Below are 57,671 nucleotides of genomic sequence, written 5' to 3'. Positions count from 1 at the left end.
CCGAAGCCCTGCGCATGGACCCCCAGCAGAGAATTTTTCTGCAATGCGCATGGGCAGCTCTTGAGGACGGAGCCCTCGCCGGGATCAAAAACACACGAACCGGGGTCTTTGCCGCAACCAAAATGAGCTCCTACCTTGATACCATGGTTGATCCTAACACTACCGGAACCAGTGCCGCATTCGGGGCACTCATCGGTAACGATAAAGACTACATTGCAACCAGGACTTCGTTCAAATTAGGCCTTACCGGACCGAGTGTCACTGTCCAGTCGGCCTGCTCAAGTTCCCTTGCCGCAGTTCATATGGCCATACAAAGCCTGCTCACCGGAGAGTGCGACACAGCCCTCGCTGGCGGCGCATCCATCACAGTTCCCCAGCATATCGGCTATATATACGAAGAAGGCATGATCTGCTCCCCGGATGCCAAATGCAGGGCATTTGATGAAAATGCGCAGGGTATTTGCGCTGGAAACGGAGTCGGTGTGGTACTCTTAAAACCGCTGGAAGATGCCCTGCGCGATAAGGACTACATTTACGCGGTAATACGCGGTTCCGCCATGAACAATGACGGCTCCGACAAAGCCGGATTCACCGCGCCCAGCGTGTCGGGACAGTCTGAAGTTATTCAGGATGCCCTTTCACTTGCCGATATTTCAGCACGCGATATCAGCTATCTTGAAGCGCACGGAACCGGGACAGCCCTCGGCGACCCCATTGAGATACAAGCCCTGACCAATGCCTACCGCAAATACACTCAGGATTGCGGATATTGCGCCATCGCTTCGGTCAAAACCAACGTGGGGCACCTTGATACAGCAGCAGGAGTATGCAGCTTAATCAAGACCGCACTGGCCCTTAAGCATGCGGAAATGCCTCCTTCACTGCATTTCAATAAACCCAACCCGCGTATTCCCTTCGAGACTACGCCCTTCCTGCCCATAGCTGAACTGCGCCCGTGGAACACTGATGATGGCAAAAGATTTGCCGGGGTCAGTTCTTTCGGTGTGGGCGGTTCCAATGTGCATATAATTCTTGAAAGTCCGCCAGTGGAATCCGCTCCTAAAATGACAACAGAGGAAGAGCAATTCATTTTACCTGTCTCCGCCAAAAACGAAGAAAGCCTGTCCGAATTATGCTCTTCTCTAGCGCAGAATCTGAAAAAGAATCCCACCATTTCACCGGCGTCCGTCATGCGCACTCTCTGCAAAGGACGCAGACACTTTGATTGCCGAACCGCCGTATTCGGAGAAAATTGCCATGATCTGGCAGAAAAACTGAAATCCCCGGTCATAAATGTCGCCACAAGCAAAAAACCAAGAATCGGTTTCATGTTCACCGGTCAGGGCAGCCAATATGCCGGCATGGGTAAAGGACTTTACCAAAGCTCGAAGGTCTTTAGTAAAGCTGTGGATAAAGTTGCGGAGGCCATGCAGGATCATCTGGACACCCCCCTTTTCAATGTCCTTTTTAATGACAATACTAAATATCTTGAAGACACTAAGTATGCCCAGCCCGCCATATTCGCCATTGAATACGGACTGTACAAACACTGGTTCTCTCTCGGAATAACTCCCCATGCTGTAATGGGCCACAGTATCGGAGAATATGCAGCCGCCTGCGCGGCAAATGTCATGCCGCTTCAAACCTCAGCACGCCTTATCTGCCTTAGGGGTGCTCTGTGCTCCTCTCTGCCCGCAGGTGGGGGCATGACAGCCTTCTTTACTGACAAGGAAAATCTGCAAAAACTTACCAATGAAAATTCCTTCAGTAATCTGGACATAGCAGCAATAAACGGCCCGGAACATACTGTGCTCGCCGGACCGCTTGAATCCCTTAAGAAATTCGAAAGCATTGCAGAAGGACAAGATATAATATTCCGCTCTTTGGATGTGTCCCATGCATTTCATTCCCACCAGCTGGATCCGATTGTTTCCGAATTTGAACGGGAAGTAAGGACGGTTGATCTTAATACTCCGGTCATAAATTATATTTCCTGCGTTACAGGACAACAAGAGCCTAAATTTATAACCGATTCCGAATATTGGGCCGACCACCTGCGCCAGCCTGTACAATTTACCGCAGCAGCTAAAGCTCTTCTGGAAACCGGATGCGACATCATTCTCGAAGTCGGTCCCCATGCCGTTCTTGAAGGAATGGCAAAACGCTTTCTGGCACAGGACACACAAATTATTAGCAGCATGCGCAAAGGAGTGGATCCAAAAATCAGCACAGCTGCGACAACAGCAGAGCTTTATAAGCTCGGTTCCACAATCAACTGGACTCCCCTAGTTTCTAAGGAAGCGCAGATGATTTCTCTGCCCACATACGCTTTCAAAAAAGATGTATACTGGGCTCCGAGAAGCATAAAAAACAATCAGCACCAAATTGAGGCAATGTCTTCTCAGGAAATAAACACTCCTGAAATATCAAACCACCCTCTACAATTACGCCGTGAAAACCATCCCCTTCCTACATTCAAGGCAACCATCGACGTTCAACGTGTTCCGGCCCTGCAAAATCACATCATCAATGGAAAACATATGGCTCCGCTGGGAGTGCTGGCAACTCTCATGTCTGATGTCTGGAAGAATTTCAAAGGAGACAAAAGCGCGATAAGCCTCGAGAACATCAAATTCAAAGCTCCGGTGCTGCTTTCCAGTGAAACCCCGGTTTCCGTACACATTCTCCCTAATGAGAATGGAGAGATTAAGATTCTTCAGGAAAATAAGAGGCAATGGCTTGAGTGCACAACAGCCGAGATTAGTGCAGACATCCCGACATATAAAACAGCGACTAACATCGCCGCAGGGGAAACCTCATTCTCGCCTGATATGTTTCCGCCCTCTTTGCAATCCATGGGTAAAAATGCTGAAGGAGCACCATTGTGGCGGTTTGAAAATATCCGTGTAACTGAAAATGCAGTTCACGCCGATATCATTCTGGAAAAAGAATTACTGGCTGGCGGAGGCGGTCTGGATGTGCATCCTTCTTTGATTGATCCCGGCATCCAGCTTTTAGGAGCATTCCCGGAATTATTCAGCCCGCCCTGCATTCTGGCACCAATAAATGCCAGATCAGTTTCTTTCCATAATTCTCACGATGAAAGGCTGAAGTGCTCCGTACAGTTACATGAAAACAATCCTGAATCCGTGCTTTGTGATATAGTCCTGAGTACTCCAGAAGAACAAAGAGTCCTAACCATTTCCGGAATGGAGCTAGTCAGAATTCCTGATGATGCCAAGTTCAGCGACCATGCCGCCAGCCACACACCAAAACTGACTTTCTTAGACTGGCAGCCGTTTGAAGCGGAAACAGCACCCGATGAAATATTCAACTATAAACGGTCATTTGCGCTTATCCATTCAGGATTATCTAATTCCTTTTCGCTTGATTCAATCGGATCACACCCGGTCAGATCGATTAAAGCTGAAAACATGACTACAGAAACTCTGGAAAATCTGGAGGAGGAACTCTTCACATCAAAGGGCCATTCACGCGATCAGCAATTGGATATTATCTACGTTGCCCAAAACACTGATCTGGATGAGCACGTGCGCTTCTTCTCCTATCTGTCAAATTTCAGCAGTGTACGTTCCCTCATTCTTGCGGTATCGGGGGCAATTTCGGTTGCAGGTGAAAGCACAAAACCGGAGCAAAGAGCAATCTGGGAACTTGCCCGGGTATTTGCTACTGAGAATCCGCAGACCACAGTGACCAGCATAAACCTGAATAACTGGAACGCCCTCCAAGAGGCTGTTCTGAATGTACTGGACCAGTCTACCCCTTGCGGTCAGTATGTCTATCGTCGCGGGCAACTGCTGACTCCGGTTCTAAAAAGTCTTGATGCGGAAAAGTCAATTTCCAGATTCCGTAGCAATATGCTCGCCGTTCCCCAAGGCAAGACCGCATTAATCAGCGGAGCTACTGGCGGACTTGGCCGCGCCCTCATCAAACGGCTTATACAGAACGGCTGCCGCAATTTCCTGTTAACCTCCAGAAATGAACCAAAATCTCCCGTACAGAAAGAATGGGAGGGCTTGCGAAAGCAAAACATCCAAATCCATTTTTACGCTGCGGATATAGCAAAGCGTGATGATGTAAATGGACTGTTTAAGAACTGCGGCAAAGCTGTACCTGAGATTGGCGCAGTGTACCATCTGGCCGGGGAAAGCAATCACAGCCCGGTGGCAAACCTCACCCCGGAGGAATTCCGACGCCGGACCTCAGCGAAAATCAAAGGTGCAAGCCTGCTCCATGAAATGACCACCTCCATGGAACCGGACATTTTCGTGATGTTTTCATCAATTGCCACCCTGCACGGGATTGCAAACGCCGGGGCTTACAGCGCAGCAAACGGATACCTTGAAGCTCTTAGTGAAATGCGCCAAGCCCAAGGACTGCCATCCACCTGCATTTGCTGGGGGCCTTTCAATGACTGCGGTATGCTCAAAGACGATGAGCATGGCCATGAACAGCGCGAATCTATCGGCATACATGCCTTAAATGCCGACAGCGCGATCACGGTGCTGGAATCAATTCCCCAATCAGCACCGGTGCTTCATGCTACAGCCAACAACTGGCCATTATTTTATGACAAAATGAGCGTAGCAGGTAATGAACCGTGGTTTTCACTTAGCGAACAGATTGCCGCCCAAAAGGACTCAAAGCAAACAGATTCAATCCAGACTCATGAAGAATGCATAAGTGACAATCTTGAAGCATTTCTCATTAAATCTGTGTCCGATCTTCTTAAGTCGAACAGTTCACCGACCATAGAAGAAAACCTGCTCATGTCCGGTCTGGATTCCCTGCTCTTCCTGCAACTGTCCCAGAAGCTTCGTAAGAAATTGGGCGTGAAACTCAGCCCGGCTGAAGTCTTTGCCAACCCGACAATTAAAAACATATGCGAACTGGTGCGTACAAAGACAGGTATCGCGGAAACTACCAACCCTGCTCCGAAAAACAAAACAGAAGGAAGAACAAGGGATTTCGAACTGACCGACACCCAGTACGCATACTGGGCAGGAAGAAGCAGCAGTCTGCCTTTGGGAGATGTCTCCTGCCATAGTTACGCTGAATACGATTTTGAAAATCTGGACCGCCAGCGTTACTCCGCAAGCTGGGATGAATTGATTAAACGCCATCCCATGCTCCGCATGACCATTACCGCAGACGGAATGCAACGTACTTCTGCCTCTGTTCCCACATTTGAAATAAAACATCACGACCTGCGAGAACTATCCGAAGAGACGGGACAACAAAAAATGAATGAGGTTCGTAACGAGCTATCGCACAAGGTTCACGACACATCTAAGTGGCCCTTGTATACCGTGCAGACAGTTCGATTATCTGAAGATATTACCCGTATATGCGTAAGCATTGACCTGCTCCTAGCGGATGCCCGTAGCCTGCAAATCATCATGCGCGAACTTCGCGATATCTATGAAGCTGCTGAAAATAAATCCCCAGAAAAAGCATGCAGTCAGGGCTTGTTCAACAATCTGGATTATACCTTTGAACAATATATGGCTGACCATAAGCAATGGCAAAATTCCGTGGAAGGTCGGCAGGCACTCGAAGCGGCATCAACCTACTGGGATGAACGCTTGCCTGAATTACCCCATGGCCCCGACCTGCCGCTGGCTGTCGCACCGGAGACAATCACCAGTCCAAAATTCAAGCAACATCTAGCTATCATATCCAAGGATAAGTGGAACACACTTAAAAAGAAGGCACAGACAAAAGGCTTTACCGCTTCTCTTCTGCTCATGGCCGTATATGCGGACGTTCTGGCCCGCTGGAACTGCTCCAATAACTTCTGCCTAAACATCACCTTGTTCAACAGGCAACCTTATCACGCTCAGGTTAATGATATCGTTGGGGACTTTACCAGCCTCAGCCTGCTTGAAATAAACCATGCCCCGAGCAAACCGTTTCAAGAACGCGTGGCAGCAATACAAAATCGCTTCTGGCAGGATATGGAATATTCATCCCTGACCGGAGTTCAAGTGATCCGCAGGCTGACCAGAAGCGGACGCATGTCTTTCGGTGAAAGTTATCCGGTGGTGTTTACCAGCAACATTTCCGGCAGTTCAGGCCCACGCCTGCTTGAAGCAATGGGAGAACGCGGTTTCAATATCAGCCAGACTCCTCAAGTATGGCTCGATAATCAGGTCCACGAAGAACAAGGAGAACTGGTCATACATTGGGATGCCGTTGATGAACTATTCCATGAATCCATGATCGACGACATGCTTGCGGCCTATGTACAGATTCTTGAATCTCTGGCTGAAAGCGACTCCGCATGGCAGCAGAACTCTTTTGATGTCCTGCCCCGGTGGACAGCTAATCTCATTGAGAAGATGAACAAAACAGAAGCGGAATTACCGCCTAAGACACTGTTTTCACTCTTTCAAGACGCCCTCCGAACAAATCCGAACGGACCCGCAGTGATTACCTCAGAAGGGCTGTGGACCTATGCCAAACTGACCCGTCAGGCCGAAGCTGTAGCTCAATGGCTAGAGAAAAAAGACATCACCGCCGGAACTCCTGTGGGGATCAGCATTCCTAAAGGAGCAATGCAGATAGCCACTGTTGTCGGTATATGCGCTTCTGGAGCGGCATTTGTACCCATTGATCATGAACTTCCGGAATTACGGCGCGAAACATTAATCAAAGAAGCCGGACTGAAAATTGTGCTTACAGAAGAGATTGTATCCGCCCTGCAACCGGATCATGACGAAGAAAAACTGCTGGACCGAACCCCGGCGCAACCGGATGAACTGGCCTATGTAATCTATACCTCTGGTTCCACCGGGAAACCCAAAGGGGTGGCAATAAGCCATGAAGCCGCAGTCAACACGGTTCTGGACATCAACAGAAGATATTCAATCAACCGTAATGACAGAATCTTCGGAGTCTCACGACTGACCTTCGACTTGTCCGTGTATGACATTTTCGGAGCCTTTGCCGCCGGAGCAGCTCTGGTTCTTCCGGACGACAAAGGCCAGAGAGACCCCGCACACTGGCTTGAATGCCTATCGCTCTACCAGTGCACGGCCTGGAACTCAGCCCCGGCCCTGCTTCAGTTGGCCATTGAATATGCCGAATCCAGCAATAAATATCTTCCGCTTCTGCGCACTGTGATGCTCAGCGGGGACAAAATTTCACCGGATACTCCTGCCCGGATGAAAAAGATTGCGACCAATTCCGCCATCCACAGCCTTGGCGGAGCGACAGAAGCGTCGATCTGGTCAATATCCCTGCCTATTACAGATCACAGGCCTTCAGACGGTCCCATCCCCTACGGCTATCCCATGGATAACCAGCAGTGGTATGTACTTGACGAATCCCTGCACCCCTGCCCCGCGCATGTACTGGGAGATCTGTATATCGGAGGTAAAGGCCTGGCTATGGGCTACTACAAAGACAAAACCAGAACCGACAAGGCATTCATCCATCACCCGGACACGGGTCAACGGCTCTACCGTACCGGAGATTTGGGAACCGTCACCGCTGAAGGGATTCTAACGATTGCCGGACGACGGGATTTTCAGATCAAGGTCAACGGCCACCGGGTTGAACCTGCTGAAGTTGAATACATTATGGGCAACCATGCGAAAATCAGCAACCTATCTGTTGTGGCGCTACGAACCGGGGCCACAACCAAACTGGTCTGCTATTACATTGGAACAGCTAGAGAGGAGGAACTCAGAGACTACGCATCCAAGATGCTGCCCCGCTATATGGTTCCGTCCCATTTCATGCAGCTTGAAGAGTTCCCGGTTACTCCCAGTGGAAAGATTGACCGCAAGGCTCTGCCTGAACCGACGAAAGAGACAAGCTCACCAATGGACGGAGAACCCCGGCTGAATGAAACTGAAATGAAGGTCGCCGAGATCTGGAACTCCCTGTTGCAACGGGAGAAGACCCACCCGGAAATGGATTTCTTTTCAGCTGGAGGAGACTCAGTCCTTGCTGCACGCATAACCCTTGAATTACGTAAAGCCTTTGACACGGAATTTGCCCTGCCCAGATTCTTTGAATCTCCGACAATACGCGGCCTTGCCAACCATTTCCGCACTCAGGAGGAGCACAGCACGGATTCTCGGGAAAAACAGAAAGCCGCAAAAGAGCCTGAAAAAGTCGTCGATATCCTGCACACATCCGTGCTTGCAAAACATCCATCAGCAAACAGCATCGGCTCGCTGGTCCCTGCGAACCTTGTAAAACTCAGCGCAGTAAAACCTGTGGAAATCAAGAAACCGTTCATTACCGGAGCTACCGGTTTCGTGGGAAGCCATATTCTTGCTGCACTTCTGAAGAGTCAGGTAGAAACAATATTCTGCCTTGTAAGGGCAAAAGACAAAGAACACGGCCTTGAAAGGATACTCAAGACTGCATCTGACTACAGCCTTGATTTTCAAAAGGACCTACATAAAATCGAGGTAATTCCCGGCGACCTGTCTGAAGAACGCTACGGACTTAGTCCCGATGAATTCGAACATCTGGCAGATGAAGCCGACTCCATCTTCCATTCCGGAGCACTGGTTCACTATATCTATTCATACGAAACCCTACTCGGTCCCAATGTCCGGGGTGTAAGAGAAGCAGTAAGACTGGCATGCACCGGACGGCTGAAGCACATTCATCACATCTCAACCGTTTCCGTATTCAGCCCTATCAGAGCCGAGACCTCACTCAGGATATATGAAGAAGAACCCATAGATCAGGATATGCAAGTTTTCGGCGGATACCCGCAAAGCAAATGGATTGCTGAAAAAGTTCTCAATCAGGCCGCAGAACATGGTGTACCGGTAAGTATTTACCGCCCCGGGCTTGTTACCGGATCAAGCCGCACCGGAGGTTGGAACAAGGAAGATTTCCTTTACCGCATTGTCAAAGGTTCAATGCAGGCTGGCTGCTTTCCTGACCTTGACCGTACTGAAAACTTCCTGCCTGTCGATGTTGTAGGCGAGGCAATAACCCATATTGCCCTGAGCAATTCCGATAAACGCTTTTTCAACATTGACGGCTTCAACCCTGTACAGGCATCCACCCTTATAGCGGCCATGCATAAGGCCGGAGCGCAACTCGATGTTGTTCCTTATGGCGAATGGCGTAAACGGATCGAGAAACCGGGCAATTCACTGCTTCCGCTACTGCCTATTTTCCCACAGAAAGTTGATCCGGAAAAAATATCGAGGCAGCTCGTTTTCGATAATACAAATGCAAAGGAAGCTTTGGATAAAAGCACAATTGTATTTCCGAAGATAGAGGAACTGCTTCCGGTATACCTGCGTACACTGATGACAAATTAACTTGCACTCAAGCTGAAATATCCTACCCACATATGAACAAGGCCGCCTACATATAATGGCGGTCTTGTCATTTATTTCATATTCCGCACACTTCAACTTGATAATGACTTGCGATATCAAAGAGGCGGTGTTATGTTGCCTCTGAATTGGAGGAAACTATGGTTGTAATCAACACAAACAACTGGAAACATTGTGATAATGTTTCAAACAAATGGCTTCTGGAGTCGCAAGAGGAGGTAGCGTGGGAGGAGTATCAGATCAGGAGCGGCATCAAGTTAATTGTCCAGAATCTTCCGGCATTGGAAGAAACTGTACAATTTGAATTTGAATCCGATTCCGCACCAGTCGAATTTCTGTACTGCTTGTCGGGGGACACGCGACTTAATGTTATTGATAAAACTCAAAAACAACATTCAATTAAAACTGACAGCCAAAAACTAACCTTATCTTATCTACCTGAAACTAAAGGAATTTCTACAACACAAAAAGGAGTACCACTACAATCTGTCGGTCTGCAGATTCATCCTGAAACACTGCTTCATCTTGTTGATGAAGCCGGACACTCAGTCTGCCCGCAGCTTCATGCGAAGATCAAGTCAAAAAATCCACTACCGTTCTTTCACAAAACAGAATTGCCGCTACCCATTCAAATAACAGCACAGCAGATTATGGAATGCATGCTTAACGGTTCGATGAAAAAGATATTCCTTGAATACAAAGCACTTGAGCTCATGTACACTCAGCTCAGCCTTCTTGATTGTGCATTGATAAAAACAAAAAAAATCACGACTTACGAGCATCAGGCGGTCATGCGAGCATACGAAATACTGATGCGGGATATTGCGTCTCCGCCTTCGCTTCTGGATCTGGCTAAACAGGCCGGCATAACTCACACTCGACTCAATCAGCTTTTTAAAACAATATACGGCAATACCGTTTTCGGAGTTTTGAGGCAGGAAAGACTGGAGTGCTCAAGAAGAATGCTTGAAGACGGAAGAAGGAGTGTTGCCGAAGTTGCTTATGAATGCGGATTCTCCAGCCCAAGCCACCTGTCACGCGCGTTTGTCGACCAATACGGACTGCAGCCGAAACGTTATCAGGCTGAACACTTAAAGCAGCAACAAAGAAGCATATCTGCCCTGATAGTCTAGCTGTTCTTTTAAAATGAATATCTGACTGTCATATAGAGCGTATCGTTCGAATCATATTGTCCCATTGTTCCTGATGCATCACCTGTCCAGATCATAACCCCGGAAGACAACTTCCAATTGTCACCGAACTGGTACTCACTGAAAATATCAGTCAGCGTTCCGTCATTGCTGGCGTACGCAGAACCGCGTACGCCAGCTTTCAAATCATCATTAAAATACTTACCGCTTAACTCATAGGTGATGCCATACCTACTTCTGGGACTGTTCACAGTGCCGGACTCCCCTAAGAGGTTGCCCGCGAACAAATCGGCAAAAAACTGAATGTTAAGATAATACGCACCTTCATAGTCATAATCCACGCCGAGAACACCCTGCCAGAGGTCACGACGGCCAATACCATCGCCCTCAACAATAGCCACAGGATACGAAGGCTTGTAGGCGAACTCGCCCCGCAAAGTGGAAGAATCACCAAGACTGGAGGCGAAGTTAAAACCAAAAGCTGAAAAACTGGGATATACAGGCGTATAGGAAGGAACTCCGGCAGTTCCGGCATCATATTTATATAATGGAGAATTGATGAAACCGGAATATGCGATAAATGAAAGGTCGATCTTGCCTAGAGTCGCCGTAAGTTTTCCCCCAAATTCCATATCACTGAACCACTCATCTGGGACATCCCGCCCCTCAAGGTTCAGTTCTCCCTGATCTTCAAGGGTATACAGATCACGCAAACCTTTAGGGGGCCAAGGATTCCCCTGATGCAACTGGTCGTTTACACTTCCTCTAGGTAGAAGAACTCCTTCCAATGACCATGCGCCGACTGAATAAGTAGTACTCATCAAAAATGTTGGTACACGGTTATCAGCATTACCTGCCGCTACAGGATCCCTGACATCCAGAGGGTTGATTAAATCCAGAGGGTTTACACCGTCACCAGTTCCCCAACGATGGATTTTGCGCCCGATAAGCATATCAAGTGACTCAGTATCGTAGGTCAAATAACACTCTTTAAGCTCAAAAGACTTAGCCCTGTTCTCCCCTTCCCATGTATAGGCTGCTGCTTCGAGATCAGTATCAGTACTGACGAAAGCAGAAAACTCTTTATGCTTCCAACCTCCCTCAAGCCGAAGTCTCTGGCGCAGGGAGATCGGCTCATCAAAATGAACCAATGATAACTGGTTCCGCGACTCAAGATATCCACCGAGAGCAAATTTATTATCATCTTCATCAAGCGTGGAAAGCTCCGGGCTTTCCTCAATCAGAGAATCAAATGAATCTCCTTCAACGGCAAACGGGTCCCCTTGAACCGCGTTCGAGCTGTATTCCTGAACCTGTGCGGAAGAAGCACTCTCTTCCGCGCAGACAGTACTGGAAAGACAGGCAATGCCCAGCATCGCCAATATCCCCAGCAATAACAGGTAAAAGCTGTTTCTCAACACCAGATCAATAGACACAACTCTTTTATATGTATTCATTTTTTCAGTCTTGGACAAAATCAATTCCAATATCAGCGCTTCAAATCAGTCTGCTGAAAAATAGCGTCATCAAGACCAGTGTTGTATTCAACGTTACGGTACTCCATGATCGTTTCAGTGCCGCGTGCGGGAGTTGTCATTTTCTGGCGGGTAGTTGTCCAGATACCCTGTATCTTTTTATAGCCGCCATACAGAAGCTCCTTGAACATGGCGTTTTTCTTATTGTAATACTCGATTTTTGCGGGTAGCCAGATATCCTTGCGAATCCAAACCAATCGTTTGGTATAATTCGTCTTTGCGGGCAGCACCGGAACCATTTCAACGACATAGCAATCTACCCCGAAAAGATTCTCTTCACCGACCAATGTGTGTTTGTCATCCACGACCTCCCGACGGGAGATATCCTCGTTGGCATAATCGCTACGCATGAAAGGACCTTTCTTGCCTCCCCCGCTTATCCTGCGCACCAACGATTCCGAGGGCATATAAACCCACATATCATCTTCCATACCGACATCCTTATAGGACCATGTCAGATATGAAGTGCCGCGCACATCCGCGGGTCTTGCAAAGTGGATAACCTGCTTTTCCGAATCATCAAATTTCTTCTTACGCACTGTCATAGCCCGGGCCATTTTCTGCTCACCACGGCTGATAACCATAACCACATCCATCTGACCGCATTTGCTGACATCAACAGCATCCATACGTTCAGCAACTTCCTGCCCGGTAATGGCCGCAGCCGGAGAGGAGAACGCCATAACCATCATTATCACCATGAACATTTTCTTAAACATCTATATTCCTCCAGCCTTCACTTGCAGGCGAATTCCTTCATTTTCCAAAACGGATAAAATCTCAGAAGCCTCAACCATGTCCGGTAAAAAGCCCATTACTGACTTTTCTGACGGGGCCTCAGCAATCTTTTGCGCCATCAGCCCGGAAGCAAGTCCGGTTCCAGTGTATGAATCAGGAAAATACAGCCAATAGGTCTTTGTCTTTTGGGTCCCGTCACAAATTCCTTTGATTACAGTGCAGAGCATATAACCTTTGGGGGGTCTTCTTTTGCCATCCATAGCCGAAGCGCGGCACAACATTTTTGCAGAACGCTCTATCTGGCTACCTGAACGGTACAGCTTAAATAAGCGGACAGCTCCCAAAGCCAAAAAGAAGGCAAGCCCGGTATTAACCCAGAAACAACGAGCCTCCTCTGCAGCTATGTGCTTGCAGAATCTCTTGAATTCCTTGGTATAAAAAGGCTGGGCCAAACTCTTCCCCATTGGCTCCGGAAGTGTAGGAAAGTGAATTACCCTTTCAGGAAAGGCCAGCTTCTGTTCTTCGCCCTTATAAATCATGCAGGGGCCAAGCTGACTGAGTTCGTGCATGCCGCAGGTCATGTCGTAAGCAGAGCCATAAGACCAGCTGTCTTCCCCGGCAAAATAACAATTCAGGGTATGAACCTCAGTGAAATCAGCTGCTGCCAGAGCAGGAAGTAATGCGGAAATTCCTGGCACAATGCCTGCGGCAAAACAAATATTAAGATTTTTCTCAGCTGCCTTATCGCGTAGATCTTCAAGTTGATCCAAGACATAATCATATCCGCCGGGATCAACGAAATGCGCGCCATTAAGTATTGCGGATCTTGCCACCACATCACCGATAAGTGCTGTTGGTCCGGTGCAATTCAAAACCACATCGCACTGCTCACAGAACGCAGCTAGAGAAGAAGGGTCATGAACATCTACCCCAATCCCCTGAAACGATTTACCGCTTTCATTCGCGTAATTGCTTTCCAGTTCAATGGCGGCATTTAAGGCTGCACTTTCATTGCGTCCGGCAATCAACAATTCAACACCATCGATTTTGGCCAGATGGTCAGCTGCAACACTTCCAACCTTTCCATACCCACCTAAGATTCCGATCTTTTTCATAAAAGGACACCTACTACTTGTTCAAGATTCAGCATGATAGTAAGAAATTCGGGTGCTTATGCAAAACCGCCAATGCTCCCAGATAAGAATCATCAAGGAAAAATTCACGCACTAACAACCGATGCTCAGAGTCCAGACCCACGACAAAAGGCCGTCCATATAATGATCCTTTTTGATTAATTCCGGCCATTTCCGGCAACTGGACCTCAAATGAATTAAGCGGCATGGAAAGTCCTGTTCCTATGGCCTTTACGCAGGCTTCACGTATGACCCAGCAACGCAAAAAACGTTTATAGCGCTCCATCCCTTCCACCGCGCTAATCCAGCGCGTTTCAATACGGGAAAAAGAATTTCGAGCGATCTCCACGGCTTCCGGAACTGGTCTTACACGTTCAATATCCACTCCCAGTTCATTGCAGCCGGAGAACGCAGCAACAGCCAGATCGCCAGAATGGGAAATATTAAAAAATATATTTTCACTACCAAGCTTTGGTTTTCCATAATCATTGTAAGAGAAACACAGTTCTTGAGGCCCACTACCGACATACAAAGACAGCAGACAACGCAAGAAAATACGGAAATACAAAAAACTGGACTTCAAAAGCGGGGTGGACATGAGAGAAGCACGCTTCTTTTCATCTTCGGAAAGTAAAGCCAGATACCCGGAAGGGACCGTCTGCCCTTTATTTATGATTTTCCAGATATGAATAGTTTCCTTGGACAACCAAAAATCAGAATTCCGCGCAGATGCTAGAAAGACGGCCAAATCTTCGTAGGAGACAGACTTCAACCGCAATTCAGGAAATAGGGAGGAAACCGGGCCAGCCCCTGATTCTCCTCCCAATTCAGTTTTATACTGCATCGCGTAAATAGAATGATTCGTGCGAAGAGAGTGTTTCACGGATACACCCAAGAACATCACGCCAAGATTCAAGGATAAAAAAGTGCTCCCCTTTCACAGAATGCAAGAAGAAAGAGCTGGCTGTATGCCTGCGCCACCCTTCCATTTCCTCAAGGGTCGCTTCTTCGTCATCAGTGCCACAAAAAGCAGTAACAGGTACTGTCAGAGGTGCTGCTTCAACAAAGCTATATGTCTCGTCCACAGTAAAATCAGCACGCAGGATGGGCAGAAACAACTCCATCAACTCCCTGTTCTCAAGGATGACCTGCGGAGTACCGCTAAAACGTTTCAACTCTTCCACAAAGCTGCTGTCATCGAGGTGGTGCAATGGTTTCGGTTCCGGGATCTCAGGAGACCTGCTGCCGGAAACAAATAAATGCTCCGGTAGCGGGCAGTTCAGTTGACGAAGCCTACGCACGCATTCGAAAGCGACTCTGGCTCCAAGGCTATGTCCGAAAAATGAAAACGGACAATCGCCAAACTTCATAATCTCACGTACAGCTTCGGTTACAATTTCATCCATGCTTTCCAAGGGGCGGTCCCCCATTCTGTTTTCACGTCCCGGAGGCTGTATGGCTATAATCTCCAGATCATCAGATGATTCACCCAGCCAGTTGCGATAAGCAGAAGCTCCGCCACCGGCAAAGGGAAAGCAGAACAGCCGTCCCCGTGCTGAGTTTTTAATTTCCGGCATAATCCAAGCTGACATTTTCTTCTCCTTATTCTTTCTCAGGTCCGAAAGGCTTAAAGATCAGCACCAGAGCCGGAGCTAAGAACAAGTCTGCCAGAAGCGCACATGAAAATGCATATCCGGCAAGAGCTCCAACCTTGATCCAACCGGTCATTACCGAGAACATCAGTGTCGCAAAGCCTAGAGACAGAGCCAGTGTGGTGAACAGCAACGGTCTACCGGCACCCATTATGGTTGCCCGGACAGCGGATTCATATTTGCCCGATGCCTCAAATTCCCGGCGAAGACGGATAAAGAAGTGAACCGTGTCGTCCACCGCAACACCGATAATCATGGCACTAACACTCATCACAACCGTATCCATGAAAATACCGGCCGCTCCGAGCAGCCCCATAACCATCAAGACGGGAAAGACATTCGGCACCATACTCAGAATACCGACCTTGATTGAACGCATGGACAAAATCATCATCAGGGTAATGGCTACAAAGGCCATAGCGAAACTGGTATTCTGCCCCAACGCGATATTGTCAGTAAGAGCTACAGAAAGGTCCACGGAACCAGTTGTTTCCACCTTTACATTTTCAGGGATAAACTTTGCAGCCTCAGCAAGAATTTCTTCCCGCAACTGGCGCGCTTCCCTTGTTCCAAGGGCAGAAGTCCTTACATTGATACGGGCAACCGAGCCGTCAAAAGATAACATCTTATCCAACTGATCACCGCCCGACATTTCGTAGAGAAAAAGATATTCTGAAGCCGCTTTGTCATTCTCCGGCAAGGCGTAATAAGCTTCATCTCCTCCATGCATGGCTCGACGCACTTTTCTAAGCGCATCAAGAACACTTGTTGTGTCAGCCACCAGCGGATTCTGTTCAATAATATTCTCCAGCTCCTGCATATGCTTAAGGAATTCGACTTTTTTAACGCCATCAGGTGTATTGGTATCCAGAATAACTTCGATAGCCATTGAGCCACCCATGGAAGAGTCCACATGTTCTATGGCCTGCCTCATGAGCACTTCTTTGGTCAGCAAATGGGTATTATTTGTCTCAATCTGAACATAGAAAGCGCCAATAAGCCCCATTAACGCTACAATGGAGAATAAAACCGATATTTTTTTGGGAGCGGAAAGCACCAGATCAGCTATCTTTCCAAATACTTTGTCAAAGACATCACTTTTCCGTTCTGCAATATTCTCAACCATCTTCCTGGGGTGTTCCCGCCCGAAGGAGAAGATAAAGGGCACCAGTAGAAAAGTCAGAATCAACGCGGCAAAAACACCTCCGGGAACATATAAAGCCATTTCCCGAAAAGGCTCCATGGGAGCTGTAATAAATGAAAAGAAACCAGCTGCAGTAGTGGCAGAGGTCAGCAGACAAGGCAGGGCCACCTTGGCCACAGCATTCTTCAAAGCCTCTTTACGGGGAACCCCGGCTCGGTATTCAGAATTAAAGGCAACAATAACATGAACGGCATCACCGATGCCCACGCAGACCAGAATAACAGGAAGTCCAATGATCAATAGGTTCAAGTCAAATCCAATTAAACCGATTAACCCGAATGTCCATATGACACTCAACACAACGACAAGCAATGGAGCGACCGAAGAACGAAAAGACCTAGTTAGCAAAGCCAGCAGGATCAACTGCACCAGTATGCAGAGTCCGAAAAGCATAGGGGTCTCCTTCCCTGCCAGCACATTGTAATTGAACATGAATGCGGGCTCACCAACCACCCATGTCTTCAATTTTGAGTACTTATCCTTTTTAAGGACCGAGTATACTTTATACGCAACCATTGACTCAGGGTTTGCGGCTCCCTCAGGATAAGCATCCATTTCGAGGAGAATCCCGGCCACATCGCCACCCGAGGAAATAAAACGCCCGACAAAATCTTCTTCCGCAAGTGCCCGCCCCCTTCTTTCGAGCATTTCACCGCCGTCTTCAGGAACATCTTCGTCAAACAGACGTACGATCTTGATTCCGCCCACCATGGAATCAACTGTCTCAGCATTACCAACCCAGTTCATATCCTTAAGATACGGAACTTCGGCTTCCAGTTCATTTGCCAGATCACGCAGTAAATTTACTGTATCCGGAGTAAAAACATCACCGCCTTCAGCAGGCTCTGCGAGCAGATAAACAAAATGGTCATTGCCGAATTCTCTCTTAAAATCATCAAGACGCTGCATGGCGGGATCGTCTTCAACAAACCAGACTTTAAGAGATCCGTTAAACTTCAACCCTTGTGACAAGAACACAGCAGATGCGCTGAGAACGATTACAAGGAGAAAGCAAATCCATCTGCGTTTAACCAGCAGCTCTCCCAAGGAAGAAAAAAAAGCATAAGATCGTTCAGTCATTATATTTCTCTCTGAATACGGGGAGCGTCATACGCCCCCCTTATAATTACTTTTTAGGCTTTCACGTTAAAGGTGACGCTACTGCCGTAGTAGACCTTGCGGCAGCTGTCGCTTAACTCTTTCAATTCATTGTCAGGGGTGACATCCTGTCTGGAAAAAACATTGATGAGCCATTGTCCAGCTGTAGGTAATTTGATTCTGGCACGTCCATTAACGATGTAGGCTGAAAGAAAGAACCCTTCCAAATCACCTCCTCCCTCTCCTCCAAAAGTGTTGGAAGAAGCTAGGAGGAACTCCATGGATTCCTGAGTGCAGGTGAATGGTTTGCCCATAAAATCAACCTGAAATGTGACCCAGTCACCGACATGGACATCACTGAGGTCCGTCAAAGGGATTATTTCAAGAGAGTGGCCCAAAGCTTCCGGCTGTTTCCACTCTTCATTTTTCAGAAAAGTTTTAGCGAAAGCCTGATATTTTACGCTGGTAAGTACATTTTTATCAGCAACTTCATTCAGGGGAAGATTCGCGGTTTGTACTTTACCGTCTTCCTCCCAGAGAGCGAAAAACTCCTCTTTTGTAGCAGCAACGACCTGATGAACCCCTTTTTCAGCATCACCATTAAAAGCTATTTTTCGCGGTGCAACATCGCCGATACTAACTGTTGCCCCGGCAGCAGACTCAAGGCTCTCCACCTTACCTTCAGGAAGACGCAAAGCTGTCTTTTTCATAGAAGGAGAAAGCAACTCGAATGAATCCAAAGTTAAAGCTACATCAACAAAATCATCGTTGGGGACGACATGGCCGTAACCGAGACTTACGAAATAATGCCACGGAGGAGTTTCAAGAGATTTATGCAAGCCAAAAGACTCATTCATGTTTATCCATAATTTTCTAGCCATATTATTCTCCTTAGTATTATCCGGCCCGTATTCCTGATACGGGCCGGATTCAATCTTTTAGAAGTGATAGCCAACCCGGATACCGTATGATCCCGGTTCACCCTGCTGAACCAAAGTACTGCCGGCCCAATCCCATTCGTTCTCGGTGTAATTTTCGTTGAAAACGTTTTTCGCCCAGAGAACCACATCGAAGTTTTCACCTTCGTATCCGATACTCGGATTAACTAAGAAACGTCCGTCAACTTCATTCTGGTTTTTGGGATCTGTGTAGTAGGAACTGAGACCGGTGCAATCAGCACTGACCATGAAACCGTTATCCCAACGGTAGGTAGCACCGAAAGTGTAGGTCCAGTCAGGAGAGCCGGGAGTTTTCTTACCGTCGTAATCAAAAGGATCTTCAACTGTTTTCCAATCACGCAAACGGCTGTCCACATAACCGACAGAAGAAGAAAGCAGGAGCCCGTCAATAGGCTTAAACTGGAGTTCTAACTCTGCACCATAGGACTGAGCTTTAGCGGCGTTAACAATTCGTCTGTTGTCTGGGTTGGTGGCAGTAGGCTCTAACTGGGCCACTTGTTTATCGGTAATATCAATATAAAACATGGCTACGTTTGCAGTCAGACTTTTATCAAGCCAAGTAGACTTCATGCCTAATTCGTAGTTCATGCTATATTCAGGATCGTATTTGAACTGCTCATCAGTGACTGAGGTAGCGTAGTCAAAACCACCGGCGAGATACCCTCGGCTAACCTTGGCGTAAGAAGCTATGTCCGGAGTAATGTCATAAGCAATGGTTGCACTAGGGAGAAATTCAACAGAGCTGATACTGCCTTTAAGAGTGCTTGTTCCTTCCCCGTAATCTGTGAGATCAAGGTCCTTTTTACCATCCAAATTAACGTAATCTACACGCGCCCCCAAAGTGAGGTGCCAATCAGGAGTCATATTCCATGTTCCCTGACCAAAGAGAGCTGTCCCCCAGTTATCTTGGTCAGTATTATGCTTTCCATATCCGAAATAATCTGTATTCAGATCCTCTTTGTAGGCATAAATTCCGCCAAGCCAGTCAATCACAGCATTTTTATCTTCCTTGGAAGAAAGTCTGAACTCTTCACTGATAACCTGTACATCGTAAGTACTTCCGGAATCACCATAGGCTTGAGTACTCATGTCATAATCGTTGACATACTTTTGAAAATATCCATGACGACCAGTAATGGAAGTAATATCAAAATAACCTGCATCATATTCCATTTTGATAATCTCAGAATCGGAATAGACTTCGTTTCTATTGCTGCCATCCCATGCAATCTCATTACGGGGCGTAGAATACTCACCGCTTTTAAAACGATAGACCCCAATACCATCATCTTTATTTCTGCCTTCAAAGATAAATGTAATATTCAGATCATCATTTGGAGTCCAAAGAGCAGTAGCCCTACCACCAATATGATCCACTTCCATGGCATCATCATTACTATAAATATTCTCCATCCATCCCTTAGAATCTTCCTTTTGAAAGCTTACTCTCATATTGAAGATATCTTCTTTCAGAGGAATATTTGCATTAAAGCCCTCTCTAAAAATAAATTTTGAATTCTCAGTATTCCATGCACCAATATCAGCATATAATTTTGCAGAGAATTCATTTGAAGGTTGCTTTGTAATGATACTCACAACACCGGACTGAGAGTTTCGACCATATAGAACACCTTGAGGTCCCTTTAGTACTTCAACGCGTTCAATATCTATAAAATCCATGTCCTGCATCTGGTGGATAGGATAGTTGACACCATCCACATAAAAACCGGCTGTAGAAAACAGAGAGCTCGCGTAAGAGGAGATACCCCTGATCACGATCTCACTGTCCACACTGTTTTGGCGCAAAAACATGTTAGGGACATACTGGATCAACTCGTCGAATTTGTTGATTTCCTTTTCCTCGAGCGTCACATCTGAGAATGCAGAAATACTGATCGGTACATCCTGAATGTCCTCGCCAACTTTCTGGGCTGTTACCGTCATGCTTTCGAGTTGATACTCTTTTTTTTCCTCAGCATATGCAGCGGTCGTCAGCAACAGCGCGACGACCAGCGACATAGCTCCATAGATCTTCTTCATCTTCATTCTTTCACTCCTGATAAAGCCCCATAAGTTTGTTTTCCTTTGCACCTCATGAGGATTTAGTTGTTTCAGGACCTGTTTATATTGACTTTCAATATCAATCTTACATCATGTGAATTATTCCTTTCATCGACAGAAACAAATCAGGTGAAATAATTGATAATACAAAACAAGAGCAGCGCCCAGACGCGTTTAAAGCCGTCTGGACACTGCTCTTGTTGAGTCAAATTCAATTCATTAGAATTAAATTTTATAAAGCTTAAATAGACTGTTTTTATATATTTATGCAGCGGCAGGACCTTTATCAACGAGGTCATTCTGTTCATTAAACAGTTGAGTACTAAAATAACGCTCTGCCCGGTCTGGAAGAATTGTAGCCACACGCCAATCTGGATGTTCTTCCATTATCATTACGGCAGCCGCAAGATTTGCCCCTGCTGACATTCCAACAAAAATGCCCATTTCGCGCGCCAGCATATGCGCATACTTAATAGCCTGAGAATCCGAAATTTCAATAATGGAATCTATGGATTGCGGGTCGACAATTTCAGGCAGAAAACCATCCCCGATACCTTCAATACTGTGTATTTTAGGTTTATGCCCAAGGAGCGCGGCCGCGCCTTTAGGCTCAACGGCAATCAAGTGCACATCAGGATTACGTTCTCTCAAATAGGAACCTACACCCATCAATGTCCCGCCACTGCCTATTCCATTTATGAAACAATCAATTTTGCCGTCCGTATCTGCCCAGATTTCCTTTCCTGTTCCATTGTAATGGGCAAGTATATTTTCTTTGTTGCTGAATTGATTAACTAGAAATAAATTCGGATTTGAAACGGCATCAACTTTAAGCGCCTCGACTGCCCCGCCGACACTCTGATGTGCTGGCGTAAGTATCACATTCGCGCCGAGCATACGCATTAAATTCCGACGTTCAATACTCGCGGTCTCGCACATATAAATTGTAACATCATAACCGTAGGCAGCACCGGCCATAGCCAACGAAATACCCATATTGCCGCTGGAAGCTTCAGCAATACACATCCCCGGACGCAAACTTCCGTCCTTGATTGCAAGGTCGATGATTCTTGCTGCTACACGGTCCTTCACAGAACCACTGGGATTCATAAATTCAGCCTTGGCATGGACAATGCCATTGCCTAAATTCAAGCCAAAACACGGCGTATTTCCTACGCATTTAAGGACATTTTCTAAAATCATTTTACACTCCTATAATGGCTGGGTATTTTGTGAAATTAAAATTCATTTTCAACTAAGAGTCTGTAGGAACTTTGTCAAACAAAGCTCTTACGACAAAATTAAAATTAAAGATGAAGCAAGACACAAAACATACAGCAAAATAAGACTGTAATTTAGTCGCTTACAGGCAACACACTGGATATGTCACGGTCAAAAAATCGTTATATAACGTTCGCTAGGTTCAATAATTAGTTCTGCAAGTGATAATTGTGTGAGAAATATGAACCGTTCACTGTAGAGACTAGGTCATAATAACCCCAGTTTGCCTTCTGTTATTAGGCAACCGTCTTGATTTATCCTTCTTCCCTTTTCTCTCATTTAATAAAATAATTTTTACTCACCTTTCACTCACCTTTTTAGCAGGTGAGAACGTAATATAAGAGAAAAGAACGGGTGTTAACTACCTGAAATAACATACACAGGATACGATTCCGTAGCCTCCGGAGCTGAAGGTCACAAGTTCGAATCTTGTATTGCCCGCCAATTATTTCAATCGTTTACAGCAAAAAGGTGAGTAAAATTAACAAATTTTACTCACCTTTTTGCTGTCCTAATATTTCAAGCCTGTTCGCGTAAACAGGCTCTTTTTATGACTTCCTAAGGGTTCCGCCCTTTCCACAGGAGCTGAAAAGGACTCTGGAACATAGCTTATTGCCCCTGCAAACGCTGAAGGGTCGAAGCTCAATCCCCTGGAATATCTTTTCTAATATTTCAGCCTGAATATAGCCGCATCCATGGAATACGGACGGTAATACCCTTAAAATATTCTAGTCCATTGAGGTTTCTGCTAAAACAGCACCTGAGTTTTCTATCACTCGATAAAAAACAAAGCGGTTGTAGCAACTCTTCCAACACCTTATTACTAAAGCAAAAGAGCCCCACTATGCGCTAACACACTGTGAGGCTATATTTTAATGGGGCCAACAAACGGAATGCCCCTAACGCCATGCTGAATACGAATTGACTGACAGGAGATTAAATTTTCCGCCTGGAATGCCCGTTATCCCTTAATACCTGCGACCTAGATCTGTTTCAGTCCATTTTCAAAACTGCCGAAAAAACCTAAAACTACCAAATTCTATACGCAAATTTGCAGACAGTTTGCGGACAGGAAAAAAAACGATTAATCCACTTTCAATTCAGCAACTGCCTCAGCCAAATGATCATGCCAGATATTCCGAAAATCTTTATGTTCCAGAGAACCTTTAAACACTGGCAGAACTTCGCAACCCATGCCAGAAAGTATACTCTTCCACGACTTCTCGCCCTCACCAAACAAGTCAACCTGTACATGATGACCGGGAACGCACATGAAAGGAACGAGATGGATCTTACTGATTCCCCGGTCCAAAAAGTGGGAGCCAAGTTCTGCAGGCCCTGACTTGTCCATGAGTGTACCCACAAGCACATTGGGCAATGATCTGGAAAGCAAACCTTCCAATGCCATATAGGCAGTATGTCCCTTGTGATAGGTTCCGTGCCCAATAAGGATAACCCCTTCATCTTCCTTGCGGTCCGGCGGCAGATAGCCGGATACAGCCTGCACAGTATGGTCAAGATCTTCCATCTTATTGAGCATGGGAGCCCCAAGGGTCACCCGACTGAGTCCCTTACGAGGATGACACATGGATCGAGCCTGCTGCTCCACCCAGTCATATTCAACTCCGGGCAAAGTGTGCAGGGACTGCACCGCCACATGACTGAATCCGTCATCAATCATCTGTGAAAGAGCTTCCGCAACAGAAAAGGCAGGGATACCACGACTGCTCAATTTCCTGCGAATGCGGTTTGCTGTGAAAGCCCAACGAACATCCATATCCGGATATCTTTCCCGGACCTCATCTTCAAATCTATCATAAAGATAATGGGTATCAGGCAGAGCGCAGCCAAAAGCGGTCAGCAAAATTCCGGTTTTACCCTCCAGTGGTCCGGGCGCATAATCATATGAATGACTATGATCACCGTGATGGTGATCGCAATGGTCATGATGGTCGTGGTGGTGGCAGCCGTGTACGCATTCTTCGCCGGAAGCGTGGTCATGAGCATGGTGGTTGCCTAATATATTCTTTTCTGAATCAAGATGCATAACTACTCTCACTTTTTTAAGTCTAAGATCAAAAGGTAAAGGTCAAATCAGTTAGAAAATTTCAAGTAATTCTGCGCATTGCCCTGCAACGCACCAATCGTCCCGGTTCAACCTCAATTAGTCCGCTGACGTCCCTTATGCATTGCGTTTCGGAGTGCTTGCAATAGAAGGCAAATGGGCATCCGTTTTCTGTACTCTGTCTGTTTTCAATATCCATAAAATCATGTTCGAAATGCGGCTCTGCATGATTTTCATCGGTAAGAAGCAGCTTCGTGTACGGATGAATAGGATTACTGAAAACTTCTTCCGCCGGTCCGGTCTCAACGAACACTCCGCCGAGCATGACTGCCACCTCATGGGCAATAGCCCTCACTGAACCAAGATCATGGGATATATAAAGATATGAGACTCCATTGTTCTCCTGAAAGGATTGCAACAGGCTAAGAATCTGAGCCTGAATGGAGCGGTCCAACGAAGAAACAGGTTCATCGGCAATAACCAGTTCCGGGGAAAGGGACATAGCCCTTGCGATCCCTATGCGTTGACGTTGCCCGCCGGACATCTCATGCGGATGGCGCTGCAACAGATCCGTCACCAATCCAACCATGGAAAGCAATTCGGGCAGTCGCTCTTCTGCTTCACTACGAGGCAAACCATGAAGCAATAGAGGTTCCAGCAGCAAATCACGGGCACTGAAACTCGGGTTAAGCGACCCGTCCGCATCCTGAAAAACCACCTGTATACTTTTGCGCAAGTCCTTTCTATCCCAGTGAGCAAAATTTTTACCCCTGAATGTTATGAAACCGAAATCCGGCTTAAGTAACCCTGCCGCCATACGAGCCAATGTGGTCTTGCCACAACCAGATTCTCCGACAACGGCAAGAGTCCTTCCCGGTGCAATATTCAACGAGACATCTCTTACCGCCGTATTAACCTGCCTTAAAAAGAAACCGGAACCGTAACTCTTGCGCAAACCCTTAATCTCAATCACTGATGGTTGTGGCAACGCACTCCTCCATTGAATTCAGGAACAACTGAAGCACACTGTTCAGATGAGCAGTTACATCTGGGCTGAAATCTACACCCGCACGGCAAATCGGTCAGAGCCGGAGGATTTCCCGGTATCGGTTCAGGCCTTTCCCCACCCATGGAACGGCGCAAAGCCGATGCGTAGGGATGCTTCGGACTATCCAGAACCTGTCCGGCTGGACCAACCTCAAGAATCTGTCCGGCATACATTACAGCAGCAGTCTCGCAGAGCCTGCGTGCGGCTTCCCAATCATGGGTAATACACAAGAGAGCAGCCCCGGTCTCATCAAGGCAGTCCCGTAACAATGTAAGGATACTGCGTCTTACTGTTGGATCGAGAGCTGTAGTCGGTTCATCCGCCACAAGCAGAGCAGGATCTTTGGCTAAAGCCATGGAAATCATAACCCGCTGTCTCATGCCACCTGACAATTGATGCGGAAACTGTCTGTATCTTTTTCGGGCTTCAGGTATGCGGGCCAAATCAAGAAGGCGCAACGCCCTTCTTTTTGCATCCCGCCTACTGCAACCGCGGCTTAGCCTGACCACTTCAGCGACCTGCCACCCAACAGGAAAAAGCGGGTTAAGGTAAGCCGAGGGCTGTTCAAAAATCATCCCCATGCCCTGACGCCTGACCATCCGCATTTCCTTTTCCGGGATCTGTAGCAAATCTACACCTTGAAACAGGACCTCGCCGGCCAGTTTAGCCCCGGGAGGAAGCAAACGCAGCAACGACAAAGCCAGAATAGTTTTTCCGCAGCCGGATTCACCGACAAGGCAAGCCTTCTCTCCGCGTTTAAGGCTGAAGCTCACTTTATCCACAGCCCGGACAATGCCATCCGCAGATTTAAAATGGACTTTCAAGTTATTGACCTGAAGCAACCTTCTGTCTTCTTGATACAGTTTATTCATACATATATCCTCAGGAGACAGTTTGCATTTTGCGCCAGTCTGAAAGGTTGCTGCGCGGATCAAGCATATTCCGCAGTCCTTCCCCCAGCAGGGTAAAAGCAAGGACACTTACTGAAATCGCCGCCATTGCTGAAAGAGAAATGTGAGGGGCAGATTCAAGCACGGGTATTCCTTTAATGAGCATAGTCCCCCATTCCGGAGTTGGTGGCTGTACCCCCAGCCCCAGAAAACCCAACCCGGCGATGTGAATAACCTTGCCCCCTATACCCAGTGTGGAAATAGTTATCACAGAGGGCAAAACTCCGGGCAGAATGCAATATCGAAGAATGTAAAGAGGCCCCGCCCCAATAGCCCGACTGGCTTCAACATATCCGCATTCGCGCAGGGCTAAGGCTTTAGACCGGACAACTCTGGCATATTTCGGCCATCCCGGCAGTCCTAAAGCTATAACCAGACTGGTCGTGCTCGGCCCCATGATACTGATGGCGATAAGAGCCATGACAAAGCCCGGAAAAGCAAAGAAGCAATCGGTGATCCGCATAAGCAAAGCATCGAGGGGTCGAAAATATGCGGCGCACACACCAAAGAGAGTTCCAACCAAAGCAGCCATGGCTGTAACAGAAACAGCAAGACCTAGCGACGGACGCAATCCGTGAATAATGCGGCTGGCAACACAACGCCCCAGCTTGTCCGCCCCGAGGGGAAACTTTTCACTCGGCCCCTCCAGCCTATGGGCAAGATGCTGCCGATCCGGGTCATGCGGAGCTATTTCAGGAGCGAATATCGCGCAAAACATAAGGCCAAGACATAGAATCAGCCCGATCAACATACCGGGGGTCAATCGACTATCCTGCATGACTGAGCCCCTCCCGAATTCTTGAATCAAGACCTGCCTGAATTATATCCATGGCAAGATTGATTAAGACATAGATACAGGCAATGACCAGCACGCATCCCTGAACAACATAAATATCACGGGCCTTGACCGCCTCGACTAGCAAACTTCCCAGACCGGGCCAGAGAAAAATTGACTCAACCACCACAGCTCCGCCGAACAGATACCCCATCTGCGCTCCCAGATAGGTCAATACCGGAGGAAGAGCATTCTTCATAGCGTGGCGTCCGGTTACACGATACTCCCCCATGCCTTTTGAGCGTGCGGTGATTACATACTTTTCCTCGAGAGCCTGAACCATGCATGTACGCATCAGCCGCGTTGTTATCCCGGAACTGGAAATAGCCAGAGTCAATGCCGGAAGGATCAGGTTTGCAATTGATCCGTATCCTGCAACAGGCAACAGATCCATTTGCACGGAAAAGATCAGGAAAAGTATGATTGCAATGCAAAAATCCGGAACAGAAACGACCGCCAACGACCCGGCCATAGTGGCTTTATCCACCCACGTTCCAGACATGGCAGCGGAAATGGAACCGAGAGGGAGAACTATAAACAAGGCCAACAAAATTGCTGTTCCCGCCAATAGCGCGGATGGACCTAAAGCCTGCTTTATTTCGGAAACCACAGTCTGTCCTGTTTGATAGGAACGGCCAAGATCCCCTCCAACGGTCCTCTTGAGCCAGCGCCAGTACTGAACATGTATAGGCCGATCCAGTCCCATTTCTTTTTCAAGCTCCAACACGGCAGCCTTCGGAGGTGTCTCCGATTCGGTTAATGAGCGCAGAGCTATTTCAGCCGGATTCCCCGGACTAAGTACCAGTGATAGAAAAGCCGCAACGCTGACCCCGAACATAACCGGAGCCAGCGATGCGATTCTTTTTATTATGAACAAAAACACTGTTACTTTTTCAGGGTAACGGTTTCCAGATGATAGCTGCTTTCAGTAGGATGCATTGTGTATCCTTCAACACCTTTGGCCACAGCATCCACATTCACATAGTAGTTGAGGAATATCATAGGGACTTCCTCCATGAGTATTGCCTGAACCTGATCATAGATGGATTTACGTTCAACCTGTTTGAAAACCTTTCTGCCTTCCAACAGGAGTTCATCGACTTTGGGATTACTAAAGTGGTAAGCACCCCAGCCCTTTTTGACAGTGTTGGCAGAATAGTAGTCCTTCATAAGATTGTAATCCGGGTCTGGAACAAACAGCAGTCCACGTCCGACCAGGAACATATCGAAATCGCCTCTGTTGCGGATTGACTGTGCTGCGTCAACCTGAGTTACAACCAGTTCTACATCAAAGCCGACCTCGTTCAACTGAGCCTGCACAACTTCAGCAGTAGGAGGCAAAGCTGCACGCTCTGGATAAGTAACCAGCTTGACCTTAAGCTTTTTACCGTCCTTCTCCCTTACGCCATCACCGTCAGCATCCTTCCAACCGGCCTGATCAAGTAGCTTCTTTGCTCCTGCTTGATCAAAAGAAAACCCTTTCAACTTATCATTCGCCCAATAAACCATGGGAGGATATAAAGTAGTTGCGGATTCCCCCATTCCCTCAAGTACGTACTTGACAAGGTCATCGCGGTTTACAGCCATGCTGGCAGCCTTTCGCACAAGCACATCGGCAAAAGGCCCTTCCGCCATATTCAATGCCACCATACGGCATCGACCTACCGCAGTTCTAAAAATTTCGAATTTATCGGACTTCTTTATCGATGCGACAGAATCAGGCGGCAAAATCATAGCGATGTCTAGGTCTCCGGCGCGGAGCATGCCCAGACGAGTAATGGCATTGGGAACACCGCGATAAACTACCTTGGCAATCTTCGCCTTTTCGCCCCAGTAATCAGGGTTGCGCTTGGTGGTAACGTGATCCTTCACTTTCCAGCTTTCAAATACAAAAGGCCCGGTTCCCACAGGCTTAACAATTTCACCCGCAGCATCAAAAGAAGATATTGCCAGAGGAGAAGTTTCACCCATGGACAGATATGCTCCCAGCGGAGCAAAAGGCTCCGACGTCTTCAGCACGAGAGTGTGATCATCAGGAGCCTCAATACTTTCAAGCGGGACTGCTTTTAGCAGGGAGCCTTTTTTCTGCAACCGTTCCAGACAGGACTTGACCACCTCGGCACTGAGAGCGGTTCCGTCGTGAAAAACGATTCCCTTGCGGAGGGTGAAAGTCCAGGTCTTCTTATCCGGTGAAACCACCCAGGACTCAGCCAGACCGGGCTTCAGCTCCAGATCTTGACCCACTTCGATTAAATTCTCAGTAACTCCCAGACGCTTAAACACATATCCGGTTTTTTGAATGTCCAGTGTCTTAGGACCCCACGGTCCTGCAACGTTCAACACACTTTCAGCGGCAAAAACTGCGGAGCTCAACGCAACAACCAGAAATAGGCTCAGCATAAATATTTTAAGGGACAGGCGACAGTTCAGTAACATGATTCCTCCATCTTGATTAAATTGTTGACACGCTAAAGAAAAAAGTGACATGCATCAAGTATTAAAAAACATACTAGCATCGACAAAGACATCACAAACAACCACAATCAATAACAAGGGCTAATGATGAATCTGCAAAAAACTACATCTTGGAAAGAAATCTGGAGTAACCAGATGGAGGACATGGCTGCTCGGAGCGACACGGGATACTGGAACCGAAGAGCCGAAGACTATAATGATTTTATAACATCAAGCAGATTCGGATATGGCAAAAAGATGTGCGAAATCCTAACTGAAGAGGGAATTATTGATACAAATTCATTAGTTCTTGAAATCGCATCAGGAGTCGGAGCAGTAACACTCCCCCTTGCCCGCCACTCAAAAGGAGTAATTGCAGTAGAACCGGCCCAATCCATGGCGAACCTGCTGGAAGCCAACGCCGACTCCGCCGAGGTCAAAAATATTAAAGTTGAAGTTGCGGATTTTGCTTCATTTGCCGCTCAAGCTCAGGACAACAGTTTCGACCTCGTCTTTCTCTGCCATGCAGCATGGCAGTTCCCTGACATTGAAGAACTGATCAGTGAAATGAGCAGAATCTCACGCGGCTTCTGCTGTCTGGCAGACACCATGGGAATTGGGGACGCAGAGAATCATCAGATGCAACGCAAACTGGGGATCAATGCACCGGAACTGGACCGGTCCCTGTATCTTTACAATATATTAAATGAGCTGGGCAGACCTGCAGACCTGTCCAATGTCAGTTATACCATGCGCCGCTCCACGGATTCAGCAAGATCCATGTGGACAAATCTCGTTTCTAAGTATCGCACGGTCTCAACTGAAGACAGTGAACTGATTAAGCAGCACGTGGAGAGCAGAAACAATGCCGGATTTTACGAAGTTCCGGCAGTAATGTCGCTGATGTGGTGGAGATCCTGATGAATAAGAATACAAGCATGCTGGAGAAGACAGTGAATGAGAAACAAAGCGTGGAGCATTGGGAAAAAAAGTGGGCCGAACGCTGGGATACCCGCGAAACAATGTATGTGGGCAACGCCCACCTAAACTACTGGCAAGCCAGAGCAGAAGATTTTTCCGTAGGTCGCAAGGCCTGCGACTATAGCTTCGGACGCAGTATCCTTTCCGCCCTCAGCTCAAGACTGCCTGAGCAAGCCGAAGTGCTGGATGTTGGCTGCGGACCGGGCAGCATACTAGTACCCATGGGACAGGCCGGACATCGGGTAACAGCAGTGGAACCTGCCGGAGAAATGAGAAAACAACTGCAGACCAATGCTGAAAAGGCCGGAGTTGATCAATATAAAGTCATTCCCAAAATCTGGCAGGACGTGGACACAGAAGGCCTCAAAAGTCATTTTGACTTGGCTCTTTCCGCCATCACCATGTGGATGTTCCGCGACCTACGGGTACAGCTGGAACGTCTGGAGTCGGTATCACGCAACCTCTGCTGCGTTGTGGGCGGTGCCGGAGGAGAAACAAGCGGACACAGCGACGGCATGTGGAATTCCATCATGGGAGATGTTCCGCAGCCCGGATATTCTGAATTCCCGCTGGCCTACAATCTTCTCTATGCCATGGGTCGCCTGCCGGAAGTTCGCATTGTAAATTATTCCACCCAAAGATCTGCTGAAAGCAAAATACATCAACAGAAGCTATTCTATGCAAAATACACAGAACTTACCCCGCAAACAGAAGAGCTTATTAAACAGAACGTTATGTCCTCCGCGCAGGACGGTATGGTCCATGAAAGCTGCAAGGCATCCGTAATTTTCTGGAAAATCAGATAGTGGTTAGACCTGGTAGAAAAGTTTAGAATAACTCTCAATCATCAGGATGGTTATCATTTGGCCACAGCAATAAATAAAATATCTTACTAAAAAAGACGTCCAGATTATACGCACAATCTTACCATTCTCTACACCCAAAACAAAGAACCCCACAATGCGCAAACGCACTGTGGGGTTTAACTGTATAAATATCTTCCTGATTAAATTCAACAAGTAACAGATGAGTATTCTAAGGATCCAATAACATATTCAGAGAATATAACTAGTATATTTCACATTTCCGGTCCGACTAATACTCCTCTGCAGAAGTATCCACCCCGAACTTTTCCCATTGCGCTTCAGCCTCTTTCTTGGCTCTGGCAACCATATCCTCTTCCCAAGGCTCAAGGATCAACGTTTCAGCAACAAGTTGCCAGATGTATTTAACCTCATACTTGTAGTCGGTATAATACTTGGGAATGCGCTTCATGATCTGGTCCCGACAGTTGGAACAACCAACAAGAACAACATCCGCGCCGCTCCTCTTAATCTGGTCGTACTTATGTCTTGCATGCCATGCGGATTCATCCTCATAGGGAGCAGGCCACATGCCTCCACCAGCACCGCAGCAATAATTCAAGCCCCGATTGGGTGTCATCTCAACAAAATCATCCACGCACTGGTTGATAATCCAGCGCGGCTCTTCGAAAAAGCCCTTACCGAAATGACGGGCCAGTTCGCGGCCATGCTTACAGGAGTCATGCCAGGTAAAACGTTTCCCGGCATTCACGGACTTATCAAGTTTGATGCGTCCCTCGCGGATTATCTGCACCAGATAATCATAGAGATAGGTGAAACCAACCTCGTTCCTCGGGTCCTCCAGAACGCATTTTTCCATACCGGTACGACATCCATATGAACCACCGCCGCAGTCCGGCATAATCATACGCTTGATATTGTATTTCTTCATGTAATCGATCTTACGCTGGGCCAAAACCTTGTTGGCTTCATAGTTGCCGGTAAACAGAGCCCAGTCCACTGCTTCCCATCCTTCGGAAGGAACGGTCCAGTTTTCTTTGGCGGCGTAAAACACCTTCCACCACCAGAACTGGTCTTCGTAGTCACCATATACTTCCTTGGAGTTGGGGAAAAAAAGGATATCTGCATCCTGCTTGTCCACCGGGACATAAAAACCAGGACATTCTTCCGACATTTCTTCGCCCAGATCTGCCATTCCCATGAGATAATCGTCTTTGGGTATAGCCAGATTGTTACCGGAATCCACATTATTCATAGTTCCCTTATGGAGTGATCCCGGCACCTTGTCACGTTCACGCATACTTTTCATATGAGCCATGACCGCAGGAATATCTATACCCATGGGACAGGAATAGGCACACCGTCCGCAGCCGGTACAAAGCCATGGGAATTTGGATTCAACCACTTCGTCGACCATACCGTAGGCAAGCATGCGCATAACCTTACGGGTATTCCAACCCTCCATGCCGGGAGTACCGGTAATCGGGCACCCGTTGGAGCAGGTTCCACATACAAGACAGGCGCTGAAATCGAACTTATTCAAAAATTCCCGGACCCCTGAATCCATCGTTTTCGGCACAACCATGTTCATGGACTACTCCTTATGTTACGGAGATTAACCGTTCATTACTCCGGGGGGAGTAACTCCCCCCGGGAATTCGATTTTTAATTCAATAATCAGCCCGCAGCCGGAAACTATGCTGACGCTTCAGCCTGCACAACGGCTCCGGTCTGGTCATACATCAGGCCGCAACGTAAATCGAAGTGATGGTTAACACTCATGGTCGGACAGGTGGCATTAAGAGCAACCTGAACTACGGTAGAACCAAGGAATGCCTTCTCAGGATCCTGTTCCTTGGAATGGTGAGCCATAATTACCAAGTCGGCATTGCCCTGCTGGGCCTTCTTCAGGATTTCCATTGAAGGCTGACCCTGACACCCCTCAAATGAGGCATTCAATCCGGCCAGACGGGATCCATAAGCCTTTTCAAGCCGGGCTTCACTGTCCCCTTCAGCTTCCCCGTCCGCAACATGAATTACGCTCAGGTTGGACTTATACTGACGGGCCATCTGTCCACCGTAGCTGACGGCGCACTCCGCCTGATCGGAGAAGTCCGTGGCAACAAGAATGTTTTCAAAAAGAGGTTCCTTGGTAACTACATCCTTGTGCACGATCATGACCGGGCAACGAGCCCTCTGGCTAACCCGTTCCAGAGTACTTCCGGCCATGCCCCACATCTTGGAACGCTGTTCCTCATACTCCTTGGTATGAGGCCCCATGATGATGAGGTCCGTATTCTTCTTCCGGGCCAGACGCAAAAGTTCGCTGTGGGGGATACCAGGAACAACCATAATTTCGGAGTTGGGAAGATCACCGAGCAGAGGTCCGTACATTTCGGAGATCTGCTCCTTAAGCTTCCCGGTTTCACCGGAAGGGGCCAGATGCTCTATCGCTCCCCATCCCTGCTCCATTCCGGCCACATGTACCAAGTAAAGGTTAGCCTCAAACTTCCGGGCAAATTCCACAGCAGCCTTAACCGCGCAATCATCGATTCCGGTAGGAGTAATCCCCACAATAATGTCCTTAAACATAATGTCCCCCTTGGTTAGGGTTTACGGTTCAACATCTGTTACGTTTCCGCCATGCTCGGGAACAGTCTCTCGAGCCCAGACCTTGTCGGCAAAATCCTTCCTGACGCCGGCCGTCACAGTCAGATTCTTATTAAGTTGAGTCTTTTCCTCTCCCAATCCAAAAGCCATCCCCATAAGCTGCGACAGGTAAATGACCGGCACATGCTTCACGCCGCCTCCTGCAAGTTGATCCTGATAAGCCTCAAGATTCATCTGGCACAAAGGACAGACTGTCACGATGACATCCGCTTCAGCCGCAGCGCTTAGAATGGAACCTACCGAGTGCAGAGCCACATCCCGGTGCCCCATCATAAGCGAGGCCCCGCAACAACGGTTGCCCGAATCCCACTCGAACACCTCGGCTCCCAAAGCTTTTAAAACAGGTTCCATGGACTTCGGCCTGCGGGGGTCATCAAAAACAGTATACGGACGTAGAATCTGGCAGCCGTAATAAGGAGCCACCCGCATGCTCTCCAGCCCGTCGACCACCACAGCTGCAATACTTTCCGGACCGATATCATTAAGCAGGACATCACACAGGTGGCGAACCCGGACCGATCCCGTGTAGGCCAGACCGGAAACGCCCAGCACCTCATTCACCTCTTCGTGAAGCTTGCGGTTTCCGAAAACCTCACGGTTGACCTTGAGCAGGTTGAGGTAACAGGCACTGCACGGTGCAAGAATATCCAGACCGCTTAGCCTTTCTTCCGCAATAGCCAGATTACGTGCAGGAAGTGCGTAATTCATCAATCGACTGACCGGTTCCGCGGCACTGGCCCCGCAACAGGTCCAATCGGGAATTTCCTCCAGCTCCACACCCAGCGCATTCATGACGGCCCTGACAGACACATCAAATTCGTGCGCACTTTCAAGCAAGGAACATCCGGGATAGTATGCGTACTTCATCAGCGTCCCTCCATTTCACGGGCCTTGGCAAACATGGCCTTCAGCGTATCCCGCTGCATCGTATCGGGAAGATGCAGCTTGCCTTTGCTGAGCATTTTTATCCCCAGCGGTATAAAAGACAGCGGCAGGACAGGATTCATGCTTTTCATGAAGTATCCGTTCATCAGGCTCAATTCCTGAACACGGCCATACGTCTCAACATTGCTCATGAATGCCTCATAAAAATCCCCGGTTTCCGCCACATCCTGCCCGGACCTCAACCGTGCAAGCCGTTTGAGCATACCCATGGCCGAAGTCAGCTTCAGTCCTCTGGGGCAGCGCAGGGTGCACATATAACAGGACGAACAGAGCCAGAAAGTATGGCTCTTAAGAATCCGATCCAACATGTCGAACTGAATCATTCTCCACATGGCGCGCGGCGAAACATCCATGGCAAACCCGTTGGGACAGGACGCCGTGCAGGTGCCACACTGCATGCAGGCCCCCACCGTCTCCTTAAGTTCGGCAAGCACCGATCGTGTCTCTTCGTCCGCCGGACTCCACGCCTGTCTGTCTATACCTTTCATGGTTCACCATCCTTGAAATATCGTGATAATCCGGCCCTATGCCGGTTCCTCCAAAACAGCATCAATTACTGACAGCATCGGTCCGTCGTGGAACCCCTTGAGCACAGTAGCGCTATTGGGACAGACCGCGGCGCAAACCCCGCATCCCTGACAGAGAATCTCGTCAACTGCGATCTGCTCAGCTTCCAGATCAACAACCCTCGCCCCGTACGGGCAGGCGGAAACACAAGCCTGACAAAGTGAGCACAGAGAGTGACGGACTGATGCGACAACGGTCTCACGAGCGATCTTCTCGGCATTCAGAATACGCAAGGCCCGCTGGGCAGCAGCCTTTGCCGAAGCCACGGTCTCATGCATACGCTTGGGCGCGACCGCAGTTCCGCACATGTAGATACCCTGCTTGAGGAAATCCACAGGACGCCACTTGAAGTCAGCTTCCTGATAAAATCCGTCAGAGTTGACCTCTACGCCAAAGATTTCCTGCAGATCATCCACATCATTGGGATCAAGCCCGCTGGAAAGGGACAAGATATCCGCACTTATCTGAACGTTATCCCCAAGCACGGAATCATAGGCAGTGATCACCGGCCTACCCTCATCGAATTCAACTTTTGGTGGATTGTCAGGATCGAAACGAATAAAGACGGCCCCGGCCTTGCGGGCCTGAGTGTAATAACTTTCAAGAAAACCGGGGGCCATGATGTCCCGGTAAAAGACATAGATGGGAAGGTCGGGATTACGTTCCTTGAGAGTCAGGACATTCTTCAACATTTCAGGACAGCAGACCTTGCTACAGTACTTGCGGTCCTCAGTTAGCGAGCGCCAGCACTGAATCATGGCAACAGTAGACAATTCCCCGGCATCAATCACACCGGAGGCCAGCCTTTCCTCAAGGGTCAAATGAGTCATCACTGACTTGTGCACGCAGAAACCGCTTTCATAAATCTTGCCCTCCTGCGCTCCGGTGGCGAGGATGGTCACTCCGTGTTCAAGAGGAAAAACTCCTTCCGGGCTGGCAATGGCTGACCTGAATTTTCCGGCACTTCCTCTGGAAAGAACTACCCGAGAATCCTTGAATACCTTTATGTTGGGGTGTTTCATGACTTGCCCGATCAGTTCCTCCATGAACTTACGCGGATCGGAACCGTCAAGCTGGGTATGTAAGCGCATGGCCATACCGCCGAGTTCTTCTTCAGACTCTACCAGACAGACCCCGTATCCCTGATCTGCCACAGCCATGGCGGAAGTCATACCCGCCAATCCTCCGCCCACAATCAAGGCGGATCTGGTCACGTCTACCATGACCGGTGGAGGAACGGGGTCCACGCCCTGCAAACGAGCAGCAGCAGAAGCCAGAGAAGCGTAGATTTTCTTTTCCGGCCTGTCCTTCAGGTCCGGTTCAAAGGTCGGACTGTAGATATCAACCACATCCATAAGCGCAGGATTCAGCCCGATGCTCTGGCCCAACTCCTTGAGGCGGGGGATATAGGCATAGGGCATACAAGCCCCAATAAGCACCCGGTTGGGCTTAAATTCGGCAACGCCCTGCCTGATTTCATCCCAGCCCTCTGCCGTGCAGGCTCCATTGACTGAGACGACCTTGCATACGGAATGGATTTTAGCCAGACGGGCGCTTAGTTCACTCAGGTCCACTTCCTGTCCAAGAGTCGGGCAGGAGGTACAGACAGCGACATAAGTCCGGGCTGCCTGCCTTGAAACATCCGGGTATTCAGGCTCAGGCTCAGTTTCAATACCCGCAAGGACGTCATAGACTTTGATCAGTCTGGATGCGCCCTGAGCAGCAGCACCAGCCTGAATAACTGAATCAGAAATATCTCTGGGTTCGTTAAAAGCACCTGCGGAAAAAACACCGACCCGGCTGGTCTTTTCAGGCGCATAAGATTTCCTGTCGGCAAAACCCCAGTCATTGAGTTCAATACCGGTGGTCCGGGCAAACTTTTCCATACCTGCCGGAGGGCGCGCTCCCACGGCCAGAACAACCATATCAAAGCTCTCGACTTCCAACTCCCCTGCTGGACTCAGATATTCGATTTTAAGGCCCTGACTGCCTTCATCCGGGGTCACGGAGTGTGGCCTGCTCGGAACAAAACGCACCCCAAGCTCGGTTTCTGCACGCTGGCGATAGCGCTGGTAATCCTTACCAACAGTACGCATATCCATATAGAAGATAGTGGCATCAACCTTGCCGCCAGTGGCCTTTTTAGCCAACACGGATTCCTTGATGGAAAACATGCAACAGATTCCCGAACAATAATCCGCTCCCTTCTGCACATCACGGGAACCGACACATTGAATCCAGGCAATTTTCTCTACCGGCTTATTGTCTCCCGGCCTGACAAGCTTACCCCCGGATGGTCCGGTCCCGCTCAACAGACGTTCAAATTCAATAGCGGTAACAACGCCGGGATGACTATAGCTCCAGATATCCTCGCCCCCCTGTGGGTCCATCTTCGGATTATAACAATCGAATCCACCGGCAAGAACCACCGCGCCGACCATCAACTCCTCGGTCGTGTCGGACATAATACGCATGTAGAGCTTATCCAGCCACGGCACAAAACGCTTCTGCCCTAAAGGCTTGACCAGATAATCACGTGCGCCCTGCATTACGAGATCAGCTGCGTTTTCTTCCTGACCGAGACCGGGCATGGCTACTACCGGCAGGCCCGGACGCAATTCATGGCAACGGGTCAGCACGCGGTCAGCAGCCATGTCCTCAAAGTTCATCCCCAGCAGCACCAGACCGATTTTTTGATCACCGGAAAGCATATCGACAACATCGCGTCCCGATGAAGCAAAATGCAAAGTGAAATTCTGCTCCTGCAGACTCTCTTTCATAAAAGAGACAATTTCAGGATCACTGTCGGCAATAAGAATATGAAATTCTTCGCGTTCGGAGAACTTGAAATCAATCGCTCCGGTAGGACAGGCTTCAAAACACTTCCAGCAGCGCTGGCAGTTATCGAGATCGAGGACATAATGATTGGGTATGGCATGGGGAACCGGAAGATATACTGCTGCTCTATTCGTCAGTCCGGCATTGAATTCACTGGGAACCCTGACCGGACAGACTTCGGAACACTTGCCGCAGCTGACACACTTTTCAGGGTCGATCAGGGGAGATTTCCGGTTAAGCGAGACTAGAAACTTTCCGGGCTCGCCCTCAAGCTCAACCAGCTCGGTGGAAAGCATGATATCGATGTTATCGTGAAAGAGCCCCTTACGCAGGCAGTACTGACTTGATGAATCCCGCGACATCAGCGGCAGCATTCGACACATACCGCAATGGTCAGACGGAAATTGATGGTCCAGCTGGGCCAGAATCCCGCCGTGATTGGGCCGTCTATCGATAAGAGCCACCTTGTGCCCGGTAACAGCCAGATCCAGAGCGGCTCTAATTCCGCCTATACCCGCTCCGACCACCAGTGCTCCATATTGCTTTCTCATAAAGTCCTCCCGCTACTTAGCGCGATACTAGGCCATATGCGATACCGTTTCCTGAAATTCATCTTCCTTGAACACCGACAACGGCGGCGGCTCATTAAGGCTCCTGCCCGGTAGATAATCAAACCCCTGTTGTGTTTGCGCGGCAACGGTCCTGAACAATTCCATTACCGGGATATCGTTGGGACAGGCATTGGAACACTGTCCGCATCCAACACAGGCCGTACTCATATGGGTCATTCTGGTCAGGTGATAGAAAACAGTGTCCGTGGGCAGCTTCAGACTGCCCTTGCGCTTAGCCCAGCCCATAAACTGCCACGGCTTGTGCTCAAAGACATCAGTATTGAAAACACATTCCTTGCAGTAACAGACCGGACAGGCCACGCGGCAATTGTAGCAGTTGACACATGATGAAAAGTATTCTGAAAGCCCCGCTAAAGTTCCGGTCAGGGCCCTTGTTTCTTCCATCATGGCATCGCGTGCCGCAGTCCTGCGTTCAATAATCTCCTTAAGAGTCTTTTCACGCCCGTTGGAAGACTGTTCCTCGGGCAGGCCCAGGCTGTTGAGCAGGGCCTCACCGCGAGCACTGGCCGCCGAGACCGGTATGCTCGAGTGCAGGTCAGCGCCGGCGATTCCAATTATGATGTCGGCATTTGCCGGAGCAGGATGCTCACAGACTCGACAGGCGGAAGCTATATCCACACCGTCCACAGCAGTTTCATTTGTGCAGCCGTGCTGGCCGAGAAAATCAATGGTAGTATTGATCGGGTCATTGTCGCCGACAACCTTCAGGTAATCGGTATTGCCGTATGCCCCGGCACAATCCATGCCCACAATTATGATGCTGTCGAGACTGCCCTGATTCAGTTTGACCAACTCGACAAATGCCCTGATCTCGCATGGGCGCATGACCGCGGCGATCTTTTCCCCGGACTGTCCGCGGGTCAGTCGAGACAGGAGCTTTGCGCTGTTCATGGGGTATGCCGGAGCCAGAGGATCAGCCGCAGACAGCTGGTCTGGATCAGTCACCAGCGTGGGCATGGGCATGCCCTTGCCGAACAGATGGACAGGCACCATAATGCCGCCCAAAGCTTCATCACTCAAAAGCCCTTTCAAAAATCCCTGCAAAGCCTGAACAGGATTCTTTTCTTCAACCTTTATTCTTGCAGTGGTCGCCATGTCACAACCTCCTGGTCCGCAGCGTTAGATAACCGCCATGGAACGAGCTTCCATGGGACCCATTTCACGTATTTCATTAATGAAATTATTTACCGTGGCCGCAAATTCATTTCCTTCACTGGCACCGACCCAGGTCAACTTCAATCTTTCCTTTTCAATGCCGAACTGAGGCAGTATCTCATTCAACAGCTTTACCCTGCGCCGGGCCTTGTAGTTGCCGTTGATGTAATGGCAATCACCGGGATGGCACCCACTGACCAGAACTCCGTCAGCCCCGGAAAGCAGAGCCTTGATGACGTACTTGGGGTCCACCATGCCAGTACACATCATCCTCACCAGCCTCAGGTTGGGTTGCTGCACCATCCTTGAAGTCCCGGCGAGATCTGCCGCGGTATAGGTGCACCAGTTACAGACAAAAGCCACTATTGTCGGTTCGAATTGTTCGCTCATGACCGTCTCCTCAAGCCTATTCCTCGGCCCGACTTTCAATGGGTAGTTCAACAACGGCTTCCGGCATCATCCCCAGAAGACCGTCAATTTCGTCAAATATCTGGTTCTCGCTGAAGTGCTTGATCTGGGCTGCTCCGCTCGGACAGTATCCGGCGCAGCTGCCGCAACCCTTGCACATTGCTTCATTAATGACCGATACCTGCCTCCGTTCATCAAATTCGATTGCGGAATAGGCGCAGAGGTTAATACAGATCTTGCATCCTATACAGATATCCGGATTGATCCACGATGTGGTGGGTGAAATGGAAACCTTTCCCTTTGCTGCCAACGCCAGAGCCTGAGCAGCTCCGCCTGAAGCGTGGGCCACAGCATCAGGAATATCCTTCGGTCCCTGACAGGCTCCGGCCAGAAAGATTCCATCCGTGGCAGTCGAAACCGGGCCGAGCTTGGGGTGCTCTTCCAGAAAGAACCCGTCCTGTCCCTGCGATACGCCGAAAATGCGAGCGACATCAGTCATGTCCGCCCGTGGCTCCATGGCAGTACAGAGAATAACCATGTCCGCCGGAACCCGAACATCCATGCCGAGCAGGGTATCCTCGCCGACCACAACCAGCTTTTCGCCTTCCTGAACAATTTCTGCGGGACGGCCACGGATAAAGGTCACGCCCTCTTCCTGAACCCGCTTGAAAAACTCCTCATACCCCTTACCGAAGCAGCGCATATCAATATAAAAATTGTAGACACTGACATCATGCCCCACCTTATCCTTGATAAGATGATCATATTTAAGGGCATACATGCAGCAGGTCCGGGAACAGTACTCGTGATAATTCTTGTCGCGACTACCCACGCAATGGATTATGGCAACACTTTCCGGCGGCTGACCGTTTTTCATTACTATCTTGCCACCGGTCGGGCCGACAGCATTGTTCAAGCGCTCGAACTGCAGGGCGGTATAAACTTCATCATACCTGCCGAATCCGTATTCAGCGATGGGAGTGGGATCCATTGTGTCGTATCCGGTAGCAAGGACAATACTGCCCACATTGAAGACCTCGCGCTTCTCCTGCATGGTGTAATCAATGGCCCCGGTGGGACATATCTTCTGGCAGATTCCACACTTATCCGTGGTAATCTTCTTACAGACTGTGCCGTCTATGACCGGCGTATTCGGTACAGCCTGAGGCGAATTGCGGTAAATGGCCTTACGTGTGCCCAGCCCTTCGTTAAACTCGCTGATGGCCTTGGTCGGGCACTTCTCCAGACAGGCTCCGCAACCAGTACAGACCGTCTCATTGACATAACGGGGCTTACGCAAAACAGTAACGGTATAATTGCCGACAAATCCTGAAACGTCCTCAACCTCGCTCCAGGTCATAAGATTGATATTGGGTTCCTGAGAGACCGCCACCATCTTGGGAGTGGAAATACAGGCGGCACAGTCGAGGGTGGGAAAAGTCTTGTCGAACTGGGCCATATGTCCACCGATTGATGGTGCTTTTTCCACAAGGTGGACCTTGTGTCCGGACTTTGCGATGTCGAGAGCAGCCTGAATTCCTGCAATCCCTGCACCGACCACCATGACATCGGGTAAAACATCCACCTCACGGGAAAATAGCTCCTGATGCCTGACGACCCTGTGCACTGCCGCCTCGACAATGTGCATGGCCTTGGCGGTAGCCTGATCAGAATCTCCCGTAATCCATGAGCAATGCTCACGGATACAGCAATGCTGCATCAGATAAGGATTGAGACCGGCACGGGCACAGGCTTTCTGAAAAGTCTTTTCGTGCAGCCGGGGAGAACAGGATGCAACCACAACGCGGCTAAGGCCATTTTCACGAATATCCCGAATAATCATTTCCTGACCGGGGTCCGAACACATGAACTGATAATCACGGGCAACCGCAACATCCTTAAGTTGCCTTGCAAAATCGGCAACCTTTTCGCAATTAACCCTGCCCGCAATATTCGATCCGCAATGGCAGACATATACGCCGATCTTTTTTGCCATGATTACGCCTCCAAAATATGGTCAACGAATGTTCTTGCCGTTATTCAATTCCAAAGTAAGTTCACCCACCAGCCGCTTGAGCTTCTCATTTTCTACTGCCAACTCGGATTCAGTCGGAGGACCGGGCTGCTTCTCGAAAATCAAATGGCAGTTTTCTAAAAATTGTCCCCGCCATTTATAATACTGCCCCGGACGAAGATCATGAGTACGGCACAATTCGCTTATGCCTCCATTTGTAAGCCCTTCCAAAACGATCCTGGCTTTTGTTCTGGCATCCCATTTTCGCCTCATCCGACGTTCCTCCTTGCCAGTCTGCCCATGTATCCTGTTTTCTAGAAATCTATATGGAGACTATGAGACTTCTTCTCCATATATCCGCGCATTATCCGACTTCAACGATGCATAGCTATTGCTGCTATTTTAAAGAACAAATACATAATGAGTACTCTTTGCACTCTACATCCGTCTCATCTCACTTTCTCCCTAAACAAGATGCATACCGAATTGAATATAGACTGAGATCTCCATTAATTGATCTCATCCTCCTGACTCCGGACATCCTGATAACAGTCCAAAAACGCAATCTTTAGTCTTGCACGACAAGACAAATCTTATTTTACGAAGTTTGACTCCCCCCAAAGTGAGTACTTAAGGCAACGACCTTAATGATCACTGCACATTGCAATTGAACACCCTCTCTTTTCTCACTTCAGCACCCTGTCTCACAAAAAAAGACCTTAATTATTTAATACATTTAAAGATTCTTATGCCCTTTTTTTATACAGAATATGAAGACAGAGTTGGCAATCACTCACCTAATTGTGCTATGGTTTGTAGGGGAATTTCCAATAGAGATATTAACGGAGAATTTTATTGATGACTGACATACTCATCATTGATGGCAACAACTCTTTTACCGAAACTTTACAGAGAGACCTGGCCCACAACAATCTGCCTGTGGACAGATGTGATTCACTTTCAAAAGCCATGGCCATGCTGCACCTCGGCAGCTATAAAACAGTATTGCTCGGTGACGATCTCCCGGATGGAGACGGCATGGATTATCTTTCGTCAATACGGGAGATACCATCATTTCCGGAGGTCATTATCCTCTCCAGCAACCGTGACCCGGACACTGCCGAACGGGCCATTCAGAACGGGGCCTATCATTATCTCACCAAACCTCCGAATAAACATTGCCTGCTTGCACAGATCAATCTGGCAATGGAATCTCATATTGAAAAAAGCTCAGCGGCCAAACCGGCACAATTTAAACGGGAAGGCATAGTCGGAAGCAGCAGAAGATTGAAATCATGCCTGAACAACGCAGCACGGGCTGCAGCATCTGAATCAAGCATACTTATCAATGGAGAAACAGGCACAGGCAAGGAGCTTTTTGCCCGAGCCATACACAAGAACAGCAAACGCCGGAACAAACCCTTTATCGTCGTAGACTGCGCAGCCCTGCCGGACACACTCGCCGAGAATCTGCTTTTCGGCCATGAACGAGGGGCTTATACGAGTGCGGACAGCAATTCGGTGGGGCTTGTCAAGCAGGCTGACGGAGGCACCCTTTTCCTTGATGAGGTGGGCGAGCTTCCATTATCGCTTCAAAAGGTATTTCTAAGAGTATTGGAAGGACGCACTTTCCGGGCTGTAGGCAGTGCCAGAGAAACAGCCAGTGACTTCAGACTGCTGGCTGCAACGAACAAAGATCTCGAAACAATGGTGGAAAACGGGCAATTCAGAAGAGACCTTCTGTACAGACTTCTCGGAAGCCAAATCCAGCTGTCCTCACTCAGGGACATTTCTGAGGACATCAATGAACTGGCCTGCCATCATATCCGCCGCTATTGCAAACGCTTCCAACTGCCTTACCGGGATTTTTCACCGGATTTTCTGGAAGTACTCCTGCAATATGACTGGCCCGGCAACATCCGCGAATTGGTGAATACGGTAGAACAGGCCGTTACACTCAGTCGAAATGAAACAACTCTCCATTCCCACCACCTACCCAAAAGCATGCGGGCTCGGCTGGCACGGCAGACAATAGGAAAAAACACAGCTAATACATCCCGGATAGAGACAGCCCAAACGACAACAAGTCTGCCGGACCTGAAAACCTATCGTAACGCACATACTGCTGAAATAGAGAAAGACTACCTGATCAAGCTGGTTGAAATCACAGATGGCGATGTCGCTCAGGGATGTCGCATCTCAGGCCTTTCCAGAGCTCGTTATTACGCACTTATGAAACAGCATGGGGTTTCAAGGCAGGCTTGAAAACAACAAATCAAAAGGGACAAACGGGGGAATAAAAAAAAACTCATCCAGACGTAATTTTATTAAAAAGGATATTCCCTTACTCACCTTTTTTACTTAACTAATTTTTCAAGCCTGTTCGCGTGAACAGGCTTTTTTTATGCCCATTAACCGGGATAAAACCTTGATTTAGCTTCACCCGAAACCAAAAGCCCCACAACGTCATAAGACATTATGAGGCTAAACTATTTTTGGAGCTAAGAAATGGCTAGATTCTAAGTTACCAAAACAAACATTACAATGTTTCGACTCTCAAAGCACTCTTAGCCAATCTTATGTTTTCACGCTTCTCCATATCGAGAAGACCCTGAAATACTTCGCTGACATCATCAGGGATATCATTCTGAATCATCGCTTCATAGGTTTCCAACAGACATTTATCCAAATCAATGGCAACTTTCATAACCTCTTGAGTCGTCATATCAGGGCCTAATTTTGCACTGAAAAATGGAGAAAGGTCACACTCCTTATGCACATACATAAACCATGTATTCAAGATGTGCTCGGACAATCCATCTCCGTATTCATCCATTATAGCAGCAAGCCGGTCATGGTGACGACTCATGTAATCCAATAAAAGCTTAACCCGTTCCTTTTCAGCAGTATCCGAAAGTTCTTTATAGAAAGAGCCAAGCCTCTTGTGAAAGGCCTTGGTCTGCGCAATCACATCTTTTGCGGTCTGGACATTTGCCATCATATCAATACTCCTGATCGCTGTTACAGCGGCTTAAGTGATGAATGTTTTTTATCTATAAGCTTCTTGTCAAAGTCATATTTTCCGCACCTGCAACCGGAACCGTCTCCGGACTGGATGGAACCTTGGCAGGAACCACGGATGCAGTTTCTTTTAAAAATTACTCCGATAGCCAACGCTAAAAACACAAGACCGAAAACAGCGGCCGCCATCAAAACAGTTTCCATGAAACATCTCCTCAATTCAATTTTTCGTGTTGAGGGAAATTGCCGGTGACAATTTCTGATAATCCATCCGGGGTTTTCACAATGAAAAAAGCGGACAGATTGCATTCCTTGGCCAGTGCAATGCCTCTTTCGGGCCCAAGCACTGTCAGGCCGGTGGCAAATGCATCGGCACGGGAGCAGGTTTCATCTACGACACTTACCGATACAAGAGTGTGCGTAATGGGTCGTCCGGTACCGGGATCAATTATATGCGAATATCTTTTACCATCTATCTCATAATAGTTGCGGTAATCGCCTGATGTCGCCATGGCTTCATCGGAAAGATTGATCAGTGCTTGCACTGAACGCTCCATACTTACCGGCTTTTCAACTGCAATACGCCACGGAGCATTGTCCGGCTTTACTCCGACTGTCCGTATCTCTCCACCGATCTCAACCATATAGCTTGATACGCCACTGGCTTTAAGCCAGGAACTGACTGCATCCACGCAATAGCCCTTGGCAATGGCTGCCAGATCAAGGGTAATAGCCGGGGTGAGTTTTTTAAGGGCAGGAGGGTCAAAACGGACCTCTATCAGATCAGATCCGACATTTGCCTTAGCCTCTTTAATTTCATCCTCAGTCGGGATGATCTCAGGCCTTTTATCAGGTCCGAATCCCCAAAGGTTGACCAATGGTGCGATGGTAATGTCAAAGGCACCGCCGGTTATGCGATTAACTGCTTTAGCTGTATGCACCACATCGGCAAGTTCTTTGGACACAAGGAACCAATCATCTTTACGATAAGCATTAAAACGTGACAGTTCGGAATCCGGTTTAAATAAGGACATAGCCGAATTTACTCCAGCCACAACCAGTTCTACTCCCTTACGCAAATCTTCAGGGGAAAGATTCTCCGGCAGACCGTAAGCAGTAATGGAATACGTAGTGCCAATGGCCCTACCCTGAATTCGAACGGGATCAGATGAGTTTCCGCACCCGACCAGCATAAGGGCTAAAAGAAGCAACAGGACAATTAATCCGATCACTTTAGCCAATGTCCCTGAAAACCACTTCATACCTTCATCCTTACTTGCTTTTTCTGAAGACCCTTTGCCGGGGAAACAATCCCCGGCAAAGGGCTACCTGTGGATAACCTGATGCAGCAGGTTATCCGCCGAAGTTGTCATACATTATGTTTTCCTTTTCCACACCCTGATCCATAAGCATCTTTTCAACTGCGGAAGCCATCATCGGCGGCCCACACATGTAGAATTCGCAATCTTCAGGGGCAGGATGCTGCTTAATATAGTTCTCAAACAGGACATTATGAATAAAGCCGGTATAGCCACTCCAATTGTCCTCTGGCAAAGGATCGGACAGTGCTACATGCCATGTGAAGTTCGGACACTCCTCGGCCAGCTTGTCGAATTCCTCTACATAGAACATCTCCCGCAGGCTGCGCGCTCCATACCAGTAGCTGACCTTACGCGTTGTGCTAAGGCGCTTGAGCTGGTCGAAGATGTGTGAGCGCATGGGAGCCATACCCGCGCCGCCACCGATAAAAACCATTTCGGCATCAGTATCACGGGCAAAGAACTCACCGTAAGGTCCGGAAATTGTAACTTTGTCTCCGGGCTTCAGACTGTAGATAAACGAAGACATCTGCCCGGGAGGGGCATCAGGAGCGAATGGAGGCGGCGGGCAGACACGCACGTTAAGCATGATTATGCCCTTTTCCTCAGGGTAGTTGGCCATGGAATAGGCCCGGACAATGGGTTCCTTGACCACCGAAGTATATCTCCAGAGATCAAATTTATCCCAGTCTTCCCTGAATTTGTCGCCGACTTCGAAGTCCTTGTAATTGACAGTGTGGGCCGGAGCTTCGATCTGAATGTAGCCACCGGCACGGAAATCCACATTTTCACCTTCAGGCAGTTCAAGAGTGAGCTCTTTAATGAAAGTAGCACGTGGAATATTGGATTTAACTGTGCATTCCCACTTCTTGATATCAAAGATTTCAGCCGGAACCTCAATCTTCATATCCTGTTTAACATTAACCTGACAGGCAAGACGGACGCCTTCGCGGGCCTCGCGTTTGCTGACATGGGAGGTTTCCGTGGGCAGAATATCTCCGCCACCTTCAAAAACCTTGCATTTGCACTGTCCGCAGGAACCACCGCCACCGCAGGCCGAAGGAACATATATTTCCTTTTCCGCCAGCGCACCGAGCAGCTTGGTTCCGGGACGAACTTCAATTGTTTTTTCCGGATCATTGTTAATTTCGATGTTCACCTCGCCGCTCGGGACAAGCTTGGCCCGGGCTAGAAGGATGAACACACACAGCGCAAGAACCACGCCGGTAAACATCACAACACCGAGTATTATTTCAACCATGGTTTTTCCCCACAGTTTAACGGTTCGTATATCAGCGGACGCTTAAAAACGTCCGGCCCGCCTACATCTGGATTCCGGAAAAGGACAGGAATCCAAAGGACATCAGTCCGACCACAATAAAGGTGATCCCCAGTCCCTCCAGCCCTTCCGGCACGTCCGAATACTTCATCTTCTCACGGATACCGGCCAGAAGAACGATAGCCAGAGCCCAGCCGACACCGGAACCGAAACCGAAAGTCACGGATTCCACGAAGTTGTAATCACGCTCCACCATAAAGAGGGAGGCACCGAGGATGGCGCAGTTAACCGTGATCAGCGGCAGAAAAATCCCCAACGCATTGTATAGGGACGGCACGTACTTATCGAGGGTCATCTCCATAATCTGGACAATGGCCGCGATAACACCGATGTAGGAAATAAGGCCGACAAAGGTCAGATCAGTCTCTCCGAATCCGGCCCACGCCAAAGCTCCTTCCCGCAGGAAGTAGTTGTAGAGCAGGTTGTTAACCGGGACGGTAATGGTCATGACCACTACGACAGCCACACCAAGGCCAAGAGCGGTAGCAACTTTCTTGGATACGGCCAGATAGGTACACATCCCCAGAAAGAAGGCTAACGCCATGTTTTCGATAAAAATCGATTTTACAAATATATTAAGCAGATGTTCCACGGTTCACTCCTTGGCTAGCGTTTGTTCTTACGCTTTTCATAGATGTTAACCGACCAGATAAGCAGCCCGATGATAAAGAATGCACTGGGCGGCAGGAGCATAAGGCCGTTGGGTTCATACCACCCACCTTCGGAAGTCAACTTGAGAATGCTAAAACCGAAAACCTTACCTGAGCCGAAAAATTCGCGCAGGAAGGCTACAGTGAGAAGTACCAGTCCATAGCCCAGACCGTTACCGATACCATCGGCAAGACTCAGCTTCGGGGAATTCTGCATGGCAAATGCCTCTGCACGCCCCATGACTATGCAGTTTGTTATGATCAGTCCTACGAAGACCGAAAGCTGTTTGCTGACCCCGTAGGCAAAAGCCTTCAGGAACTGGTCAACAATGATTACCAACGTCGCGATGATAGTCATCATGACAATGATACGGATACTCGACGGTATATGCTGCCGTATGGAACTGACCGATGCGTTTGAAGCCGCAGTAACGAACATTACTGCAAGACTCATTACGAAAGCAGTTTCCAGCTTGGTGGTTACAGCCAGAGCGGAACAAATACCGAGAATCTGAACCGCAATGGGGTTATCCTCCAGAAGCGGCTTGAGCATTATTTCTTTGAACTTAGCCATTATGTTCACCTCCCTCGGTTGCAAGTCGCTTGAGGTAGGGTGCGAATCCGCCCTGTCCCAGCCAGTAACGCACCAGATTGGAAACACCGCGGGAAGTAAGGGTAGCCCCGGCCAGACCATCCACCTTGTAAGCAGCCTGCGGGTCTTCGGCGTTAACCGATCCCTTGATCACATCGATCACCGGATCCCCTTTTGCGTTGTAGACTTTTTTGTCCACCCACAGGGCTTTCCAATCCGAATTGTCCACTTCTCCGCCAAGGCCGGGAGTTTCGGCATGCTCATAGAAGCCAAAATTCTTGACCGTGTTCAAATCAGGATCAAGAGCAATGAAACCGTACATGGTCGACCATAGTCCCTTCCCGTGAATGGGTAAAACCACACGCTTCAAACTGTCTCCGTCTTTGAGAAGATAGACGTTGGCATACTTCGCATGACGTCCGATACCTGCCTGATCATCTGCGGAAGGGATGACAACACTGGTAGCAGGGTCCTTGGCCGCTTTACGCTGATCATATCCGGCAGCGTCCATATCAACATATTCACCGGTAGCCAGATCGACGACCTTGGCTTCTATCTGTTTATAAAGTTCGTCTACAGGCACATCTTCATTGTAGATGCCCGCAGCCTTGAGAATATTTTCCTTGCGTTCCTTGACCTTGTTATCTTCCTGAATGGATTTAAGGCCCACAGCTGCAGCCGAGACAAGCAGCGAACAGACCAGACACAGGGAAAACGCCACAGTAAATACTTTTTTTGTGGAATCGTTAGACACTGCGCACCGTCCTACGCTTGATGTTGGCCCGCATCACGAGGCTATCTATAAATGGGGCACACACGTTACCGAACAGAATCGCCAACATGACTCCTTCAGGATAGGCCGGATTGACCGTACGGATCAGGACAATCATGATTCCGATAAGGGCACCATAATAGAATTGACCTTTGTGAGTCATTGACGATGAAACCGGGTCAGTGGCCATGTAGACCATTCCGAAAGCCAAACCACCCATGACCAGATGCCAGAGCGGGCTGACAGTCATCATGGGATTGGTTCCGCTGCTGACAGCATTAAAAATGATCGCAACTGCAAAGGCTCCGCCCAGCAGTGAAACCATAATCCGCCATGAAGCAATTCCGGTGAAGACCAGAACGGCCCCGCCGATCAGGCAGGCCAGAGTTGATGTTTCACCCAAGGAACCCGGAATGGTTCCGATGAAGCAGTCCCACCATGAATATTTGGCCATTACCGCATTTATTCCTCCTTCGGCAGCCAGAGCCAACGGAGTGGCACCGGAAAATCCGTCTACCGGTACCCAGACACTGTTGCCTGAGATATGGGCAGGATAAGCGAAGAAAAGAAAGGCGCGGGCCAGAAGGGCCGGGTTGAGGATGTTCTTGCCTGTTCCGCCGAAGATTTCCTTACCGATAACCACACCGAAACTGGTTGCCAGAGCGACCTGCCAGAGCGGGATATGCGGAGGAACAATCAACGGAATAAGCGAACCGGTGACCAGAAAACCTTCGTTGATTTCATGTTTGCGAATAACGGCAAACAAGGTTTCCCAGAATCCACCGGCGATATTGCAGACGATATAAATTGGAAAGAAGTAAAGAGCACCCAACATGATGTTGGCCCCGAAACTTTCAGGGTTGGCACTCAGCCCTAGTCCGCTCATGACGCTCCAGCGCCATCCTGTACCCGCTTCAAGCCCCATGGAAGCCAGCGCGGCGTTAGCCTGATAACCGGTGTTCCACATTGCCATGTAAAAACAGGGAATCAGAGCGAAGACTACAGTAATCATGACCCTTTTCAAATCAATGGCATCGCGCACGTGTGGCGACCCGGAACTGGTTTCGGTCGGCGAATATAAAAAAGTGTCCACCATCTCGTAGACCGGATAATACTTCTTGTATTTCCCATCCCCGGTGACGGCACCATGCATTTTATCAAGCAGTTTTCTCATATGCCTTACCCTTCCTTCTCAATTTGAGTGAGGACTTCGCGCAGCATGAGCCCGAAATCATTCTTGCCGCAATCCACGAAGGACAACAGGGCGAGGTCTTCCTCATCCAGCTCCAGACAACCGAGGGCCTGCGCTTCATCCGTATCCATGACCGCCATAGCCCGGACCAGATAAGTCGGCAGGATGTCCAGCGGCATAACCTGCTCATAAGCCCCGGTGGGGAAGATGGCACGGTGACTGCCTCCCAAAAGCGTATTCATATCAAAGCGCTTTATCTTTTTACTGAAAGCCGATGCAAATATGGATTTAACGGAGAATTTATTGCAACCCGGAGCCAGCCAGCCCAAGAGTTCACTTTCCCCGCCTTCAGTAAGGACTGAGACCTGATTGTGGAAACGACCTAAAAAGGCCAGTGGCCCCTCTGCTTTTGTCCCGGTCAGAACCGAACCGGAAATAGCCCTGACAGCTCCGCCCTTGAGTTCACCGGCCAGCATTTCATCAAGATTAGCGCCCATGCGGGTTTTGATGATACGCGGACGGTTAACCATCGGACCGGAGAGAGCGACATAACGTTCGGTGGCAAGCCTGCCGGTGGTAAAAAGTTTACCTATGGCAATGACATCCTGATAGCCTATGTGCCAAACCGTCTTGGAAGGACCTACCGGATCAACGAAATGTATATGGGTTCCAGGCAGACCGGCAGGATGCGGTCCCGAAAACATATGCATTTTCACTTCCTGAATCAGTGGCAGCGCAGTCCCGCCGGTAACGCAGACATTAATTGTATCGTTAATGCAGGTAAGTACGCGCAAACCATCCAACCATGCGTCGGATTCTTTCCAAATAATGGGAGCTGGGTCCATAGCTAGCGGATTGGTATCCATAGCTGTGACAAAGATTGAACGAGGTTCGGATTCCGGGGCCGGAGTCTTGCTGAAGGGACGCGTACGAAACGCGGTCCACATACCGGATTTCACTAGATTATCGACAACCTTTTCCCGATCCAGGCCGAGCAGTTTGTCTGAATCATATGCCGGGAACTCCACTTCGCCGGCAGCTTCATCAAGTTCGATGACCACAGATTGTAAAATCCTGCGCTCACCTCTGTTAACAGCAAGGACCTTTCCGGCTCCCGGTGCGGTAAAGACGACGCCGTCAATCTTTTTATCCGCAAAGATGGGCTGTCCCAGCTTGACCGTATCTCCCTCAGCAACGGCCATGCTCGGTTTCATTCCGACATAGTCACCACCGAGGACAGCCACGGTACTGGGAGATTTTTCTTCGAAAATATCCAGTGCGGGCTCGCCCGAGATAGGAATATCGAGTCCTTTTTTGAGTTTTATCATGGAGAATACACCTTGTCCCTAAAGGGTTAACGGACTTAAAAACGGGTGCAACAGTACAACCCGTCTCAGCGCATGCGCCAAGACGTCTCCTGATGGGTGGTGTGGGGGACTAAATTAAGCTTCACTGCGTTCCGAGTAGATTCCTCGGAAAGTGTGGGGAATTACGCACGAAGTTTTTGTATTGGACTTATTCCATATCTAAAGAAATGGGCAAGGTCAACCAGTTAGTAAAATTAACTGCATGCCTCTTTAAAATTACTTAATGCATTAGAATCAATCAGCATAAAGCCTTTTTAGTCATGGAAATTAACGTGGGCAGCAGACATAATCCTCCAAACAGGGCTGTGAGTTCAAAAGCATCTGCCATACCGCCTGCCTCGGCGGCAAATCCGGCAATCCCGGGACCAAGGACAAAACCGAGATTAGAAACTCCCAGAAAAACACCCATAACCCGCCCTTTCGCTCCTCTCATGTCTGCAGCCAAAGACATGGAAGCCGGAAGCGACAATGCCGAACCAAAGCCCATACCCGCAACAAGCAAAGAAAAAATCCATAAAGAAACAGGCTGTCCCAGACCAAAAAGACAGGCCGCACAAAACCCCATGCCCAAAAAGGTTAAACCGGCACGGTCTCGCGAATCGGCCCAGCGTCCTGTTACGGGCATTGCCAAAATGATTGCCAGATTAGGAAGAGCGAATAGAAACCCGGCCAAAGAACCGCTCAAGCCAAAATGATCACTGATCAACCGGGGCAGAAAAGTGATTACAACGGAAGCCCCTGCTGTTCTACCCAATACGGCCAAAAGAAGGGGTAGAAAACCGGCCTCACGCCACGGTGAGCCTTCATTTTCTTTTTGTTTTTGGCTCGAAGCGGGAGCGTTTTCGGCCCTGTTCATTAGAAGGGCTACAAATGATACCCCCATCCCCAACGCCGGCCAGATCAAGGACACAAATCCCAGCTTCCCTTGGAGCCCTATCCCGGCTCCTCCGGCAATCGGACCGATGATGAATGCAGAGTATAAACAGGTATTATACAGGGCAAAGAAACGCCCTCTCTCCTTTCGCCCAGCGCACTGACCAAGCAGGGACATACTCACCGGCTTAACTATACCAGCGCAGAATCCGAGACAAATCTGAATTATCCCCAGTGATTCCACCATTGGGAAAAAATGATAAAGGCACGGAACAGCAGTTCCGATCCCACAGGCCCATCGCAGCAGAGGGATTGGGCCAAAATAATCCGCACTGCACCCTGCCAGTGGCGCGAGAATAAGACGGGCCAAAAAATATCCGGAAAAGGCAAGCCCAAGCCAGGATGCGGACAACCCGATGGAATCAGCGCTCAAGGACAAAGAAAAGGTGTATGCGCCTACCCCGAAAGTTGAAAAAAAGGCAGTGGCAAAGACCGCCATAACGGTATCCTGCTTTGTTTCAATGAATTCACCCAATACCTTATGCCTGAAATTCATAACGGTCTTCTTCAACGTGCAGCCTCTACCATTAGATTTTCACATAGCTATAAACAACTAGATCAAGAACAATGCAAGTTGGTTTCTTTTCGCACCAATGGTCCGATTTAATACAACACACAGGAAAAGCAAAAAAAAAAGCTTAAATATTTACCCTTAAGCATAGCAAACAAACAACCATAATCAACTGTAAAACAAGAAATTTATAATTATTACACACTTAGTAACATGCTTATGCAACGCTCTTCAATTTAAATCGTCATAAACATGAGGGTCATTATGACTATTTAGCATTTACAGTGTATCAGAAAGACATTCTTAACCCACAACATGCTGAAATAAAGGGACGATGAATCAAAAGCTGACTCAATTGTCCAATTAATCACAAACAACTTCACCATAGTGGTTCAATTATGGACCACTAGTAACTCTTCGTCAAAGACACAACCAGCCGACATAAAAGATTATTACTATTTGGCTCATTCTTTGCTATAAAATCATATCCTGTATTGGGTGGTTTTTTTATTGAAAGCATCGTGGGGATGTTTTTCAAGCAACCATACGACTGTTGGAGGTTGATATAAACCATTTAAATAGCGATACATATATACCTGCGCCACAAACAGGCAAAGGTTCAAAACAATAGAAGTGATTCAGCTAAATTAACACCGAGTCTATTCGTGTAACTGAGTGTTACCAGACATCGGAACATATCTATTCGGTTGAATAACAGACTTCTGTACTTCTTTATTCTCTTTCAACAACAGTCTAAGGAAAAATTTCCTCAAGACATGAAAGGAAATATGTAAAAAAGAAAGTAGCCGGGATTCAGACATAACTACAACTATGCTGAATTCCGGCTATTTCCCACTGTTGCACGTCACCAATCATTCGTGCGTCTCTTTACGTATACATTGCGCTACTTATCCGAAAACGTACACTCCACAACAAACCAAATGAAAAGGCTTCACAATGCGATAATTCACTGTGAAGCTTATTTTTTTAGATGAGTAGAAGGAGCTATAAAGGTAAATTGTCGTTAAACACCTAAAAGGTTCGATTACGTATCCTCAGGAGCTAAACGTCACAAGTTAGATTTTTAACCATAGTTCGCTAGCATTTATTCCTTTTTAGGCTTAACGTGTAATAAACATGTAGAATCTTTTTCATTAAACATGAAATTCACGGAGCGCGTTATGTCCATCATTACTATTTCGAGAGGCTCATACAGTCGGGGAAAGGAAATTGCTGAAAAAGTGGCTGAAAAGATGCAATACAAATGCATCTCGCGAGACATTCTCTTAGAATCATCAAAAGAATTCGATATACCAGAAGTTAAACTTGTCCGGGCACTTCATGACTCTCCTTCTGTGCTTGAGCGTTTCATGCACGGAAAAGAGAGATATCTTGCCCACATACGAAGTTCTCTCTTGCAGCATGCCCAGAAGGACAACCTTGTTTATCATGGTTTAGCCGGACAGTATTTTTTATTAGGTATCCCGCATGTTTTTAAAGTCAGAATTACTGCAGACATGGAAGATAGGGTCCGCGAAGAATGCAAAAGAGAAAATATATGCGAAGACGAAGCAAGATATATCCTACAAAAGGACGATGAAGAACGCAGAAAATGGGGCCTTCAAGTATATGGAATTGATACTTGGGACAGTAGACTTTATGATATGGTTATCCATATTGGATCACTGTCAGTTGATGATGCAGTAGATTTTATCTGTAGTGCTGTTCAAAAAGACGCATTTAAGACAACAACTGAATCACAACAAATAATCGATAACATAGCCACTGCTGCATACGTAAAAGTGGAGCTTATCGGAGTTGCGCCACATGCTAATATTGTATGTAATGACGGTCATATAACAGTGCATTTCTCCAAGCCAGTAAGCAGCCTGAAAACAAAAATCGTTGCCCAGGTTAAAAGTATTGCAACGAATATAGACGGAGTAAAAGATGTAACTATCTTAGGTGTTCCTGAAAGCCCCCACGGCAAGGTCAACCCTTTCCATAATATTGAATAGTCAATGTCCATAAAAGAGCCCTTAAGCCGTTAACGGCTTAAGGGCTCTTTACTTATTTGTACAAAATAAATTAAACCAGCTCAGACTTCCTCAACTTCAAAGCCAACCCGGCGATCACCAGCAGGACACCATCCCGAACAATAGTAATCTGCATGTCAGAAGCTGTTGATGCATCAGTGGAGAAACAGCCGCAGGCCACATCTATTCCGCGAAAAATGTTAACGGAGAGAGCTGCGATAAAAACAAGCAGCATGGCCACCAGAATCGCTACTACAGTGTCCACGAAAACACCACAGACCAACATGGCTCCGCAAACAAATTCGAGCCACGGCAGAAAGAAAGCCACAGGACCGATCATCATTTCCGGCAAAATCTGATAATTCTTAACGATCTCAGCAAAAGCCAGTGGATCAACAATCTTATCCAGACTGGCAACAATAAAAACAATCCCGAGAATGATGCGGGGTAATGATCTGAATTCCATTAGTTCGCCTCCAAATCCATTCCGGCTCCGATCCAGCCGTCTATACCGTCAGCATACACTGACACATCCCTGAACCCCTGTTCCACCAGTTTCTTGGCTACAATGAGACTCTTACCGCAGGAAAGGCCGTCACAATAAACAACGACGGGACGATCAGGATCAACCAAAGCGACGAGCCCCGCCAATTCATCCCCAATTGCCCATGAGGGGATATTAACTGCTCCGGGAATATGTCCCATGGCGTATTCCATATCACTACGAGCATCTACAAAAGAATATTCTCCGGAAGAAAATTTCTTTACCAACGCATCTGTAGTTATTTCCAAAATTTCGGGCGGCTGGGGATGGCTTAGCTCTGCAAATGTATATGGTTTTGGACGGGCAATATTAAACGCGACTGCCAGTCCGCCGGAGAGTGCACATACTAATATTACTTTGACTAGAAACGCGGCAACTTTACCAAACTTCATTAGATTAGCCTGATTTTGAATTAATGATTATCCCGCAGGATTTCTTAATAACGACGTAAAAAGATTGCCCCGATTCATGCAGGAAAGCAAGCACAGCACCAAAATTGGGCAATAAAAAAGGGTATGTTCATGAAGAACACACCCTTCTTTCAGCGAGACCGGACACCCGGGATAAACCGTTACCGCTGCTTCCTTTCGGACCTGACGGGGTTCACAGCGCACCCGCCATCCGGCCTCTCTGTCAAAAAACTTTTCGTCGTTGCGACGAGATGAAATACCTATTGATTCCGGCTGAAACTGTCAAGCCTTATTACTGAAAATTCTAACTTATTTTTAAAATTACTTTAAAAATAGTTCGTTAGGGCTATTGTGAAATTTAAAAATTCAGTGACAGCACTTTATCTCAGCCCTTGTTTCTGCTTAAATATACCGACTCAACCACAAAAACAAATCATAATCCCGGAGAA

42 protein-coding genes and 1 other RNA gene (1 of these 43 cut by a window edge) are annotated in these 57,671 nt (G+C 48.1%); 6 read left to right on the top strand and 37 right to left on the bottom strand.

All coding sequences use genetic code 11. From position 1 onward, the window contains the following. Positions 1–9,320, top strand: partial view of a non-ribosomal peptide synthetase/type I polyketide synthase gene (locus ACKU40_RS05225; protein ID WP_320175464.1) — the 3' portion only. The gene continues 253 nt to the left of window position 1, outside the view; the window shows 9,320 of its 9,573 coding nt (coding positions 254–9,573); its start codon lies beyond the left edge, outside the window; it ends in the stop codon at positions 9,318–9,320. Between the two features lie 158 nt (positions 9,321–9,478). Next, a complete protein-coding gene (locus tag ACKU40_RS05220; RefSeq protein ID WP_320175463.1) occupies positions 9,479–10,471 on the top strand; it encodes an AraC family transcriptional regulator in 993 nt (330 codons plus the stop codon). Between the two features lie 8 nt (positions 10,472–10,479). Here ACKU40_RS05220 and ACKU40_RS05215 read toward each other — a convergent pair whose 3' ends face one another. The 15 genes from ACKU40_RS05215 to ACKU40_RS05145 form a co-directional block, all read right to left on the bottom strand. Beyond that, positions 10,480–11,946, bottom strand: a complete 1,467-nt coding sequence (locus ACKU40_RS05215; RefSeq protein ID WP_320175462.1) for a DUF1302 family protein — start codon at positions 11,944–11,946, stop codon at positions 10,480–10,482. Positions 11,947–11,978: 32 nt separating this feature from the next. Beyond that, positions 11,979–12,743, bottom strand: coding sequence for an outer membrane lipoprotein-sorting protein (locus ACKU40_RS05210; RefSeq protein ID WP_320175461.1), 765 nt, complete (start codon positions 12,741–12,743; stop codon positions 11,979–11,981). Next, positions 12,744–13,877 carry a saccharopine dehydrogenase NADP-binding domain-containing protein gene (locus tag ACKU40_RS05205; RefSeq protein ID WP_320175460.1) on the bottom strand — a complete coding sequence of 378 codons (1,134 nt, stop codon included), beginning with the start codon at positions 13,875–13,877 and terminating at the stop codon, positions 12,744–12,746. It abuts the gene before it with no gap. A 28-nt stretch (positions 13,878–13,905) separates the two neighbouring features. Further along, positions 13,906–14,778, bottom strand: a complete 873-nt coding sequence (locus ACKU40_RS05200) for a 4'-phosphopantetheinyl transferase superfamily protein (protein ID WP_320175459.1) — start codon at positions 14,776–14,778, stop codon at positions 13,906–13,908. Next, entirely contained in the window at positions 14,729–15,487 is a 759-nt protein-coding gene (locus ACKU40_RS05195) for a thioesterase domain-containing protein (protein WP_320175458.1), read from the bottom strand. The genes ACKU40_RS05200 and ACKU40_RS05195 overlap by 50 nt, the downstream gene beginning before the upstream one ends. Positions 15,488–15,497: 10 nt before the next feature. After that, a complete protein-coding gene (locus ACKU40_RS05190; protein WP_320175457.1) occupies positions 15,498–17,831 on the bottom strand; it encodes an MMPL family transporter in 2,334 nt (777 codons plus the stop codon). Between the two features lie 53 nt (positions 17,832–17,884). Further along, entirely contained in the window at positions 17,885–18,730 is an 846-nt protein-coding gene (locus ACKU40_RS05185; RefSeq protein WP_320175456.1) for a DUF4198 domain-containing protein, read from the bottom strand. Positions 18,731–18,787: 57 nt separating this feature from the next. Continuing rightward, positions 18,788–20,854 (bottom strand): TonB-dependent receptor, encoded by a 2,067-nt coding sequence (locus ACKU40_RS05180; RefSeq protein WP_320175455.1) that lies wholly within the window; start codon positions 20,852–20,854, stop codon positions 18,788–18,790. A 279-nt stretch (positions 20,855–21,133) separates the two neighbouring features. Continuing rightward, complete coding sequence (locus ACKU40_RS05175) at positions 21,134–22,072, bottom strand: cysteine synthase family protein (protein ID WP_320175454.1); 939 nt, start codon at positions 22,070–22,072, stop codon at positions 21,134–21,136. A gap of 1,162 nt (positions 22,073–23,234) precedes the next feature. Continuing rightward, positions 23,235–24,197: a sirohydrochlorin cobaltochelatase gene (locus tag ACKU40_RS05170; protein WP_320175453.1), complete on the bottom strand. Its 963-nt coding sequence runs from the start codon at positions 24,195–24,197 to the stop codon at positions 23,235–23,237. 61 nt (positions 24,198–24,258) lie between these two features. Then, a complete protein-coding gene (locus ACKU40_RS05165; RefSeq protein WP_320175452.1) occupies positions 24,259–25,203 on the bottom strand; it encodes an oligopeptide/dipeptide ABC transporter ATP-binding protein in 945 nt (314 codons plus the stop codon). Next, complete coding sequence (locus ACKU40_RS05160) at positions 25,185–26,135, bottom strand: ABC transporter ATP-binding protein (protein ID WP_320175451.1); 951 nt, start codon at positions 26,133–26,135, stop codon at positions 25,185–25,187. The genes ACKU40_RS05165 and ACKU40_RS05160 overlap by 19 nt, the downstream gene beginning before the upstream one ends. A gap of 10 nt (positions 26,136–26,145) precedes the next feature. Next, entirely contained in the window at positions 26,146–26,991 is an 846-nt protein-coding gene (locus ACKU40_RS05155) for an ABC transporter permease (protein WP_320175450.1), read from the bottom strand. Further along, the gene (locus tag ACKU40_RS05150) at positions 26,981–27,925 is read right to left on the bottom strand and encodes an ABC transporter permease (RefSeq protein ID WP_320175449.1); all 945 of its coding nucleotides are present in this window, start codon (positions 27,923–27,925) and stop codon (positions 26,981–26,983) included. Before ACKU40_RS05150 ends, ACKU40_RS05155 begins: the two co-directional genes overlap by 11 nt. 8 nt (positions 27,926–27,933) lie before the next feature. Next, on the bottom strand, positions 27,934–29,484 hold the full coding sequence (locus ACKU40_RS05145) for an ABC transporter substrate-binding protein (protein WP_320175448.1): 1,551 nt from the start codon (positions 29,482–29,484) through the stop codon (positions 27,934–27,936). A gap of 123 nt (positions 29,485–29,607) precedes the next feature. Between ACKU40_RS05145 and ACKU40_RS05140 the strand changes: the two genes are divergently transcribed. Together ACKU40_RS05140 and ACKU40_RS05135 are read left to right on the top strand one after the other, a co-directional pair. Further along, positions 29,608–30,423: a class I SAM-dependent methyltransferase gene (locus ACKU40_RS05140; RefSeq protein WP_320175447.1), complete on the top strand. Its 816-nt coding sequence runs from the start codon at positions 29,608–29,610 to the stop codon at positions 30,421–30,423. Next, positions 30,423–31,289: a class I SAM-dependent methyltransferase gene (locus ACKU40_RS05135; RefSeq protein ID WP_320175446.1), complete on the top strand. Its 867-nt coding sequence runs from the start codon at positions 30,423–30,425 to the stop codon at positions 31,287–31,289. The genes ACKU40_RS05140 and ACKU40_RS05135 overlap by 1 nt, the downstream gene beginning before the upstream one ends. Before the next feature lie 289 nt (positions 31,290–31,578). Here ACKU40_RS05135 and ACKU40_RS05130 read toward each other — a convergent pair whose 3' ends face one another. The 9 genes from ACKU40_RS05130 to ACKU40_RS05090 all read right to left on the bottom strand — a co-directional run bounded on the left by ACKU40_RS05130 (position 31,579) and on the right by ACKU40_RS05090 (position 42,809). After that, positions 31,579–32,898, bottom strand: a complete 1,320-nt coding sequence (locus ACKU40_RS05130) for a (Fe-S)-binding protein (protein ID WP_320175445.1) — start codon at positions 32,896–32,898, stop codon at positions 31,579–31,581. Positions 32,899–33,002: 104 nt separating this feature from the next. Further along, on the bottom strand, positions 33,003–33,899 hold the full coding sequence (locus ACKU40_RS05125; protein ID WP_320175444.1) for a universal stress protein: 897 nt from the start codon (positions 33,897–33,899) through the stop codon (positions 33,003–33,005). A 21-nt stretch (positions 33,900–33,920) separates the two neighbouring features. After that, positions 33,921–34,844: a CoB--CoM heterodisulfide reductase iron-sulfur subunit B family protein gene (locus tag ACKU40_RS05120; protein ID WP_320175443.1), complete on the bottom strand. Its 924-nt coding sequence runs from the start codon at positions 34,842–34,844 to the stop codon at positions 33,921–33,923. Then, the gene (locus tag ACKU40_RS05115; protein WP_320175442.1) at positions 34,844–35,410 is read right to left on the bottom strand and encodes a 4Fe-4S dicluster domain-containing protein; all 567 of its coding nucleotides are present in this window, start codon (positions 35,408–35,410) and stop codon (positions 34,844–34,846) included. Before ACKU40_RS05115 ends, ACKU40_RS05120 begins: the two co-directional genes overlap by 1 nt. A gap of 36 nt (positions 35,411–35,446) precedes the next feature. Then, entirely contained in the window at positions 35,447–38,878 is a 3,432-nt protein-coding gene (locus ACKU40_RS05110; protein ID WP_320175441.1) for a 4Fe-4S binding protein, read from the bottom strand. A gap of 27 nt (positions 38,879–38,905) precedes the next feature. Further along, positions 38,906–40,054, bottom strand: coding sequence for a Coenzyme F420 hydrogenase/dehydrogenase, beta subunit C-terminal domain (locus ACKU40_RS05105; protein ID WP_320175440.1), 1,149 nt, complete (start codon positions 40,052–40,054; stop codon positions 38,906–38,908). Positions 40,055–40,078: 24 nt separating this feature from the next. Continuing rightward, positions 40,079–40,504 (bottom strand): hydrogenase iron-sulfur subunit, encoded by a 426-nt coding sequence (locus tag ACKU40_RS05100; protein ID WP_320175439.1) that lies wholly within the window; start codon positions 40,502–40,504, stop codon positions 40,079–40,081. Positions 40,505–40,520: 16 nt separating this feature from the next. Next, positions 40,521–42,518 carry a CoB--CoM heterodisulfide reductase iron-sulfur subunit A family protein gene (locus tag ACKU40_RS05095; protein WP_320175438.1) on the bottom strand — a complete coding sequence of 666 codons (1,998 nt, stop codon included), beginning with the start codon at positions 42,516–42,518 and terminating at the stop codon, positions 40,521–40,523. Between the two features lie 21 nt (positions 42,519–42,539). Then, positions 42,540–42,809 (bottom strand): transposase, encoded by a 270-nt coding sequence (locus ACKU40_RS05090; RefSeq protein WP_320175437.1) that lies wholly within the window; start codon positions 42,807–42,809, stop codon positions 42,540–42,542. Positions 42,810–43,394: 585 nt separating this feature from the next. Between ACKU40_RS05090 and ACKU40_RS05085 the strand changes: the two genes are divergently transcribed. Further along, positions 43,395–44,801, top strand: coding sequence for a sigma-54 dependent transcriptional regulator (locus ACKU40_RS05085; protein ID WP_320175436.1), 1,407 nt, complete (start codon positions 43,395–43,397; stop codon positions 44,799–44,801). Positions 44,802–45,075: 274 nt separating this feature from the next. Here ACKU40_RS05085 and ACKU40_RS05080 read toward each other — a convergent pair whose 3' ends face one another. The 10 genes from ACKU40_RS05080 to ACKU40_RS05035 all read right to left on the bottom strand — a co-directional run bounded on the left by ACKU40_RS05080 (position 45,076) and on the right by ACKU40_RS05035 (position 54,217). Further along, positions 45,076–45,537 carry a hypothetical protein gene (locus ACKU40_RS05080; protein WP_320175435.1) on the bottom strand — a complete coding sequence of 154 codons (462 nt, stop codon included), beginning with the start codon at positions 45,535–45,537 and terminating at the stop codon, positions 45,076–45,078. Positions 45,538–45,557: 20 nt separating this feature from the next. Next, positions 45,558–45,761 carry a hypothetical protein gene (locus ACKU40_RS05075; RefSeq protein ID WP_320175434.1) on the bottom strand — a complete coding sequence of 68 codons (204 nt, stop codon included), beginning with the start codon at positions 45,759–45,761 and terminating at the stop codon, positions 45,558–45,560. Between the two features lie 11 nt (positions 45,762–45,772). Continuing rightward, positions 45,773–46,819, bottom strand: a complete 1,047-nt coding sequence (locus ACKU40_RS05070) for an FAD:protein FMN transferase (RefSeq protein ID WP_320175433.1) — start codon at positions 46,817–46,819, stop codon at positions 45,773–45,775. 91 nt (positions 46,820–46,910) lie between these two features. Beyond that, positions 46,911–48,137 (bottom strand): NADH:ubiquinone reductase (Na(+)-transporting) subunit F, encoded by a 1,227-nt coding sequence (nqrF, locus tag ACKU40_RS05065; protein WP_320175432.1) that lies wholly within the window; start codon positions 48,135–48,137, stop codon positions 46,911–46,913. 61 nt (positions 48,138–48,198) lie between these two features. Further along, positions 48,199–48,759 carry an NADH:ubiquinone reductase (Na(+)-transporting) subunit E gene (nqrE, locus tag ACKU40_RS05060; RefSeq protein WP_407944330.1) on the bottom strand — a complete coding sequence of 187 codons (561 nt, stop codon included), beginning with the start codon at positions 48,757–48,759 and terminating at the stop codon, positions 48,199–48,201. A 62-nt stretch (positions 48,760–48,821) separates the two neighbouring features. Then, on the bottom strand, positions 48,822–49,439 hold the full coding sequence (locus ACKU40_RS05055) for an NADH:ubiquinone reductase (Na(+)-transporting) subunit D (protein WP_320175430.1): 618 nt from the start codon (positions 49,437–49,439) through the stop codon (positions 48,822–48,824). Next, a complete protein-coding gene (locus tag ACKU40_RS05050; RefSeq protein WP_320175429.1) occupies positions 49,432–50,211 on the bottom strand; it encodes a Na(+)-translocating NADH-quinone reductase subunit C in 780 nt (259 codons plus the stop codon). Before ACKU40_RS05050 ends, ACKU40_RS05055 begins: the two co-directional genes overlap by 8 nt. Beyond that, the gene (locus tag ACKU40_RS05045; protein WP_320175428.1) at positions 50,204–51,403 is read right to left on the bottom strand and encodes an NADH:ubiquinone reductase (Na(+)-transporting) subunit B; all 1,200 of its coding nucleotides are present in this window, start codon (positions 51,401–51,403) and stop codon (positions 50,204–50,206) included. The genes ACKU40_RS05050 and ACKU40_RS05045 overlap by 8 nt, the downstream gene beginning before the upstream one ends. Positions 51,404–51,408: 5 nt before the next feature. Then, positions 51,409–52,749, bottom strand: coding sequence for a Na(+)-translocating NADH-quinone reductase subunit A (locus ACKU40_RS05040; RefSeq protein WP_320175427.1), 1,341 nt, complete (start codon positions 52,747–52,749; stop codon positions 51,409–51,411). Positions 52,750–53,026: 277 nt separating this feature from the next. Beyond that, positions 53,027–54,217, bottom strand: coding sequence for an MFS transporter (locus ACKU40_RS05035; RefSeq protein ID WP_320175426.1), 1,191 nt, complete (start codon positions 54,215–54,217; stop codon positions 53,027–53,029). 1,196 nt (positions 54,218–55,413) lie between these two features. Between ACKU40_RS05035 and ACKU40_RS05030 the strand changes: the two genes are divergently transcribed. Then, positions 55,414–56,250, top strand: coding sequence for a cytidylate kinase-like family protein (locus ACKU40_RS05030; RefSeq protein ID WP_320175425.1), 837 nt, complete (start codon positions 55,414–55,416; stop codon positions 56,248–56,250). A gap of 70 nt (positions 56,251–56,320) precedes the next feature. On the opposite strand, the gene ACKU40_RS05025 is transcribed toward ACKU40_RS05030, so the two are convergent. The 3 genes from ACKU40_RS05025 to ffs all read right to left on the bottom strand — a co-directional run bounded on the left by ACKU40_RS05025 (position 56,321) and on the right by ffs (position 57,446). Further along, positions 56,321–56,734, bottom strand: coding sequence for a MauE/DoxX family redox-associated membrane protein (locus ACKU40_RS05025; protein WP_320175424.1), 414 nt, complete (start codon positions 56,732–56,734; stop codon positions 56,321–56,323). Beyond that, on the bottom strand, positions 56,734–57,204 hold the full coding sequence (locus tag ACKU40_RS05020; protein WP_320175423.1) for a rhodanese-like domain-containing protein: 471 nt from the start codon (positions 57,202–57,204) through the stop codon (positions 56,734–56,736). The genes ACKU40_RS05025 and ACKU40_RS05020 overlap by 1 nt, the downstream gene beginning before the upstream one ends. A 146-nt stretch (positions 57,205–57,350) precedes the next feature. Further along, an RNA gene (ffs, locus tag ACKU40_RS05015) (signal recognition particle sRNA small type) lies at positions 57,351–57,446 on the bottom strand. Between the last annotated feature and the right edge of the window lie 225 nt (positions 57,447–57,671).

Origin of the sequence: Maridesulfovibrio sp. (genome assembly GCF_963666665.1) — a bacterium.
Classification (GTDB): Bacteria; Desulfobacterota; Desulfovibrionia; order Desulfovibrionales; family Desulfovibrionaceae; genus Maridesulfovibrio.
The sequence above is the reverse complement of the archived record's forward strand: the minus strand, read 5'-3'. Positions and strand labels throughout refer to the sequence as shown.

Coding starts and splice junctions, on each gene's coding strand:
- ACKU40_RS05145 (WP_320175448.1), bottom strand. CDS start 29,484: ATGTTACTGAACTGTCGCCTGTCCCTTAAAATATTTATGCTGAGCCTA.
- ACKU40_RS05190 (WP_320175457.1), bottom strand. CDS start 17,831: ATGACTGAACGATCTTATGCTTTTTTTTCTTCCTTGGGAGAGCTGCTG.
- ACKU40_RS05155 (WP_320175450.1), bottom strand. CDS start 26,991: ATGCAGGATAGTCGATTGACCCCCGGTATGTTGATCGGGCTGATTCTA.
- ACKU40_RS05045 (WP_320175428.1), bottom strand. CDS start 51,403: ATGAGAAAACTGCTTGATAAAATGCATGGTGCCGTCACCGGGGATGGG.
- ACKU40_RS05035 (WP_320175426.1), bottom strand. CDS start 54,217: ATGAATTTCAGGCATAAGGTATTGGGTGAATTCATTGAAACAAAGCAG.
- ACKU40_RS05135 (WP_320175446.1), top strand. CDS start 30,423: ATGAATAAGAATACAAGCATGCTGGAGAAGACAGTGAATGAGAAACAA.
- ACKU40_RS05095 (WP_320175438.1), bottom strand. CDS start 42,518: ATGGCAAAAAAGATCGGCGTATATGTCTGCCATTGCGGATCGAATATT.
- ACKU40_RS05025 (WP_320175424.1), bottom strand. CDS start 56,734: ATGGAATTCAGATCATTACCCCGCATCATTCTCGGGATTGTTTTTATT.
- ACKU40_RS05125 (WP_320175444.1), bottom strand. CDS start 33,899: ATGTTTAAGGACATTATTGTGGGGATTACTCCTACCGGAATCGATGAT.
- ACKU40_RS05090 (WP_320175437.1), bottom strand. CDS start 42,809: ATGAGGCGAAAATGGGATGCCAGAACAAAAGCCAGGATCGTTTTGGAA.
- ACKU40_RS05105 (WP_320175440.1), bottom strand. CDS start 40,054: ATGGCGACCACTGCAAGAATAAAGGTTGAAGAAAAGAATCCTGTTCAG.
- nqrE (WP_407944330.1), bottom strand. CDS start 48,759: ATGGCGTTAGCCTTCTTTCTGGGGATGTGTACCTATCTGGCCGTATCC.
- ACKU40_RS05220 (WP_320175463.1), top strand. CDS start 9,479: ATGGTTGTAATCAACACAAACAACTGGAAACATTGTGATAATGTTTCA.
- ACKU40_RS05160 (WP_320175451.1), bottom strand. CDS start 26,135: ATGAATAAACTGTATCAAGAAGACAGAAGGTTGCTTCAGGTCAATAAC.
- ACKU40_RS05040 (WP_320175427.1), bottom strand. CDS start 52,749: ATGATAAAACTCAAAAAAGGACTCGATATTCCTATCTCGGGCGAGCCC.
- ACKU40_RS05075 (WP_320175434.1), bottom strand. CDS start 45,761: ATGGAAACTGTTTTGATGGCGGCCGCTGTTTTCGGTCTTGTGTTTTTA.
- ACKU40_RS05130 (WP_320175445.1), bottom strand. CDS start 32,898: ATGAACATGGTTGTGCCGAAAACGATGGATTCAGGGGTCCGGGAATTT.
- ACKU40_RS05210 (WP_320175461.1), bottom strand. CDS start 12,743: ATGTTTAAGAAAATGTTCATGGTGATAATGATGGTTATGGCGTTCTCC.
- ACKU40_RS05180 (WP_320175455.1), bottom strand. CDS start 20,854: ATGAAGATGAAGAAGATCTATGGAGCTATGTCGCTGGTCGTCGCGCTG.
- ACKU40_RS05140 (WP_320175447.1), top strand. CDS start 29,608: ATGATGAATCTGCAAAAAACTACATCTTGGAAAGAAATCTGGAGTAAC.
- ACKU40_RS05185 (WP_320175456.1), bottom strand. CDS start 18,730: ATGGCTAGAAAATTATGGATAAACATGAATGAGTCTTTTGGCTTGCAT.
- ACKU40_RS05215 (WP_320175462.1), bottom strand. CDS start 11,946: ATGAATACATATAAAAGAGTTGTGTCTATTGATCTGGTGTTGAGAAAC.
- ACKU40_RS05175 (WP_320175454.1), bottom strand. CDS start 22,072: ATGATTTTAGAAAATGTCCTTAAATGCGTAGGAAATACGCCGTGTTTT.
- ACKU40_RS05100 (WP_320175439.1), bottom strand. CDS start 40,504: ATGAGCGAACAATTCGAACCGACAATAGTGGCTTTTGTCTGTAACTGG.
- ACKU40_RS05085 (WP_320175436.1), top strand. CDS start 43,395: ATGACTGACATACTCATCATTGATGGCAACAACTCTTTTACCGAAACT.
- ACKU40_RS05055 (WP_320175430.1), bottom strand. CDS start 49,439: ATGGCTAAGTTCAAAGAAATAATGCTCAAGCCGCTTCTGGAGGATAAC.
- ACKU40_RS05115 (WP_320175442.1), bottom strand. CDS start 35,410: ATGAAAGGTATAGACAGACAGGCGTGGAGTCCGGCGGACGAAGAGACA.
- ACKU40_RS05195 (WP_320175458.1), bottom strand. CDS start 15,487: ATGTCAGCTTGGATTATGCCGGAAATTAAAAACTCAGCACGGGGACGG.
- nqrF (WP_320175432.1), bottom strand. CDS start 48,137: ATGGTTGAAATAATACTCGGTGTTGTGATGTTTACCGGCGTGGTTCTT.
- ACKU40_RS05205 (WP_320175460.1), bottom strand. CDS start 13,877: ATGAAAAAGATCGGAATCTTAGGTGGGTATGGAAAGGTTGGAAGTGTT.
- ACKU40_RS05020 (WP_320175423.1), bottom strand. CDS start 57,204: ATGAAGTTTGGTAAAGTTGCCGCGTTTCTAGTCAAAGTAATATTAGTA.
- ACKU40_RS05080 (WP_320175435.1), bottom strand. CDS start 45,537: ATGATGGCAAATGTCCAGACCGCAAAAGATGTGATTGCGCAGACCAAG.
- ACKU40_RS05120 (WP_320175443.1), bottom strand. CDS start 34,844: ATGAAGTACGCATACTATCCCGGATGTTCCTTGCTTGAAAGTGCGCAC.
- ACKU40_RS05070 (WP_320175433.1), bottom strand. CDS start 46,819: ATGAAGTGGTTTTCAGGGACATTGGCTAAAGTGATCGGATTAATTGTC.
- ACKU40_RS05030 (WP_320175425.1), top strand. CDS start 55,414: ATGTCCATCATTACTATTTCGAGAGGCTCATACAGTCGGGGAAAGGAA.
- ACKU40_RS05110 (WP_320175441.1), bottom strand. CDS start 38,878: ATGAGAAAGCAATATGGAGCACTGGTGGTCGGAGCGGGTATAGGCGGA.
- ACKU40_RS05170 (WP_320175453.1), bottom strand. CDS start 24,197: ATGCATCTTGATTCAGAAAAGAATATATTAGGCAACCACCATGCTCAT.